This is a genomic window from Massilia sp. LC238 (assembly GCF_000735635.1).
GTDB lineage: Bacteria > Pseudomonadota > Gammaproteobacteria > Burkholderiales > Burkholderiaceae_D > Telluria > Telluria varians.
The window spans coordinates 1-56,780 of sequence record NZ_JNNN01000051.1; the positions used below are offsets into that span (position 1 = coordinate 1).

52 protein-coding genes are annotated in these 56,780 nt (G+C 64.5%); 22 read left to right on the forward strand and 30 right to left on the reverse strand.

Annotation, left to right across the window (positions count from 1 at the left end):
- Positions 1-123 precede the first annotated feature (123 nt).
- On the reverse strand, positions 124-993 hold the full coding sequence (locus FG94_RS27295) for a hypothetical protein (RefSeq protein ID WP_152570973.1): 870 nt from the start codon (positions 991-993) through the stop codon (positions 124-126).
- Positions 994-1,383: 390 nt separating this feature from the next.
- Here FG94_RS27295 and FG94_RS13600 point away from each other — a divergent pair, with 390 nt between their 5' ends.
- On the forward strand, positions 1,384-2,580 hold the full coding sequence (locus tag FG94_RS13600; protein WP_036212486.1) for a tyrosine-type recombinase/integrase: 1,197 nt from the start codon (positions 1,384-1,386) through the stop codon (positions 2,578-2,580).
- 15 nt (positions 2,581-2,595) lie between these two features.
- Here FG94_RS13600 and FG94_RS26645 read toward each other — a convergent pair whose 3' ends face one another.
- Positions 2,596-2,841: a helix-turn-helix domain-containing protein gene (locus FG94_RS26645; RefSeq protein WP_081925979.1), complete on the reverse strand. Its 246-nt coding sequence runs from the start codon at positions 2,839-2,841 to the stop codon at positions 2,596-2,598.
- 548 nt (positions 2,842-3,389) lie between these two features.
- Here FG94_RS26645 and FG94_RS13610 point away from each other — a divergent pair.
- Positions 3,390-4,274, forward strand: a complete 885-nt coding sequence (locus FG94_RS13610) for a hypothetical protein (RefSeq protein WP_152570974.1) — start codon at positions 3,390-3,392, stop codon at positions 4,272-4,274.
- Positions 4,275-4,326: 52 nt separating this feature from the next.
- On the opposite strand, the gene FG94_RS27300 is transcribed toward FG94_RS13610, so the two are convergent.
- The 6 genes from FG94_RS27300 to FG94_RS13635 form a co-directional block, all read right to left on the reverse strand.
- Entirely contained in the window at positions 4,327-5,868 is a 1,542-nt protein-coding gene (locus tag FG94_RS27300; protein ID WP_152570975.1) for a hypothetical protein, read from the reverse strand.
- A complete protein-coding gene (locus FG94_RS13615; RefSeq protein WP_229445944.1) occupies positions 5,865-6,854 on the reverse strand; it encodes an ATP-binding protein in 990 nt (329 codons plus the stop codon). The genes FG94_RS27300 and FG94_RS13615 overlap by 4 nt, the downstream gene beginning before the upstream one ends.
- Positions 6,855-6,863: 9 nt before the next feature.
- Complete coding sequence (locus FG94_RS27305) at positions 6,864-8,939, reverse strand: Mu transposase C-terminal domain-containing protein (protein ID WP_152570976.1); 2,076 nt, start codon at positions 8,937-8,939, stop codon at positions 6,864-6,866.
- Entirely contained in the window at positions 8,936-9,571 is a 636-nt protein-coding gene (locus FG94_RS27310; RefSeq protein WP_152570977.1) for a hypothetical protein, read from the reverse strand. The genes FG94_RS27305 and FG94_RS27310 overlap by 4 nt, the downstream gene beginning before the upstream one ends.
- A gap of 499 nt (positions 9,572-10,070) precedes the next feature.
- Positions 10,071-13,130, reverse strand: coding sequence for a carboxypeptidase regulatory-like domain-containing protein (locus FG94_RS13630; RefSeq protein WP_036212495.1), 3,060 nt, complete (start codon positions 13,128-13,130; stop codon positions 10,071-10,073).
- A 434-nt stretch (positions 13,131-13,564) separates the two neighbouring features.
- Positions 13,565-14,437, reverse strand: coding sequence for a protein phosphatase 2C domain-containing protein (locus tag FG94_RS13635; RefSeq protein WP_161783968.1), 873 nt, complete (start codon positions 14,435-14,437; stop codon positions 13,565-13,567).
- A 252-nt stretch (positions 14,438-14,689) separates the two neighbouring features.
- Between FG94_RS13635 and FG94_RS13640 the strand changes: the two genes are divergently transcribed.
- On the forward strand, positions 14,690-14,968 hold the full coding sequence (locus tag FG94_RS13640; protein WP_027864081.1) for a hypothetical protein: 279 nt from the start codon (positions 14,690-14,692) through the stop codon (positions 14,966-14,968).
- 22 nt (positions 14,969-14,990) lie between these two features.
- Here FG94_RS13640 and FG94_RS13645 read toward each other — a convergent pair whose 3' ends face one another.
- Positions 14,991-16,151, reverse strand: coding sequence for a tyrosine-type recombinase/integrase (locus FG94_RS13645; RefSeq protein ID WP_036212498.1), 1,161 nt, complete (start codon positions 16,149-16,151; stop codon positions 14,991-14,993).
- A gap of 107 nt (positions 16,152-16,258) precedes the next feature.
- Here FG94_RS13645 and FG94_RS13650 point away from each other — a divergent pair, with 107 nt between their 5' ends.
- Positions 16,259-16,702: a DUF411 domain-containing protein gene (locus tag FG94_RS13650; RefSeq protein ID WP_036212499.1), complete on the forward strand. Its 444-nt coding sequence runs from the start codon at positions 16,259-16,261 to the stop codon at positions 16,700-16,702.
- Between the two features lie 64 nt (positions 16,703-16,766).
- On the forward strand, positions 16,767-17,105 hold the full coding sequence (locus FG94_RS13655) for a hypothetical protein (protein ID WP_051996657.1): 339 nt from the start codon (positions 16,767-16,769) through the stop codon (positions 17,103-17,105).
- On the opposite strand, the gene pnuC is transcribed toward FG94_RS13655, so the two are convergent.
- Positions 17,102-17,695, reverse strand: coding sequence for a nicotinamide riboside transporter PnuC (gene pnuC / locus FG94_RS13660; protein WP_036212520.1), 594 nt, complete (start codon positions 17,693-17,695; stop codon positions 17,102-17,104). The genes FG94_RS13655 and pnuC overlap by 4 nt on opposite strands.
- 93 nt (positions 17,696-17,788) lie before the next feature.
- Positions 17,789-18,289, reverse strand: a complete 501-nt coding sequence (locus FG94_RS13665; RefSeq protein ID WP_036212530.1) for a pyridoxamine 5'-phosphate oxidase family protein — start codon at positions 18,287-18,289, stop codon at positions 17,789-17,791.
- Between the two features lie 159 nt (positions 18,290-18,448).
- Between FG94_RS13665 and nadB the strand changes: the two genes are divergently transcribed.
- From nadB to FG94_RS13690, 5 genes are all read left to right on the forward strand, one after another.
- Positions 18,449-20,077: an L-aspartate oxidase gene (nadB, locus tag FG94_RS13670; protein ID WP_036212699.1), complete on the forward strand. Its 1,629-nt coding sequence runs from the start codon at positions 18,449-18,451 to the stop codon at positions 20,075-20,077.
- A gap of 43 nt (positions 20,078-20,120) precedes the next feature.
- Entirely contained in the window at positions 20,121-21,020 is a 900-nt protein-coding gene (locus FG94_RS13675; RefSeq protein ID WP_036212533.1) for a DMT family transporter, read from the forward strand.
- Positions 21,021-21,140: 120 nt separating this feature from the next.
- Positions 21,141-22,022, forward strand: coding sequence for an NAD-dependent protein deacetylase (locus tag FG94_RS13680; RefSeq protein ID WP_036212535.1), 882 nt, complete (start codon positions 21,141-21,143; stop codon positions 22,020-22,022).
- Positions 22,023-22,113: 91 nt separating this feature from the next.
- Positions 22,114-23,328 carry a transposase gene (locus FG94_RS13685; RefSeq protein WP_229445945.1) on the forward strand — a complete coding sequence of 405 codons (1,215 nt, stop codon included), beginning with the start codon at positions 22,114-22,116 and terminating at the stop codon, positions 23,326-23,328.
- 173 nt (positions 23,329-23,501) lie between these two features.
- Complete coding sequence (locus FG94_RS13690) at positions 23,502-24,548, forward strand: alpha/beta fold hydrolase (protein WP_229445946.1); 1,047 nt, start codon at positions 23,502-23,504, stop codon at positions 24,546-24,548.
- Position 24,549: 1 nt separating this feature from the next.
- On the opposite strand, the gene FG94_RS13695 is transcribed toward FG94_RS13690, so the two are convergent.
- The 9 genes from FG94_RS13695 to queE all read right to left on the reverse strand — a co-directional run bounded on the left by FG94_RS13695 (position 24,550) and on the right by queE (position 32,286).
- Positions 24,550-24,873 carry a hypothetical protein gene (locus tag FG94_RS13695; protein ID WP_229445947.1) on the reverse strand — a complete coding sequence of 108 codons (324 nt, stop codon included), beginning with the start codon at positions 24,871-24,873 and terminating at the stop codon, positions 24,550-24,552.
- Positions 24,870-25,766, reverse strand: coding sequence for a carboxylating nicotinate-nucleotide diphosphorylase (nadC, locus tag FG94_RS13700; RefSeq protein WP_036212537.1), 897 nt, complete (start codon positions 25,764-25,766; stop codon positions 24,870-24,872). The genes FG94_RS13695 and nadC overlap by 4 nt, the downstream gene beginning before the upstream one ends.
- Positions 25,763-26,911, reverse strand: a complete 1,149-nt coding sequence (gene nadA / locus FG94_RS13705; protein ID WP_036212539.1) for a quinolinate synthase NadA — start codon at positions 26,909-26,911, stop codon at positions 25,763-25,765. The genes nadC and nadA overlap by 4 nt, the downstream gene beginning before the upstream one ends.
- Before the next feature lie 16 nt (positions 26,912-26,927).
- Positions 26,928-28,529 carry an ABC-F family ATPase gene (locus FG94_RS13710; RefSeq protein WP_081925980.1) on the reverse strand — a complete coding sequence of 534 codons (1,602 nt, stop codon included), beginning with the start codon at positions 28,527-28,529 and terminating at the stop codon, positions 26,928-26,930.
- Positions 28,530-28,678: 149 nt separating this feature from the next.
- Positions 28,679-29,608, reverse strand: a complete 930-nt coding sequence (gene ldcA / locus FG94_RS13715; protein WP_036212541.1) for a muramoyltetrapeptide carboxypeptidase — start codon at positions 29,606-29,608, stop codon at positions 28,679-28,681.
- Between the two features lie 10 nt (positions 29,609-29,618).
- On the reverse strand, positions 29,619-30,545 hold the full coding sequence (locus FG94_RS13720; protein WP_036212543.1) for an alpha/beta fold hydrolase: 927 nt from the start codon (positions 30,543-30,545) through the stop codon (positions 29,619-29,621).
- 177 nt (positions 30,546-30,722) lie between these two features.
- A complete protein-coding gene (tadA, locus tag FG94_RS13725) occupies positions 30,723-31,196 on the reverse strand; it encodes a tRNA adenosine(34) deaminase TadA (protein WP_036212545.1) in 474 nt (157 codons plus the stop codon).
- Complete coding sequence (gene queD, locus FG94_RS13730) at positions 31,189-31,635, reverse strand: 6-carboxytetrahydropterin synthase QueD (protein ID WP_036212547.1); 447 nt, start codon at positions 31,633-31,635, stop codon at positions 31,189-31,191. Before queD ends, tadA begins: the two co-directional genes overlap by 8 nt.
- A 15-nt stretch (positions 31,636-31,650) precedes the next feature.
- Positions 31,651-32,286 (reverse strand): 7-carboxy-7-deazaguanine synthase, encoded by a 636-nt coding sequence (gene queE, locus FG94_RS13735; protein WP_036212550.1) that lies wholly within the window; start codon positions 32,284-32,286, stop codon positions 31,651-31,653.
- 146 nt (positions 32,287-32,432) lie between these two features.
- On the opposite strand from queE, the gene FG94_RS13740 reads away from it, so the two are divergent.
- The 3 genes from FG94_RS13740 (at position 32,433) to FG94_RS13750 (ending at position 37,493) form a co-directional block, all read left to right on the forward strand.
- On the forward strand, positions 32,433-33,392 hold the full coding sequence (locus FG94_RS13740) for a sensor histidine kinase (RefSeq protein WP_081925981.1): 960 nt from the start codon (positions 32,433-32,435) through the stop codon (positions 33,390-33,392).
- Positions 33,393-33,520: 128 nt separating this feature from the next.
- A complete protein-coding gene (locus FG94_RS13745) occupies positions 33,521-34,519 on the forward strand; it encodes a diguanylate cyclase (RefSeq protein ID WP_081925982.1) in 999 nt (332 codons plus the stop codon).
- A gap of 97 nt (positions 34,520-34,616) precedes the next feature.
- The gene (locus tag FG94_RS13750; RefSeq protein WP_081925983.1) at positions 34,617-37,493 is read left to right on the forward strand and encodes a pitrilysin family protein; all 2,877 of its coding nucleotides are present in this window, start codon (positions 34,617-34,619) and stop codon (positions 37,491-37,493) included.
- A 98-nt stretch (positions 37,494-37,591) separates the two neighbouring features.
- Here the strand turns inward: FG94_RS13750 and FG94_RS13755 are convergent, their stop codons facing one another.
- The 6 genes from FG94_RS13755 to FG94_RS13780 form a co-directional block, all read right to left on the reverse strand.
- Entirely contained in the window at positions 37,592-38,767 is a 1,176-nt protein-coding gene (locus FG94_RS13755) for a hypothetical protein (RefSeq protein ID WP_152570978.1), read from the reverse strand.
- A gap of 217 nt (positions 38,768-38,984) precedes the next feature.
- A complete protein-coding gene (locus FG94_RS13760) occupies positions 38,985-41,042 on the reverse strand; it encodes a hypothetical protein (RefSeq protein ID WP_152570979.1) in 2,058 nt (685 codons plus the stop codon).
- Between the two features lie 230 nt (positions 41,043-41,272).
- Entirely contained in the window at positions 41,273-42,481 is a 1,209-nt protein-coding gene (locus FG94_RS13765; protein ID WP_036212562.1) for a YsnF/AvaK domain-containing protein, read from the reverse strand.
- A gap of 13 nt (positions 42,482-42,494) precedes the next feature.
- Positions 42,495-42,932 (reverse strand): YsnF/AvaK domain-containing protein, encoded by a 438-nt coding sequence (locus FG94_RS13770; RefSeq protein ID WP_036212565.1) that lies wholly within the window; start codon positions 42,930-42,932, stop codon positions 42,495-42,497.
- A gap of 150 nt (positions 42,933-43,082) precedes the next feature.
- Positions 43,083-43,340: a hypothetical protein gene (locus tag FG94_RS13775; RefSeq protein ID WP_036212568.1), complete on the reverse strand. Its 258-nt coding sequence runs from the start codon at positions 43,338-43,340 to the stop codon at positions 43,083-43,085.
- Between the two features lie 22 nt (positions 43,341-43,362).
- Positions 43,363-44,148: a DNA/RNA non-specific endonuclease gene (locus tag FG94_RS13780; protein ID WP_036212571.1), complete on the reverse strand. Its 786-nt coding sequence runs from the start codon at positions 44,146-44,148 to the stop codon at positions 43,363-43,365.
- Between the two features lie 181 nt (positions 44,149-44,329).
- Here FG94_RS13780 and FG94_RS13785 point away from each other — a divergent pair, with 181 nt between their 5' ends.
- From FG94_RS13785 to FG94_RS13800, 4 genes are all read left to right on the forward strand, one after another.
- Positions 44,330-44,722: a hypothetical protein gene (locus tag FG94_RS13785; RefSeq protein ID WP_036212573.1), complete on the forward strand. Its 393-nt coding sequence runs from the start codon at positions 44,330-44,332 to the stop codon at positions 44,720-44,722.
- The gene (locus tag FG94_RS13790; RefSeq protein ID WP_027864053.1) at positions 44,722-44,979 is read left to right on the forward strand and encodes a DUF5985 family protein; all 258 of its coding nucleotides are present in this window, start codon (positions 44,722-44,724) and stop codon (positions 44,977-44,979) included. The genes FG94_RS13785 and FG94_RS13790 overlap by 1 nt, the downstream gene beginning before the upstream one ends.
- A 4-nt stretch (positions 44,980-44,983) precedes the next feature.
- A complete protein-coding gene (locus FG94_RS13795; protein ID WP_027864052.1) occupies positions 44,984-45,253 on the forward strand; it encodes a DUF5985 family protein in 270 nt (89 codons plus the stop codon).
- Between the two features lie 65 nt (positions 45,254-45,318).
- Positions 45,319-45,591 carry a hypothetical protein gene (locus FG94_RS13800; RefSeq protein WP_036212576.1) on the forward strand — a complete coding sequence of 91 codons (273 nt, stop codon included), beginning with the start codon at positions 45,319-45,321 and terminating at the stop codon, positions 45,589-45,591.
- A gap of 36 nt (positions 45,592-45,627) precedes the next feature.
- Here the strand turns inward: FG94_RS13800 and FG94_RS13805 are convergent, their stop codons facing one another.
- The gene (locus tag FG94_RS13805; RefSeq protein ID WP_036212579.1) at positions 45,628-46,464 is read right to left on the reverse strand and encodes a phytanoyl-CoA dioxygenase family protein; all 837 of its coding nucleotides are present in this window, start codon (positions 46,462-46,464) and stop codon (positions 45,628-45,630) included.
- A gap of 208 nt (positions 46,465-46,672) precedes the next feature.
- Here FG94_RS13805 and FG94_RS13810 point away from each other — a divergent pair, with 208 nt between their 5' ends.
- On the forward strand, positions 46,673-48,979 hold the full coding sequence (locus FG94_RS13810; protein ID WP_036212582.1) for an ATP-binding protein: 2,307 nt from the start codon (positions 46,673-46,675) through the stop codon (positions 48,977-48,979).
- 1 nt (position 48,980) lies between these two features.
- Here FG94_RS13810 and FG94_RS13815 read toward each other — a convergent pair whose 3' ends face one another.
- Positions 48,981-49,397 (reverse strand): NUDIX hydrolase, encoded by a 417-nt coding sequence (locus tag FG94_RS13815; protein WP_152570980.1) that lies wholly within the window; start codon positions 49,395-49,397, stop codon positions 48,981-48,983.
- A gap of 118 nt (positions 49,398-49,515) precedes the next feature.
- Here FG94_RS13815 and FG94_RS13820 point away from each other — a divergent pair, with 118 nt between their 5' ends.
- Entirely contained in the window at positions 49,516-50,598 is a 1,083-nt protein-coding gene (locus FG94_RS13820) for a mechanosensitive ion channel family protein (protein WP_161783969.1), read from the forward strand.
- A gap of 186 nt (positions 50,599-50,784) precedes the next feature.
- A complete protein-coding gene (locus FG94_RS13825) occupies positions 50,785-51,177 on the forward strand; it encodes a KGG domain-containing protein (protein ID WP_081925986.1) in 393 nt (130 codons plus the stop codon).
- A gap of 380 nt (positions 51,178-51,557) precedes the next feature.
- Here the strand turns inward: FG94_RS13825 and FG94_RS13830 are convergent, their stop codons facing one another.
- The gene (locus tag FG94_RS13830) at positions 51,558-52,745 is read right to left on the reverse strand and encodes a glycosyltransferase (RefSeq protein ID WP_081925987.1); all 1,188 of its coding nucleotides are present in this window, start codon (positions 52,743-52,745) and stop codon (positions 51,558-51,560) included.
- Between the two features lie 439 nt (positions 52,746-53,184).
- Entirely contained in the window at positions 53,185-54,405 is a 1,221-nt protein-coding gene (locus tag FG94_RS13835) for a hypothetical protein (protein WP_036212585.1), read from the reverse strand.
- A 147-nt stretch (positions 54,406-54,552) separates the two neighbouring features.
- On the opposite strand from FG94_RS13835, the gene FG94_RS13840 reads away from it, so the two are divergent.
- Together FG94_RS13840 and FG94_RS13845 are read left to right on the forward strand one after the other, a co-directional pair.
- Positions 54,553-55,845: an NCS2 family permease gene (locus FG94_RS13840; RefSeq protein ID WP_027864047.1), complete on the forward strand. Its 1,293-nt coding sequence runs from the start codon at positions 54,553-54,555 to the stop codon at positions 55,843-55,845.
- A 120-nt stretch (positions 55,846-55,965) separates the two neighbouring features.
- A complete protein-coding gene (locus tag FG94_RS13845) occupies positions 55,966-56,775 on the forward strand; it encodes a YdiY family protein (protein WP_036212589.1) in 810 nt (269 codons plus the stop codon).
- The last annotated feature ends 5 nt before the right edge of the window (positions 56,776-56,780 follow it).

Here is a 56,780-nt window from a genome sequence, read left to right on the forward strand (position 1 = left end):
TGCATCCGCATTCGGCGCTCGGCTACAAATCGCCGCGCATGTTTAGGAAAGAGCGACGCCGTCAGGCTCTGGAAACTGACGCTAACTAAGCATCAGGCTGTGTCCGGGAAAAGCGGGGCAAGATCAGTTTACAAGTGCAGGTAACCTGGCTTCAACTTGTGATGAGGATGTGTCTTCTATCTTCTGGTGCTCGTAACCGGAGATAGTAGTGACAACAGATAACCTGAGCCTGCCGGTAGGAAGGAAACGATACTGTGGAGTGGCTGCTTCGAAGTCCGGCTCCGACTGTGCGGACTGTGCCTTTCTCCGCGGCGACCTGGGAATGAGTTCCTGCGTAAGGTACTCCCTGATCCGTAGTACGTATTCCTGCGCATGCAGCATAATGCAGTTGCGTTCACCTGATCTGCCACGTGTTGTGCGGGAGGGGCCGGGAGGAAGGGCCGCACGCGTTTCAACGAATGTTGCGCCAGCGGCGACAACAGCATGAGCGAAAAGCTCTATCAACAGACAGGCGCGGTGAACCTCGCTTGGCGAAACGGTGACGTCTGCCCACGTCGTGCCGTACAGGGTAATTGCCCCGTTTACTGCTTTGCTTCTGCGTAGCTGTTTCACGGGCGTCAACGTCTCGAGATGAGGTTTTCTTGACACTTTCTCAGGTATGCGGGCAGCAGATTCGGACTCCGGATTGCTCTCCTTCCGCGCCCGTTCCTGTGCCACCCGCTGCTCGAGCGCCGGGTCGTCCTCCATGGTTGAACAGGTCCTCGTGTACCGCGGACTCACGCCGGAAGGCGGTAATACTGGACGTGCCGGCGCTTTGCCGTGAGCCAGCTTTGCCCAGTAGCCCCGCGGTGGGACAGGGACTTCGAGGGCAACACAAATTTTCCGCAACCCCACGTCGGAGATGGAATACCGTTTTGCCAGCTTGGTCATCGGTTCTTTCCAGACCGCTTCGAACAGCGCTTCCCGGTCAAAACTCATCTGCTTCGATGTCATAGGTATCTCCAGAGGTATGGGCGCCGGCAATGCACAGTCATGCTGTTCAGACCCGATGCGTCTGGCTGATCAGAGGATTCGTCGTCGCCCATGAAATGGAGAAGAGGAAAAGAGTCAAAACGCCCAGTCTACTCAGGCGGAACACAGACAGATTGACGTTCCGCACGGCACCACTGGACGATCTGAAGCCAACGCTTCGCTGAATATCCTGAGGAGAAAGGGTCTATTCCAACGGGTCGCCTGACGATTTGCTGCCGCGAGCGAACGTTTGGCAAATCACGCCCAAACAGCCAGCCGAGAATCAGATACTGACACTCGGCCAGATTATCTTACTCAACCCACCTTAGCTTTCCTATAATCGGTACACTGTTATTCCCATAAATTGTGCTCATGCCCAGCCAAGACGTCCTCGTTTCCTTTGACCTCCCTGTCGCTCCCCTTGAGTCGTTTGCTCTACCTGCGCATATCGATGGCTCGAACGGGAGCAACCGGGCGAGCGCCGGCACGCGCCAGATCCGGGCCGATAACGATATCGATGCGATCAAGGCTTGGCTGGCACGCTTCCTCGACAAACAAACCACTTTCGACAATTACCGCAAGGAGGCCGAGCGCCTCCTTCTATGGTCTACGCTAGAGTTGGGTAAGCCGCTTTCGTCACTTACCCACGAGGATTGGCTCGTGTATCAGCGATTCCTTCGTGATCCGAAACCCGCACGCCGCTGGCTTGCTGCCGAGGGACGCAAATATCCGCGGACGCATCCGGAATGGCGACCGTTCGCTGGTCCACTCTCGGCTTCGAGCCAGCGACAGGCAGCAGTGATCTTGAACGCCCTGTTTTCGTGGCTGGTCACCGCAGGCTACCTTGCCGGCAATCCGCTCGCTCTTTCACGTGAGCGTCGCCACCGGCCGGCACCGCGGGTAACGCGGTACCTGGATGACGAGATGTGGCGAGAAGTAAAAATGACGGTCGACGCACTGCCGCGGGAAACGCCGCGGGAACGTGAACACTATTTGCGGTTACGCTGGCTTGTCTCGCTGTGCTACGTCTGCGGTTTACGTATCTCTGAGATTACCGGCAACGGCATGGGCGGCTTTTTCCGGCGCCGAGACCGGGAAGGTGATGAGCGATGGTGGCTTGAGGTGCTCGGCAAAGGTGACAAGCTACGCATCGTACCGGCGACGGACGAGTTGATGGTGGAGTTGGCTCGTTACAGGCGTGAGCTAAAGCATCCGCCCTACCCTGTACCTGGTGAGGCGACCCCACTGCTTTTGCCGATTGGCGGTAAGCTACGACCGATGACTCGGGGCGCCATCCACGAGATTTTCAAGGATATTTTTGCCAAGACTGCAGATCGACTGCGCCAGCGCGGCCCCGAGTACGAAGCCGGTGCGTCGCACATGGAGCAGGCCTCAGCGCATTGGATGCGACACACGGCTGGTTCTCATATGGCCAACAACGACGTCGATCTCCGCCACGTGCGTGACAACCTCGGGCATGAGTCGATCAGTACGACTAACACATATTTGCATTCGTCAGACGACGCGCGCCACGCCGAGACTGAAGCGAAACACAAAATCGGATGGTAAGAGCATGGCGTCGAGCTAAGCATCCTTGCTCGGATCGCTGTCGACACGCTGCTCAGTTAGCTGAATCAGTTGGGACGGCGGCACCTGCAAGGCGACTGCGAGCTTGAAGAGTATGCGTACCGTCGGTTGCCGCTCACCGCGCTCGATCAAGCTGACGAATGTACGATCGATCTCTGCAGCGAGCGCGAGCTGTTCCTGTGTCAGACCTACATCCTTGCGAACCGCTCGCAGTACTTTTCCGAACGCTAAACCTGGATCCAAAAATCTCTCCCCTTATCTGGGAGAAATCATGTCCCTGCGGTATGATCTCGTCTTCGGACTATAGTCATCATTTAGGTAGCTAGGCCAATAGAGACTCTTAAGTTGAGTTCCGGCCTGTCAGCGTGGTGACACAAGGTCCCGTATCCCGCTCTAGCCGTACTAAAATGATTGAAGACCGTAAGCCCCTCGTATGCCTCCTCACCGACAATGAGACCCACAATACGCTTTGTCTGAGATACTGGGCGTTAAATTCCACAGGGAAGTGGAACGAGCCGTTCGATGCATTGCTTTCAGATTCTGGACTCAGCAAAGGGGAGATGATGAACATGCTGAGGTCGGCGTGTCGTGCATGCCTTCCCCACCTTCGCTGTGACATTTGCGAAAGTCCCTTCCAGGTTGGCACTCGCAGTGAATACTCGCCCCTGACGGGATCGCTCATCAAATCCGGGAGACGATCGCGCCCTCGGCTGTGTGCTTCCTGTGATGCCGCAGCGCTTGCTGCTAATCGTGAAGCGAACCCGTTTGCCGTACAACAGCATCGTGATCGCTTGATCGGAGCGCTGAAGCGGCTGCATGAACGGGCCGAGCCGGTCGACTATGCGAAGTTAGGTTATGTACAGTCATGTCTACTGTATGCAGCGCTCGTCGCCGCAAACGTTGGATCGGATGACCTCGAAATCCCACCGCTAGTGTCCCAGACAGAGCCGCTCGCGCCAACTGTAGAGCTGTCGGACGGTATCTATACCCGGCTTTACACAGACAGAATTCTTTTGCCAGCCCTCTCTTCGGATCGCCATGCTTTAAGCCTGAACGAACAAACCGGAGTCGTCACGTTCAGCGTCCGGACAGGGACCTGGAGGCTGGCTGATGACCTCACAGGACGATCCAGAGACGAGATTCTGTCGGTACTCTACCGGCGCCTTGAGCAACCTGATCCAAGGGCGGCGGAGGAGCTGTGGTACTTGGTGGCCGTAGAAGAATGCAAGAGATATTTCGTCAGTCAATGCGAAAGATACAGGTTTATTGACCCGGGAATCTATTCCTCAAAGGTAGCCGCCACCTTGCGAGATTATCTGGACCAATGTTCGATCGGACAGATGTGGAACATCATCTACTATGCTATCAAGAACCTTGCGGCGCTCGCGCAAGAGGGGACGTACACGAGGCAGCATATCTATAACATGATCCCAGGGAGTATCCGACGCTATGCAGACTACCGTCTTGCGAAGGACGAGCCGATCCGTCCTTGGCGCCGTCCGTCCCCAGCAACAGAATCATGGATGACCAGCATTCTTCTTGATAAGGTACTTAAAAGCGGCGATATCTCATTTGAAACCCTGACGGGACAAGATGTTGTTAGCTATGTCGAGCGCGTGCTTGTCGGCCTGCCGGATGCTGCGCAACGTGATTCTTTGCGGACTGACGGTACCTAACTGAATAAAATTTCGCATTAGCGCTCCCCTGCCGTCAGGTCGTTGCCGCTGCTTATCGCACAATCGATGCCAACCGCGCTTGATGCCTTGCTCGATGTTCCCGACCTCGTGGCAAAGTGTAGGCAGCAGCTGGGTGTGGCATTGGGCTGCGAAGGTAAATGACAGCCGGCTGTCCACGGACATCCGATCCAGTCACGGCCCAGTACGTGTCGTAGCGCACCGGTTGCAACGACCGGGTCCAGTGGGTAGTACCTTTGGCATGGTTGTCCAGCGCATCGGTAAGCCGCTCACGGAAGCTTTCCAAACAGGCGTTGGCAAAGATGTGATCAACTACCCAAAGCTGCGTTTGGCGAGGCCAATGACTCGGACATGGTGGGGGACGGCACGAAACCCAACCAATCAAACCGTGCAATTCGCGGCGCGGTGCGCCGAACAGGTAACGTGGCGTTCCACATCCTTCCCAAGCCATCCGCCACCTAAGGTAGCCCTCCGCAACCGGGCAGAAGCTTGCGGTAGTTTCCTCGTCCATCCGCCACCATAAATGGCGTGCCGCGGCGATGACGCACCTCTTGTGACGCCGAATGACATGCTTCCAAAGATGGCGTCTGACCGATTGGTATACGTTGGTAACCGACCGGAGCTCGGCGTCACCAAGCGGTTCGCCAACAGAGTCAATGTTACCCGCGCGTTCGGTCCGATTCACCCAAGACGGGTGTCGTAGCGCAGGATCTTCATCGTCGGGGCTGACTAGCGCTGGCATGCCTCGTTCCGCGAGTTCCAAGGATTCCATCGACAGTGTCGCTTGGGCCTCTGCCTTGGCAAATCGGAGATGATCGATTACTTGGGACACAAATCCAATATAACGAGACATCCGGCCGTCGGCGCTAGGCTTCGAGAAGATCAGTTCACCTTGCCCGTATTGCTGAACGCGGCGTTCCATCTCCGTCTTTGCAAGCAATGATTCCTCCTCAAGCTGAAGGAATGCCATTGTTTCGGCGAGTACTTTGCGGTCATACGGGCGTGGCAACAAGACATTCGCGTGCGCGTCGCGCAATCCGGGCGCCATGTCCTCCTTGCAATGAGGGCAACAGAACGGACTATCCAGCAGATCTTGGCGTAACCGATATGGGATCGTCTGGCCGCACCAGCGGCAATACGTCCGCAAAGCCTTCTGATGAATAGGACACGCGGAAACAACAACCATCTGAAAAATAGGCGTGTGAAATCCGCGGGCCATGCATAGTTCGCACCAGCGTAAGTGTTCGCTCGATTTGGCGCCACTTTTAGGCAATAGCTCAAAAAGGAATGAGGCACGGATCTCTTTCGGCGTAATTCTGAAGGCCTCGGCCATTATTTCGATATCAAAAAGCCTTGCGTCGCGCAGGTCCACATTGGGGGAGGCACAAGTTTCGCTCTTTTTCCCACATTTCTTGCTGATAAACGCTTTGGCAATCTCTTTGCCGGAAACTGCGTTTAGTAAGCCGAACTTGAGAATTAGCCCGTATGCAGAGCACATACCGGTGTACCACTTGTCACGCCAACACCAGCTGATCTCGGGCGGGCGAGCGGAATCAAGGACGATCCGGACGGTCATTCGATTTCCACGAGGTCCGCTGACGGATGGCCTTGGTAGAGCTCCTCTTGCGCCGCGACATAGCTGGCATCGAGCACAGCCTGGTCCCAGATCTCGGGCGTAAAAGCAAACGTCGTCGAATCCAGGTGCGTCTGCTCAGAAAACGCAATCTCAACGGCATAGGCGAAGTACTGCATAGGGACCTCCATGTCAAACTGGAAGCCCGCGTTGCGATGCGCTCTGTGAAAGGCCGCCCAAAGCTGCCCTGCATGGTCGACTAGCCGAAGCCCGGCGGACCAAGCCGTGGGAAAGAAAAAGCGCGTATAAGTCCAGCAACTTCCTAGCGGGTACTCAGCTTCATCATAGGCCTGTAGGCACGTCGCAAAATCGTCTGCCGAGCGCAGCCCATCAAATCGCATTTCCGTGATCATGAATCGCAACACGACCTGTGTTTGGCCGCTTTGTCGAAGTGCGCTCTTAACGTTAAGCAGCTGAGGTTGCCCAACCGACAGGGTCAGCATTCTGATCCCCTTACGCTCGAGGTCGTCGTGTACATCACGCAGCCACTCGTATTCGATGACGTCGAGTCGCTGCGCTTCGTCGGCAAAGAACACCACCCAGTTATAGCCAGAGCCATCTACCATCTCACAAATTTTTTCGATTAGGCGCCGGCGTTTCTTGGGGTTTGTCCCGCTCAGGTGCCTATGCCCAGCGGCAGCGAGCAAGTTAGTAAAAAATGCATCTTCGGATGGGGTTTTCTTCTTCTCGCAGCCAAAGCTGATGAATACGGATTTTGGAAAATCCGCACGCAGAGTACTGATAACGTACCGAATACTGTAGGTTTTACCAAACCGGGGGAAGCCATAGATAAGCGCGCCAGGAGTCCTCAGCCGGATCAGTTTTTTGACCCGCTCGACCAAAGCGTCGATCGTTGGGGTGGGCACAATGTACGTCTTTAACGTCATCGGGTGCTCGTCGAAGCTTACTGGACGGATTTCGTTGTTCACCCAACGCTCCTAAAAGGTGACGGTACGGCGAATTTTCAATACACGCGGCTGGGCTGTGGGAACCTCGTCCGGGATAACAGGATCAGGTGCTGGAGGAGGAGTCACATCTGTGGCCGACGTAGAGGCGGAACTAGAATCGATCGCCGGCGGAGCGACCGGCACAGCCGAGCCATCACTTGCCGAGGTCACAGCGGCTATAGAGTGGTCAACCAACTTCGGTTCTATGGAATTGACTAAGCTACCGTTGACATGTGCCTGAGCTAGTGCATTTGCAGCACGCTTGTTCGTGCGCGCTTCACTCCACCTCTTTTTTTCCCAGGCCTCGATGGGGTCCATGCCGTCCTTAACAATTAGCTTACCTTCCGCGATCTCTCGGAAGATCTGCTGCCTGAGACGCAAGGAATGCGGCGTCGCATTCCACGGCCGGGCAGCTGTCAGGATTCCTAATTCTGTTCCGTCCTCGAAAAACGCTTTGACGGTCCGAATGTCGCGCACGTCATAATAAATGCGGATCTTTTTGTTAATAAGCCCTGCGTTTCCGCCTAACTCCTTGCTGGTATACCGGACGTTAGAGAAATTGATATGGGGCCGAGTCCCGGTCTTTAGGGAGCCTTTCACCGGGACCACCCGCGCTTCCTGAAGCATGCAAAGATTAGACCGGAGGAAGCGCGGCAGGCTACGGAGGTAACATGGCTTTCGGCGCAACCAGTGGCGTAGCGCTGCCAATGGAGTAATACCCAAGAGTCCGCCGTGCTCCCGCCCGTTATAGTTGGCTATCACCACCTCAATAAGCTGCTCCAGCTCTTCATAGTCGATCAGTAGTGAAATATCGCCGCCAGGGTCGCCAAGCACCTTCTCAATGGCATCGGGATCATTTCCAAGCGTTCCTGGAAAACGATGAGCAAAATGTAGTGAGAGCAGCTGAAAGAATCGCTCAATGAACGGCCTCGCATCTGGCTCGCCCGCAGGACCATTCTCGGTCCAACAGCCGACGATCTGGGTCAGGCGCTCAAGGGTCGCAGCTGCCAAGTGCGACTTTGCGCCGTCGAAGCGGAACCAATCCCAGCATGCATACGCTGTCTCGGGAAAAACGGATGAAGGAAATCCCCCTCCTTCGTCAATTGCCAAGTCCGGGATAGTGTAATTACGTGGAGCAAAAGGCGTCAGCGCCGATTGCAGTGCGGCGGCGACGTCATCTTTGTTATATTCCTTACCAAAAGCAAGGGAATAGCCAAGCACGGCACGTGTTTGTACATCGAGAAGAACAAGTATCCAGATGCGATGAAGCTCGATAGTCCTCTCAAAGCCGAGTGGATCCTTGAGCTTGATGGTAAGTCGCAGATCCAGCTTATGCCCGTCGAATTCGACTACCTGAAACGGCCGGGTGGCGGCGGGCGCCTGTTCCTCGTCGCTCGGCGCCGCGCCGGCGCGCTTCCCGCCGGCGTCAATAACCGCATTTGAAAACCGTTTTTCTGTCACTTTCTTCAGGTAAGTCTGCAAAGTACGAAACCCCCGTCGCCGCTCAGTAAATGGATATTCGTCGGACTTGATCTTCTCAGCTCGGCAGGCTTTGATAAATTCCTCGTGGATCGCCAATAGTGGTTTTCGAACCTGCCGTACCCTCTTCCGTCCCTTGATTGGCCGCACGCGGTCTTTGGCCAGCTTTACCAATAATTTTTCGACTGCAGGATGCTCCCGGAGAAGCTGTGCGAACGCGCCAGCACACCCACTGTATCCCTCTCGATCACCGTGGACTCGTTGTCGCCGTTCATAATCAGCAAGACGTTCGTACGGAATCGCGGCGCGAAAACCATAAAGTCGCCCATCCATATGCTTTTGCCAGCATTTTTCGACCAGCCGATACAGCGTCGAGCGTGAGACACCTGTCCGCGCCAAAATCGCGCTAACGGGTATGTGTTGCTCTTCAATGAAACCTTTTATCGCCTCGCAGCGCGCCATGAAGGGAGCCCGATCCTTCTCGTCCAAAGCAGACGGGTCGACGCTCGGCCAAGTCTGCAGGTCCGAAAGGGACTCTGGAATCGAGCCGCGATTGAAACGCAATTTGCCGTGAACGTAATCTCTCATGCCGCCGCGAACATCATTGAGGAACTGAGCGGCGCATGCTCAAGTTCTGGACAAAGCACGAGCCCTCGGTGTAGCAGAGAAAACAGGGCAACGCGAGCGAGGACCGGGTCCTGATCTTCGAAATCTTGCTCGATTTGCCAAAGGGAGGTCGTATCCTGGGTTGCTTTGCGGACCTCTTCAGTGAGCTTCACAGGCACGTAACGGAAGAAGGCGGAAAGATCCCGAATGATCGAGCCCCAATTCTCTAGCAGCACTTTGCGGGACATGAGTTCCGCCGGGTCGACGAGTATGACTGCCGTACGGCTCGCGTCGATCCATGACTGCACCTTTGGCGGCAGGCTTCGGCTTCCGCCTTCCTCCAGTTCAGATTGTTTCAGCAGAATGACGAAACCGTCAGTACCTTGTCTTCGAACCCAGAAATCGACTGCACGACTTGTTTCAGGTATTACAAGTGGCCTCTCGCAATACGCATCGACGCCAGGGTCGGCTTGGAGCGTTGTCCACAGCAACAAAGCCGGTTGGCCGAAAATGCTGATTGCACGATTGATCTTCGGACCGAACACATCGTAACGTCGGGCTTTCGAGTTCCGAGCGTTACTTGCTGGGCGTTCAAAACGCAAAGACTGTGCCATGATTAACCTTTCGGTGACGAGGCAGAGCCCACTCGCCGTGACAGCAAGGCGCCTTCCCTCACCGAACTCCTCAAAGCAATATAGGTCATGCAGCGCCCGCTGTGATTGATCTTTTAATATCTTAATGGAAATTCAACAACTCGTCGACATGATGCCGATCTCGAAGTAAGTTTGGTACACTTCAGAGAAATTTCGCTGTGTATTCAGCAGCTTACCCTTAAGATCTGGCCTGTCGACTAGTCAATTCGCACAGAAGCTCATGCAGCCTGCGCTCCCATTGGCGAGTTTCAAAATTACTTCATTTTATAATGAAGTAATTTTGAGACAGGCGAAAAAAAACCACTGATAAATCAGTGCCTTGCATCTCTACGGGCTTACCACTTTTACTTCACTGGACGGCCGAAGGCGCTCTCACCCACTGAAGGCCGCCACCAGCGCATCGACGAAAAAAAGCCGCGGACTCGCGCCCGCGGCTTTCATCACACAAGGGATCCAGAACTTAGAACTTGTGGTTGTACTCGACCGTGAAGCGCGCATAACGCGGCGTCTGGGTCGACAGGACGCGGCCGTAGCTGTCCAGCAGCGTCTGGGTCGAGCCGTTGTTCAGCATTTCCGAGACCGACTGCACGGTCTGGCGGTTGGCGACGTTGAACACGTCGACCTTTGCCGTCAGGCCCGGCAGGAAGGCCGGCATGTAGGCCAGGTTCACGTCCAGGCGCGTGGTCCATGGCAGACGGCCTTCCGAGCCGCGCGGCGCCGGGCGGCCGAAGCACGTCGCGTAGTACGAGCCATAGCTGTGGGCGGCCGGCACGCTCGGGTCGGCGCCGAGGCAGTTCTTCGGACGGCCAGACTGGGCCAGCAGGTTGCCGCCGACCATCCACTCAGGCGTGACCTGGTAGAAGCCGAAGGCCTTCAGCTGGTGCCGGCGGTCGTTCGGCAGCGGGCCGTACTTGCCGCGCATCAGTTCAGGCTTGTCCCAGCTGATGGTGTGCGATACGTCGAGCTGACCGATGTCGGACTGGGTCTGGCCTTCGGTATTGCCCTCGTTCTTTGACCAGGTGTAGTTCACGCGGCCGTACCAGCCATTGCGGAACGGATGCTCGAGGAACAGGTCGATCGCCTTGTAGGTGCGCTTGGCGTCGTCGAAGCCCAGGTCCGCCTTGCTCAGCTTGACTTCCGTCAGGTTGGTGCCGGTGTTAGCGAAGTCGACCAGGAAGGTGTTGTCCTCGCCCGGGTTGAAGGCTGCGCAGCCGAAACCGGTCCACTTGCTGGTGTTGACGGACGGGTTGCGCGCCAGCCAGGCCTTGAACGGACGGTCATCGCACATGTCGTCGATGGTCGAGCGCAGGGTGCGGTAGGTCGCGCGGGCGCCGAAGGTCATGTCACGCGACAGCGCGCGCTCGAAACCGAGCGTGATCTCGTCCTGGTAGGTCGGCTCCAGGCTGGTGGCGGCAACGGTACTCGGGTGCTTGAACTGGAAGTACTCGTTGTTGGTCGAGAACGGTGCCGGCGCCAGCGGCACCAGGCCCTGCGGAGCGCCGGTGGTCGGATCGACCCCAGTGTAGGTAAAGGACTGCGTGGTGAACAGCGAACGCGAGGCACCGCGCACCGAGATGTTGGTCGGCACCTGCACGAAGTAGCGGCCGGCGGTACCGAAAACCTTGAGCGAGGAGTCGCCGTTCACGTCCCAGGACGCAGCAAAGCGCGGCGCGATCTGGTCCTTGATGTCCATGAACTTCTGCTTGTCGCCGTTGCGGTTCTCGAACTGTTCGTTACGCACGCCGACGGTCAGCAGCAGGTCCTTGGTGACCTGCCAGCGGTCCTCGAGGTATTGCGCGGACTGGTCCGAGTAGGCGTCGGTGATCGAGGTGAACTTGGTCTCGGTCACGTAGTAGCCCTGCAGGCCATAACCTCCCCCGCTGGCCGGCGCGACCACCACGTTCTGCAGTGGGATCGGAGTGGTCGGCGATTGCGCGCTGCGCGAATAGGTCCACAGGCCGCCACCGGCGCGGAACACGCCCGCGTCTTCGGAGCTCAGCCTGTTCTCGTCGATACCTGCGCGCAGCGTGTGGTTGCCGAGACGGTACTCGATGTCCAGGCGCGCGGACTCGACCGTGTCACGGCCGCCGGTGACCGGCACGTTGCCGCTGACCGGATTCGGGTTCGGATACGACAGGCCAGGCACGCGGGCGGCCGGCGTGGACGACACCTGGTACACATTCGGGTTGACGCCCGGATAGGTGCCGTAGGTATTCTCGTGCTTGGTCGTCGATTTGCCGTACAGGGCCAGCACCGTCAGATTGTCGGTGATGTTGCCGGTGTACTTGGCGATGTTGACGATGCCGCCGACCGGGGTCTCGCCCGAGAAGTTCTTGTAGTGCTCGCTCGCGCCGATGACGCCGTTGCGGGCGCCGGTGGCATAGTTGTAGCCAGACAGGTACTTGTCCTTCTTCGAGGTGTCGCCGAAACCGGTGTACTCGAGGCGGTGGTTGTCGTTGATGTTCCAGTCGAGCTTGACCAGGTAGCGGGTGGTGTCGGTTTCCGACTCTTCCCAGCCGCGGCCGGCGGCCGAGGTGCTGGTGCGCAGGCCGGTAATGGCATTCGTGCCCGAGAAATCGGTGCGCGATTGCTCCAGCGAACCGAAGAAGAACAGCTTGTCCTGGATCAGCGGGCCGCCGACGTTCACGCCGACCAGCTTGCGGTCGGTCTCGTTGGTCGAGCGGCGGCGGTACAGGGTGCCGTCGGTGGCGGCAGTGTTGCTGGCACCAAGGACCGGGTAGTAGATGTCGTCCTGGCTGGCCGACAGGTTCTTCGGATCCCACTGGACGATGCCGCCCACTTCCCAGCGGTTGGTGCCGCTCTTGGTGGTGATGTTGGCGACGCCGCCGACCGAACGGCCGAATTCCGCGCCGAAGCCGCCGGTCAGGATCTGGGCCTGGCCGATTGCGCCGTACGGCAGTTCCATGTAGCCCAGCTGGGTCAGTGGGTTGGTGACCGGGAAGCCGTTCACGTAGTACGAGTTTTCCGACACCGCGCCGCCGCCGAAGCTGTTGGCGCCGTTCGGGTAGCGGCTGTCGCCCTGGGTGGTGTTCGGCGCGATCAGGATGATCGACTCGACGTTACGCGCGATAGGCAGCTTTTCCAGCTGGCTGGCAGTAAAGATGGCGCCGTTGTTGGTGTTGGTCACGTCGATTGCGCGACGGCGGCCGACGACCTGCACCTGCTGGGTTGCGAAGACGGCTTCCGCGCCCTGGCCGATCAGCACTTCGACTTCGCGGCGTTCGACGACGCTGCCGTTGCGCACCAGCTGGACCGAGTAGCGGCCCGGCGGCAGCGAGGTGGCCAGGAAGCGGCCGCTGCCATCCACGGATACGGTACGGCGCAGCTTGGTGTCGAGGTTCTCGACCACGACGGTCGCGCCGGCCGGGCTTTCCACAGCGCCGTAGACGTTACCGGTCGTGTTCGATTGGGCCAGTACCGTCGAACTCATGCCCAGCGTCAGTGCGGTCGCTCCGAATGCGAGAGCGAGCGAACGAGCCAGTTTCGTTTTTACTGCCATGAACTTTCTCCTATCGTTTGTGAACCTGCCGCCGAGTCAGGGACAGGCTGGACTCCTCCTTCAGCCAGTTGCAGCCGGTAGGTCTGCTTGGACTAAGAAAGATTTAACGATTGTATTTAGTAAATACTTGACGGCGATGCATGTCCTTAGAAAATAGATTTTCCAATTCATGCATACCTGGCAGGATGTCTCAGGCAGCGTTCGGCAGATGGGCGGAAGATATGCGCGCGTTCGATGCTGTTCCGTACACGTTGAGCAATGGCGTTCTTATTAACTTTTTAGTCAGCTATGTAAAGATGTTGTATGGCCACAACTAAACGACTTGCCGGCAGCGGAACCGGCGCACAGGCTCTGTCTTATGGCAGAGCTGCAGAAGCTGTCCGGGCCGCTCAAGCAGCCGGCAAGGCTGCAGCGCAGGCCCGGATTCGGCGTGCTCAAGCGCGCGGATGATCGCTGCGCCAGAGGATCGCCGATGCATCGTCCGCCTGCTTCACCAAGGCCGGCCCGGTAGCCCGCGTCGCGGCTTCGTTGTCTCGCAATTGCGCAAGTGCGGCCGGCAAGCCGTGCTCCATGCACAGACGGAACAGGCTGTGCGGCGTGTGCAGCGCGTAGGTGTCCACCAGGCGGTAGAAGCCGTCGCTCATGACCAGGATGGCCGACCCGGCCGGCGCCTCGAACGTGGACGTGCGTGCGCCGAAGGCGCCGTTTGGCCGCAGGCACAGTGAATTGGTGTTGGCCACGGAGTTCTGGAACTCGCGGCGGGCGCGCAGCATCGGTGTCAAGCGGGCCTGCCTGGCCATGGCGTCATGGATGCCTTCGCGCCTGAGTTTCTCGATCTCGGTGCGCAGGATGGCTTCCTGCGGATTGACGAAGGGATCCAGGTCCAGCACCTCGCCGTCAGGCCGGCGCAGCAGGATCTTGCAGTCGCCCAGGCAGAACAGCTCCAGCCGGTGGCCATCGCCATGTCGATGCGCGCGCACCCAGCTCAGTGCCGCGATCGGCCAGGCGTACAGCGGCACCTCCTTGCCGGCGCAGCGTGCAAGAAATTCCCGATGGACCTGCTCGACGGCGGCGTGCGCGGCCTCGCGCTGACCGAGTCCGGCATCGATGGCCGGGCCGAGCGCAGCCGCGAACCGGGTGACGAACCAGACCACGTCGCCTTCGTCCGGCGCGACGTAGTCGCGGTCGGCGACCGAGGTGCCGCCGTCGATGACGACGAGTTCGGTCCTTGCGGGCGTCCGAAAGCTGCCGGCCCAGTCCTCGTTGTGGCCCGGCTGTGCGCCGTCGGAGATTGAATCGATGTGCATGAACATGGTGTGAAACTGCTTGATGAGTGGCCGGTCGAACCGAACTCGACATTATATATGCTAATGTCGAGTGAGATTTGGCATGAACATTCCTCATGCAGGATCTGGTTGGAATGGTTTTGCTATTTATCAAACCGCCTGCAGTCTGCAGGGGCTGGTCCGGCCCGCGCACGAATGCGTCCGGCCGTTTGCACCCCTGCCCCACGTGGGTAAAAATGCAGTTATGCGAACTGATCACTCGAAAGGACGAGCATGGGCATCACCGTGAAGAATACGACGCCGGATACGGCCAAGGTCACCCTGGTCGGCGAAATGATGGACGGGAGCTTCGACGCCAAGGTCATGGCGGAGACCGATGTGCCCTACACCAAGTACTGGGACAACGAGCTCGAGCAGCGCATCGTCTACTTGCACCCCGACCCGGAGCAACTGAAGGCGATCGTCGCCGCCCTGAACGAGGGCCGCCTGTCGCTCGACGCCCTGCAGGATTTCGGCAGCTCGGCCGGCGGGGAATCCGAACTGCCGATCTGAAGCCACCCTCCCCGGCTGCGGCTCAGGGAACCAGCTTGGCGCCCGAACCGATGATCTCGTCGTGGCGTTCGTGGTCGCGCTTGTGCAGGTAGGCGGCGGTGGTCGCGATGTTGGCATGGCCGGCCGTGTCCTGCAGCGTCTTGAGCTGCACGCCGCTGTTGGCGTGGTTGGTCAGCATGCTGTGGCGCAGCCAGTGGGTCGAGGCCTGGCGCAGCGTGGCCGCGCTGTCGGCGTCGCCCTGCGCCAGCGCGCGGTCGGCGGCTGCCGCGAACACGGCTTTCAGTGCTTCGGAGGCCGCTTCGTCGGTGATGCGCACCGCTTCTTCCCTGCGGCTGGACAGCACCAGCGGCGTGCGGTCGGCGCGGCTCGCCTGCGGCAGCAGGCCGAAGGCCTGGCGGTAGTCGCGGTAGGCGGCCAGCATCGCCGGCGGCACCGGCAGGCGGCGCGGCTTGGCGCCCTTCCCCATCACGTCCAGCCACCAGCGCCCGTCGCCCTCGCTGTAGATGGCGCCCATATGGGCGCCGACGATCTCGTTCAGGCGCGCCCCGGTCTGGGCAAACGCGACCAGCAGGAAGCGGTCGCGCTCGCGCTGGCGCAGGCTGGCCGGCGTATCGGCCACGCGCGCCGCGACGGCGTCCAGCGCATGCGCGATCGCCTGTGGCGTCAGGTAGCGGGTGATGCGGCTGCCGTGGGCGGCGCGCACGTTGCGCACCAGCCGGGCCGGATTGCGCCGCAGGTAGCCGGTCTGCTCGGCATAGCCCAGCAGGCCCTTCACGGCGATCATGGCCTGGCGGCGGCTGGCATCCGACAGCGGGCCGGAAAACGGCCGGTAGCGCGGATCGTTGCGCGGCCACTTGGTGGTGGAGATCCATTCCGGCGGCGGGTTGCGGATGAATTCCTTGTAAGTGTTCAGGTCCGCCACCGTCAGCTGCCGGAAGGTCTTGCGCGCCTCTTCGCGGCACCAGGTGAGGAAGCGGTACAGCTCCTTCTGGGTGTTGGCGATGGATTTCGGGCTCAGCTCTCCCTGGCCGATGTATTCGCGCGCCAGCTCGGCATCGCTGCGCGCATCGGTCACCGGCTCGTCCCCGACGCCGCGGAACACGGCGCCACGCGCGCTGGCCGCCAGCCGCAGGGGCGAGTCTTCGGGAAGCGGGTCGAGGTCGATCGGGAGGAAGCTGGGCATGTTGAATTGATACTGTGTTTTTATACAGTATAGCATCCGGTGGCCGGGCCACCAAGTGTGCGGCTGAGGCATAATGCGGGTTTGTTCCCCTCGATCCTGGAGTCACCATGTTCCTGCGTTTCATTCGCCAAGCCGGCGCCGCCACCCTCCTCGCCCTGCCGCTCGCCGCCAGTGCCGCGCAACCCGTGATCGAGGTGTACAAGACCGAGTACTGCGGCTGCTGCAAGGAGTGGATCAAGCACCTCGAAGCGAACGGCTTCCAGGTCAAGGCCCAGAACGTCGCCAATCCGTCCGACTACCGCGAGAAGTTCGGCATCCCGGCCGAATACGGCTCCTGCCACACCGGTCGCGTGGGCGGCTATGCGGTGGAGGGCCACGTGCCGGCGGCCGACATCAAGCGCATGCTGGCGGAAAAGCCCAAGGCGCGCGGCCTGGCGGTGCCGGGCATGCCGATGGGTTCACCCGGCATGGAAGGCGCGCGCAAGGATCCCTACGAGGTGCTGCTGGTGAAAGATGGCGGCAAGACCAGCGTCTACAAGCGCTACGAGTAACGATGCCCGCGCCGGCCCTGCGGCGTCATTGGCATAATGGGCTACCAGCATCGAGGAGCCCGATATGAGCAACCAACCGCAGAACGACCCATCGACGACACTCGGCGTCGGCGGCACGACCAGCGACCAGCAAGGCGCGACGCCCAGCCACGAGACCCAGCAGGAAACCGGCGGTAGCGGCGGCGACGGCTTGAGCCGCAACCAGTCCGGCGAGACCACCAATGCGCCGAGCGGCGCCCCGGCCACAAGCGGGCACGTCGAGGCCGAAGGCAGCGCCATGACCAACATCGGGCGCGGTCCGCAGGACACCCGTCCGAACCAGGCCAGCCCCACCGGCCTCGGCCTCGGCACGCCGGAAACCGGCGGCAACCAGAGCGAGGCCGACCTGCCGCCCACGCGCTAGGCCGTTTCCCGCGCCGGCACCATCGACGCCGCCGCATTGCGCGCGGCGAGCTTGCGCCACCAGATCCAGGACACGATCGCATTGACCCAGAAGCCGGCGTACAGCAGCGCCGTCAGGTGCAGTCCCCGGCTGGCGTAGAGCGGCACGGCGATGCTGTTTACCAGCAGCCAGACCGGCCAGTTCTCGATGCGCCGCCCCATCATGAGGAGCTGGGCGATCACGCTGAACACCAGAACGGCGGAATCGACGAATGGCGCGTAGGCGTTCGTGTAGTGGTGCAGCAGCGCGCCATAAGCGGCTGTGGCGGCGACACCCGCCGGCAGCATCCACAGCAGCGTGCGGATGCCCGCATGGGTCACCGGCAGTGGCGCCCCTGCCCGACCGCGCAGCCAGCGCCACCAGCCGAGCAGGCTGGTCCCCACAAAAAACACCTGCAGCACGACGTCGGCGTACAGCCTGTGCTGCGCGAACAGGACGCCGAACAGCGTGCAGCCGATGATCCCGGTCCACCAGGTATGCACGCTGTTGCGTCCGGCGAGCACGATCGCCACCGCGGTAAAGGCATTCGCCCCGATCTCGAGCGGGCTCAATGCGCCGCCCCGTGCCGCAAGTCTCGCCCCATGGATGGCTCCCCAAGAAATGATGAGCACTATAAGCGAGCCGGCCGGGGTCGGCAAGGGTACTTACATGCGGATGGTCCCGTGGTCGGCGTCGACGTCCGGCGTGGTGCCGGTCACGGCCGCCTTGGCCATGGCGAACATGCGCACCATCTTGCTGTCGTTCGCATCCCAGTATTCGGCGGCGTGCGGCAGCACCCGCACCAGCACGACGTGCTCGTCCTCGGGCCCGGCCGGGAACCAGGCCTGCACCATGGGGTTCCACAGGGCGTGGATCCGCGTGCGGTCGACCACGCGCTCGGCGTGGCCGCTGACTGAGACCCAGGTGCTGTTGTCGGGATCGGCGAAGCTGACGTTCACCTCCGGCTCGTGGGCGATGTTGTCCCACAGCTCGGTCGTGGTGCGGGTGTAGAACCACAGGGCGCCTTCGCCGTCGACCTGCTGGTTGGTCATCGGCTGGCTGACCAGGTGGCCGTTCTGGTCACGGGTCGTGAACATGGCGAAGCGCATCGAGCCGATCTTCTCGGACAGCGCGGCCGCGTGCGCCTGGGCGTGTTGAGCTGACATGGCAATCCTTTCATTAGGTGGAAAGGCGATCCTAGCGCCGCTTCAAAGGCCCATCCGTGCGTCCGCGTACAGTGTCCCGCCCTTGACCCACCGGCCCCTCCCTGACGCGAGCTGGCCAAATCGACTATAGTGATGCTTCTGTACAAACCTGACATCACCATGAAATTTGACGTCGCTATTGTCGGCAGCGGTCTGGCCGGCCTGTCGGTGGCCCTGCACCTGGCGCAAACGCGCAAGGTTGCGATCATCTCCAAACGCGCCCTCCTCGACGGCGCCAGCAACTGGGCCCAGGGCGGCATCGCCGCGGTGCTCGATTCCAGCGACAGCCACGACCAGCACATCGCCGATACCCTGATCGCAGGCGCCGGCCTGTGCGAGGAAGCGGCGACCCGCTACATCGTCGAGAACGGCCGCGCGGCGATCGAATGGCTGATCGAGCAAGGCGTGCCCTTCACCCGCGACGAATCAGCGGAACTCGGTTTCCACCTGACCCGCGAGGGCGGCCACAGCCAGCGCCGCATCATCCACGCGGCCGACGCCACCGGCCATGCGGTGCAGGTGACGCTGGAGCAGAAAGTGCGCGCGCACCCGAACATCGCCTTGTTCGAGCACCACTGTGCGATCGACGTTATCACCTCGGACAAGCTGACCGGCAAGGGCGTGCACGGGGGCGCCCCGCACCTGGTGGGCCAACCGCGCTGCTATGGCCTGTACGTACAGGACGAGCAAAGCGGCGAGGTGCTCGCCTTCGAAGCCGAGCACACGGTGCTGGCCACCGGCGGCGCCGGCAAGGTCTACCTGTACACGACGAATCCCGACACCGCCACCGGCGACGGCATCGCCATGGCCTGGCGTGCGGGCTGCCGGGTGTCGAACATGGAATTCATCCAGTTCCACCCGACCTGCCTGTACCACCCGTATGCCAAATCCTTCCTGATCACGGAAGCGATCCGCGGCGAAGGCGGCCTGCTCAAGCTGCCGCCCGAAGCCGGCGCCGCGGCCGGGACGCGCTTCATGCCGGCCCACGACGAGCGCGGCGAGCTGGCCCCGCGCGACGTGGTGGCGCGCGCGATCGACTTCGAGATGAAAAAGCGCGGCCTGGATTACGTCCACCTCGACATCAGCCACCAGGACCCGGAATTCCTCAAGGAGCACTTCCCGACCATCCATGCCCGCTGCCTGGAACTGGGCATCGACATCACCAAGGAGCCGATTCCGGTGGTGCCGGCGGTGCACTTCACCTGCGGCGGCATCGTCACCGACCTGGCCGGCCGCACCGACATCCCCGGCCTGTACGCGGTCGGCGAGACCGCCTGCACCGGGCTGCACGGCGCGAATCGCCTGGCCAGCAACTCGCTGCTCGAGTGCGTGGTGATCGGACGCGCATGCGCGCACCAGATCGCGGCCGCGCCGAAGATCGAGAACCCGGTGCTGCCGCCCTGGGACGAGTCGCGCGTGACCAATGCCGATGAAGAGGTGGTCATCGCCCACAACTGGGACGAGCTGCGCCGCTTCATGTGGAACTACGTCGGCATCGTGCGCACCACCAAGCGCCTCGAACGGGCCCAGCACCGCATCAAGCTGCTCAAGGAAGAGATCGACGAGTACTACCGCAACTTCCGCATTACACACGACCTGCTGGAGCTGCGCAACCTGGTCGAGGTGGCGTCGCTGATCGTCAACAGCGCACTCTCGCGCCACGAAAGCCGCGGCCTGCATTATTCTCGGGACTTCCCCGACACCCTGCCGAAGGCCCTGCCGAGCGTGCTGACGCCGGAACGCCGTTGAGCTTCACAAGGCTGGCCCGCGGCTGCGGGCAGTCCACCATGCCATGAATCGCCCCACCCTCACGCCCTCCACCATTCTGCTCCTGACCGTTCCCCCGGTGCTGTGGGCGGGTAATGCCATCGTCGGGCGCCTGGTGCGCGACGCGGTGCCGCCGATGACGCTCAACCTGATCCGCTGGACGATCGCGCTGGCGGTGCTGGTGCCGCTCGGGCGGGCGGCGCTCAGGCACGGCAGCGGCGTGCTGGCCAACTGGCGCCGCTACGCCATGCTCGGCCTGCTGGGCGTGGGCCTGTACAACTCGCTGCAATACCTGGCCCTGCAAAGTTCCACGCCGATCAACGTGACCCTGGTGGCTTCAGGCGTGCCGATCTGGATGCTGCTGGTCGGCCGGCTGTTCTACGGGGTGCCGGTCAAGCGCAAGCAGATCGTCGGTGCGATCCTGTCGATCGCGGGCGTGCTGGTGGTGCTGTGCCGCGGCGACATCCACGGCCTGCTGCAGCTGCGGCTCGTGATCGGCGACCTGTACATGATCCTGGCCACCATCGCCTGGTCTTTCTACAGCTGGATGCTGATGCAGCAGAAGGACGTGCCGGGCCTGCGCGCCGACTGGGCGGCGTTTCTTCTCGCCCAGGTCGGCTATGGCGTGCTGTGGTCGGCTGCGCTGGCGGGCGGGGAATGGGCTTTGCGCGACGTCGCTATCAGCTGGAGCTGGCCGCTGGCGGCTGCCCTGCTCTACGTGGCGATCGGCCCGGCGATCCTGGCGATGCGCTGCTGGGGTGCGGGCGTGCAGCGTGCCGGGCCGAGCATCGGCGCCTTCTTCATCAACCTGACGCCGCTGTTCACGGCCCTGCTGTCCTCGGCATTTCTCGGCGAGCCGCCGCACCTCTACCACGTGCTGGCCTTCGGCATGATCGTGGGCGGCATCGCGGTCTCGGCACGCTAGGCTGCGCCTTGCGAAAACGGGATGGCGCATCCATCTCGGCTTCATTGTTTAGCCAGGGTATCGTGTTTCTGTCCGCGCACGACGGATGCTACCATCCCAGCCAATGGAGGATCACGCAACATGGCAGCAGTTTTACCCGTTCGAGACCAGGTTGAGGCGCTGGCCGAATTCCTGGAACGGTATCCGCGCGCGCTGGTGCTGACCGGCGCCGGCCTGTCCACCGCCTCGGGCATTCCCGATTACCGCGACCGCGACGGCACCCGCCGCGGCCGCCAGCCGATCCAGGGCCCGGAATTCCGGCGTTCGGTCGACATCCAGCGCCGCTACTGGGCGCGCAGCATGGTCGGCTGGCCGATCATGTCGAAAGCCCGGCCGAACGAGGGCCACCGCGCGCTGTCGCGCCTGGAACAGCACGGCAGCTTCGGCTACCTGCTGACGCAGAACGTCGACGGCCTGCACCAGCAGGCCGGCAGCCACGCCGTGCTCGAACTGCACGGCAACGTGCACAACGTCGTGTGCATGCATTGCAAGGCGCAGTTCCCGCGCGCCTTCGTGCAAACCCTGCTGAACGAGGCAAATCCCGAACTGGCGAATGTGCTCGCCACGCCGCTGCCGGACGGCGACGCCGCGATCGAGCCGGACGCCCTCGAGGACTTCCACTTGCCCTTCTGCCTCCATTGCGGCGGCGCGCTGGCGCCGGATGTCGTATTCTTCGGCGACGGCATCCCGCCACCGCGTACCGCCTGCGCCCTGGCGCAGATGGAGGCGGCCGACGCCTTGCTGGTGGTGGGTTCGTCGCTGATGGTGTATTCGGGCTTCCGCTTCTGCCGCATGGCGCAGGAGAGCGGCAAGCCGATCGCGGCGGTGAACCTGGGGCGTACCCGGGCGGACCACCTGATCGCACTCAAAATAGAAGAGTCGGCCGAGCGGCTGTTGCCGCGCGTCGCCGACCTGCTCCACGCGGAGGAGCCGGAGGAGCTAGACTCTATTCGAACCCTATAGGGATAGAAGCGTCCAATTATGATCATGGAAAGCACGTTGGGCATCGGTCAGGCAGCCAAGCGCCTGGGTATTACGGCATTGGAGAGCCACCATGCTGCTGGCGCACCGGATCAAGCTTGATCCCACGCTGGAACAGCACGACTATTTCGCGCGCGCGGCCGGCACCGCGCGGCGGGTCTGGAACTGGGCGCTGGCCGAATGGCAACGCCAGGTCGCGGCTGGTATCAGGCCCAAGGCGATAGATATCAAGAGGCAGTTTAACCGCATCAAATATCTTGACCCCGACTGGCTCGATGCCGAAGGCCAGCCGTGGCTGCGCAATATCCACCGCGATGCCCACGCCCAGCCCTTCGCCAACCTGGCAAAGGCATGGCGCCGCTATTTTGAGCAGCGGCGCGCTGGCAAGCCAGCCCACCCGCCGCGCTTCAAGAAGAGAGGCCGGTGTCGCGATGCCTTCTATGTCGCGAACGACAAATTCCGGCTGGTCGGCGCCAAGGTAGTGCTTCCGAAGGTGGGCGCAGTCGCCCTGTGCGAATCGCTGCGCTGGACGGGGAAAATCCAGGGCGCGAGCGTCGTGCGCGAGGCCGATCACTGGTTCTTGTCGATCCAGGTCGACGTGAGCGAGATTGATGCGCGCCTGCGTCGTACTGGCGACGGGGTCATTGGCATCGATCTGGGCGTGAGCTGTGCCGCCACTTTGTCGACTGGTGAAAAGGTCCAGGCACCTCGCCCCTTGAAGGCAGCATTGCGGAGCCTGCGCATTCGCTCACGCCGGCAGTCGCGCAAGCTGGAGGCTGCCGAGACCATCGCCGGGATCAATGGCCGCATCCCGAAAGCTACGCGCTTGCCGGTATCGAAGAACCGGACCAAAGGCGCCAAAGGGCTGGCGCGTCTTCACGCACGCATCGTCCGCGTGCGCCAGGATTTCACCCACAAGCTGACGACCCGTCTCTGCCGCGAAAACCAAACGGTGGTGATCGAGGACCTGAACGTCAGCGGCATGCTGGCCAACCACAAGCTGGCGCGTGCCATCAGTGACGTTGGCTTTCATGAAATCCGGCGCCAACTGCGCTACAAGGCGGCGCGCTACGACACCAAGATCGTGCTTGCCGACCGCTGGTATCCGTCGAGCAGGCTGTGTTCGGGGTGCGGGGTGCGCAAGGGCGAGCTGGCGCTGGGCGAACGCGTCTGGACCTGCGGCAGTTGCGATGCGTTTCACGATCGCGACGTGAATGCGGCTATCAATCTGCAACGGCTCGCCACCGGCGCCCTCGCGGCGCGCACGGCGCTACCCGTGGCGGGCTAAGTGGTAACACTTGGCGCTGCCGCCGGCTCGGTGCCGGCGGCAGTCGGGAAAGTAACGTCTGTCAGGGACGAGCACGGTCAGCGGGACGGCTCGGGGCAGGAAGGGAACGATGCGCACATTTGCGCACGTTGCTGATAGCAGTCACATTCACTACTCGACCACAGGAGGATTTTGTGACCAAGAGCTACCGCACGACAACAACGAGCAGCACGGGTTCCAGCGGCCTGCGCACCGGCGCCATCCTGGCCGCCATCGGCCTGGCCGCATCCTTCTTCTATGTCCGCGCCAAGACCGGCCAGGCCGAGCGCGACAATCCACCGCAGGGCAAGTTCGTCGAGGTCGACGGGGTGCGCCTGCATTACGTGGAACGCGGTTCCGGGCCTACCCTCGTGCTGCTGCACGGGAACGGCGTCTATTCGAAAGATTTCGAAACGAGCGGCCTGCTCCGGCGGGCAGCCGAGCATTACCGTGTGATCGCAATCGACCGGCCCGGTTTCGGCTACAGCGACCGTCCGCGCAGCACGCTATGGACTCCGGACAAGCAGGCGACCCTGCTGCACCGGGCGCTCGAGCAGATCGGCGTGGAATCGGCCATCGTGCTCGGCCACTCCTGGGGCACGATGGTGGCGCTCGCGATGGGTTTGCAGCAGCCCGACTTCGTGCGCGGGCTGGTGCTGCTGTCGGGTTACTACTACCCGAGCATACGCCTGGATGTGCCCACGCTGACCCAGCCGGCCATACCGGTCATCGGCGACGTCTTGCGGTATACGGTGTTGCCACTGGTCGCGCGGGCAATGTGGCCCGGCATGGCCAAGCGCACCTTCTCGCCCAGGCCGGTCGACCGGCGCTTCGATGCCTTCCCGGTCTGGATGGCCCTGCGGCCGAAGCAGCTGCGCGCCGCCGCGGCCGAGACCGCGGTCATGATCCCCGCGGCGGCCTCGTTGTCGAAGCGCTATGCCGAGCTGAAGGTGCCGTCGGTCATCGTGGCCGGCACCCAGGACAAGATCGTCGATGCGGGTCACAATTCCGAGCGCCTGAGCGAGCGCCTGGCCCTGAGCCGGCTCGAACTGGAGCCTGGCGTGGGGCACATGACGCACTATGCGAACCTTGACAAGGTGATGGCGGCGATCGACACGATCGCGACCCAGGTGGGCGAACCGCTGCATCTGCGCTCGCCCGAGGCGGAAGCCCTGGCGCGGGCGAGCGAGAGTGGCGTGTAAATCAGCCCTTGAGCACGTACTTGATGATGATGCCGGCCATGAGCGCGGCGAAGATCACCAGCGACAGGCCGCCGTGCAGCGCCGGCGAGCCGATCGATACCTGCGAGGTGCGCGGGTCCATCTCCATGCGCACGGCCTTGCCGAACATGACCGGCCGCAGGAAGCCGCGCACGCCCACCAGCACCATGCCGATGCCGAAGCACAGGTCGGCGGTGCTATTGGCGTTCAGGCCATTGGCCAGTGTCGGCAAGCCCAGCACCAGGCCGAAGACCAGCCACAGGATGCGCGCACCGGTCGAGATGCGCAGACGGCTCCAGTCCATCATGCCGCCACCTCCTTGATCGCACCGACGATCCGCAGCGAATAGTCGGTCGCACGCACGTCCTTGGTCAGGCTGCCGACCGAGATGCGGTCGACGCCGGTTTCGGCGATCGCCCGTACCGTGTCCATGTTGATGCCGCCGGAGGCTTCCAGCAGCGCACGGCCGGCGTTCACCCGCACCGCCTCAACCATCATGTCGAGGTCGAAGTTGTCCAGCAGGACCGACTTGACGCCGGCCACCAGCGCTTCTTCCAGCTGGGCGATGGTCTCGACCTCGATCTGCACCGGCGCGCCCGAGTTCAGCGCCTCGGCCGCCTGCAGGGCGCGGGTCACGCCGCCCGCCGCAGCGATGTGGTTTTCCTTGATCAGGATGCCGTCGTACAGCGCCATGCGCTGGTTCTTTCCGCCGCCGACACGCACCGCATATTTTTGCGCCAGGCGCAGGCCCGGCAGGGTCTTGCGGGTGTCGAGGATCGCCGCCTTGGTGCCGGCAACCGCGTCGACATACTTGCGGGTGGCGCTCGCCACGCCCGAGAGCAGCTGCATGAAGTTCAGCGCCGCACGCTCGGCGGTGAGCAGCGAGCGCGGGCAGCCTTCGATGGTGCAGACGGTCGAGTCCTTGGCCATCAGGTCGCCTTCGGCATACTGCCAGGCGATCTCGATGTCCTGGTCGACGGCCAGCATCACGCCCTCGAACCAGGGCGCGCCGCACAGCACGGCCGCTTCGCGCACGATCACACGCGCCTGCACGCGCGGCTCGCTTGGGACCAGCATGCCGGTCAGGTCGCCGGTGCCGACGTCTTCCAGCAGCGCCGCCAGGATGTTGGCTTCAAAGCTGGACTGCAGCTTCTCGTCGAATTGGGCGTCAAGAATATAAGGATTACGCAGGGTCGTCATGCGGGGCCGACTCCGTTGAACAGTTTGGTGTTCTGCTCGAGCGCACCGCTCGGCAGGGCCTGGGCCTTCTTGGCGGCGGCGAAATCGAGCATGCGGTCGATCGCGCGCTTGGCCTGGCGGCCGATCTCCGGGTCGACGTGGACTTCGTTGGCGCCGCTTTCCAGGGCGTCCGCCAGGTTCTTCAGGCCGTTCATGGCCATCCACGGGCAGTGGGCGCAGCTCTTGCAGGTGGCGCTGTTGCCGGCGGTGGGTGCTTCGATGAAGTGCTTGCCCGGGGCCGCGGCGCGCATCTTGTGCAGGATGCCGTTGTCGGTGGCGACGATGAAGGTCGTCGCCGGCAGGTTCACGGCGGCGTTGATCAGCTGGGTGGTCGAGCCGACCACGTCGGCCTGGGCCACCACCGAGGCGGGCGACTCCGGGTGCACCAGCACTTTCGCGTCCGGGTATTCAAGCTTGAGCAGATCGAGTTCGACGCCCTTGAACTCGTCGTGCACCAGGCAGGAGCCCTGCCACAGCAGCATGTCGGCGCCGGTCTGCTTCTGGATATACGAGCCCAGGTGGCGATCGGGCGCCCACAGGATCTTCTTGCCCTGCTCGTGCAGGTGCTTGACGATGTCCAGGCCGATCGACGAGGTCACCATCCAGTCGGAGCGCGCCTTCACGGCGGCGCTGGTGTTGGCGTACACCACCACGGTGCGGTCCGGATGCTGGTCGCAGAAGGCCGCGAACTCGTCGGCCGGGCAGCCTAGGTCGAGCGAACAGGTCGCGTCCAGGTCCGGCATCAGGATGGTCTTCTCCGGGCTCAGGATCTTGGCCGACTCGCCCATGAAGCGCACGCCGGCCACGACCAGGGTCTGGGCCGGGTGGTCACGGCCGAAGCGCGCCATTTCGAGCGAATCGGAGACGCAGCCGCCGGTTTCCTCGGCCAGATCCTGCAGCTCGGCGTCCACGTAGTAGTGGGCCACCAGCACGGCATTGCGTTCCTTCAGCAGGCGCTTGATGCGTTCCTTCAGCTCCGCCTTTTCGGCGGCGCTCGGCACGGCGGGCACGCGCGCCCAGGCTTCGGCCGTCGCCGGGTTGATGCTGCAGGCCTCGCCGACCTGCGGGCGGTCGTATTCGTAGGTCTTGATCGGTGCGGTGATCATGCGGTCGGGTCTCCTATCAGGCGATGCCCTGGCTCGTCAGGTACTCTTCGTAGTTGCCGCGGAAGTCGATGATCTCGTTCTCGCGGATCTCGAGGATGCGGGTGGCCAGCGAGGACACGAACTCGCGGTCGTGCGAGACGAAGATCATGGTGCCGGCGTACTTGTCGAGGGCGATGTTGAGCGACTCGATCGACTCCATGTCCATGTGGTTGGTCGGTTCGTCGAGCAGCAGCACGTTGTGGCGGCCCAGCATCAGCTTGCCGTACATCATGCGGCCCTTCTCGCCGCCGGACAGCACCTTGACCGACTTCTTGACTTCGTCGCCGCCGAACAGCAGGCGGCCCAGGATCGAGCGCACGGCCTGGTCGTCGTCGCCTTCCTGGGTCCATTGACCCATCCAGTCGGTGAGGTTCTCGCCGCCGGCGAATTCCTCGGTCGGATCCTGCGGCATGTAGCCGACGTCGGCGTTCTCGGCCCACTTCACGCGGCCCTGGTCGGCCGACAGGCCGGTGATGTCCTGGCCGCCGATGCAGCGCAACAAGGTGGTCTTGCCGGCGCCGTTGGCGCCGATGATCGCGATGCGCTCGCCTGCCTCGACCATGATCGAGAAGTTCTTGAACAGCTGGCGGTCATAGGCTTTCGACAGGCCTTCGGTCTCCACCGCCAGGCGGTGCAGCTTCTTCTCGCCTTCGAAGCGGACGAAGGGATAGGCGCGCGAGGACGGCTTGAATTCCTCGATCTTGATCTTGTCGATCATCTTGGCGCGCGAGGTCGCCTGGCGCGCCTTGGACTTGTTGGCCGAGAAGCGGCGCACGAAATCCTGCAGTTCGGCGACCTTTTCCTTCGCCTTCGCATTATTCGCCAGCTGCTGGTTGCGCGCCTGGGTCGAGGCCAGCATGTAGTCGTCGTAGTTGCCCGGATAAATCTTCAGCGTGCCGTAGTCCATGTCGGCCACGTGGGTGCAGACCTGGTTCAGGAAGTGGCGATCGTGCGAGATGATGATCATCGTCGAGTTGCGCTGGTTGAGGATGTCTTCCAGCCAGCGGATCGTGTTGATGTCCAGGTTGTTGGTCGGTTCGTCCAGCAGCAGGATGTCCGGATTCGAAAACAGGGCCTGGGCCAGCAGCACGCGCAGCTTCCAGCCCGGCGCCACGGCGCTCATCGGGCCCTGGTGCAGGTCGCTGGCGATGTCCAGGCCGAGCAGCAGCTCGCCGGCGCGCGCTTCGGCCGAGTAGCCGTCGTATTCGGCGACCTTGCCTTCGAGCTCGGCGGCTTTCATGTAGTCTTCGTCGGTCGCTTCCGGGTTCGCGTAGATCGCGTCGCGCTCGGAGATGGCGTTCCACAGCTCGGTGTGGCCCATCATGACGACGTCCAGCACGCGTACGTCTTCGTAGGCGAACTGGTCCTGGCGGAGCTTACCGAGGCGCTCGCCCGGGTCGAGGCTGACGTTGCCGGCCGAGGGCTCCAGGTCGCCGCCGAGGATCTTCATGAACGTCGACTTGCCGCAACCGTTCGCACCGATCAGGCCGTAACGGTTGCCTTCGCCGAACTTGACGGAGATGTTCTCGAACAGCGGCTTGGCGCCGAATTGCATCGTGATATTGGCAGTGGATAGCACTAGGAAACCTTTAGAAGCGGAGTTAGCAACGGTGTTGCCGGATAACCCGCGATTCTACCATCGCGGGGCCTGTAGGGCGAATCGCTGCGGCCGACAAGGCAAAACGGCGCACTCGCGTGCGCCGTCGAGGACAGGTGCGCGCGGACCGCTCAGCCGCAGTGGCTGGCCCGGCGGAGCGTCGGATAATCCGACAGGGACAGTGTGAAGCCATCGTCGTGCGACACCAGGCGTCCCTGGGCGCCGAAAGGAATCGTCACCCGGCGCGGGATGTGTCCGAAGCTCAGGCCCTGGATGAGCGGAACCGGCAGCGTGGCGCGCAGGTGGGCCAGCATGGTGTCGAAATCGTAGCCGTTGTCGTTCGGCGCCAGCTTGTAGCCGGAGAAGTCGCCCAGCACCACCGCGCGCTGGCGTTCCAGTACGCCGGCCTGGTGCAGCTGGAGCAGCATGCGTTCGACCCGATAAGGGTGTTCGCCGATATCTTCCAGATACAGGATGCCGCCGTCGATGCGCGGGAAATAAGGCGTGCCCAGCAGCGAGACGATCATCGCCAGGTTGCCGCCCCAGACGGTTCCCGCTTCGTCGATGCATGGGTTGCCTGCCACACATTCGCTGATGGTGTGGGTCGGGCCCGCCAGGCACTGCCAGAAATCGTCAAGCGTGAACTGCACCGGTTCGCGGGCGCCGAAGTCGCCCGCGATCATCGGGCCGGCGTAGCTGAGCGCCCCGGTGCGCGCCATCAGGGCCATGTGGATGGCCGTGACGTCGGAAAAGCCGACCACCAGCTTGCCGCTGGCGGCGATCGCCTCGAAGTCGATGTGCGGCAGCAGGCGGGTGGTGCCGTAGCCGCCGCGCAGGGCCATGATGATCTGCACCTCCGGATCGGCGATCGCGGTGGCGAGCTGGTCCAGGCGGCCCTGGTCGGTGCCGCCGAAGCGTTCGTGGATGCCGGCGTGCTCGTAATAGTTATGGACGAGGCAGCCCTGCTGCTCGAGGCGGGCGATGCCGCGGTCGACCGCGCACGGGTCGAGCGCCTGGCCGGCCGGGGCCACGATGGCGATGCCGATTTGGGGGGTGATCACTGTTTGACAATTATTGTTTGACAAATAAGCTCGGTGTCGAGTCCGGCAACATCTTACCCCTGGCGTGGGCGTCGATCAAGGCAAGGAGCCGCTCGACCAGCTGCGGCGGGAGGTCGTGGCCCATGCCCTGGATGACTTCGAGGCGGGCGCCGGGGATGCGGCTGGCCGTGTCTTCGCCGCAGGCGAGCGGCACCAGCGGGTCGTTGGCGCCATGGATCACGAGCGTGGGTACGGTGATCGTGCGCAGGAGCGCGCAGCGGTCGCCCGAGGCCGCGATTGCCATCATCTGGCGCGCTACGCCGCCGGGGCAATAGCTGCGGCGCACCGAGCGGGCGACGCGCTTGCGCAAGGCCTTGTCCGGGGTCGGGTAGGCCGGACTGCCGATGGCGCGCATGACACTGACGCCGTGGTCGACGATGCTCTCGATGTCGCCGGGGGCGGCCGGACGCCGGGCCAGCAGGCTGCTGACCTTTTTCTCGGGGCCGGGCAAGCCGCGGCGGCAGCTGCTCGACATGATCGAGGTCAGGCTCAGGATGCGCTGCGGGTAACGCGCCGCCAGGATCTGGGCGATCATGCCGCCCATCGAGATCCCGACCACGTGGGCGCGCGCCACACCGAGGGCCGACAGCACCCCGATCGCATCTTCGGCCATGTCTTCCAGGCGGTAGGGAGCGCGCAGCGGCCAGCCGAGCCTGGACTTGATCGAGGCCAGCATCAGGTTGGGGACGCCGGCCTGCTCGAACTTGGTAGACAGGCCGCAATCGCGGTTATCGAAGCGGATCACGTAGAAGCCGAGCTCGACCAGACCTTCGACGAACTCGTCGGGCCAGGCGGTCAGCTGCATGCCGAGCCCATGCACCAGCAGCAGCGGTGGGGCCTTGGGGTCGCCTGCGGTGTCGAAGGCGATGCGGATTCCGTTGGCGTTCAGCGTGGGCATGGCGGCATGCCGGCGCCGCGCAAGGCGGCATCGGCTCTTCAAGCGACAGGGTTGGCTCGCCGCATGGCAGGAAAAAACCCCCGGACGGCTTGCAAACAGCATATCACTTTCAACGGGGGGCAGGCGCTCGTGCGGGCGTACGACTTGTCTTACGCCCAACAGCAAGGCGGCCCTTGCCTAGCCAGATGCGGGAAGCTTGCGCGCCGCGGCGCGGCGCTCGGCGAAGAAGGCCCGCAACAGGCTGCTCGCCTCGTCGGCCATCACGCCTCCCTGCACCTCGGTATGGTGGTTGAGGCGCTCTTCTTCGAACAGGTTGAGGACGGAGCCGCAGGCGCCGGTCTTCGGATCCACCGCGGCATAGATCACGCGCGCCAGGCGCGCATGCATCATCGCACCCGAGCACATGATGCAGGGCTCGAGCGTGACGTAGAGCTCGCAGCCCGGCAGGCGGTAGTTGCCGAGCTTGTCGGCGGCGGCGCGCAGCGCGACGATCTCGGCGTGGGCGGTGGGATCATGGCGGCCGATCGGCTGGTTGTAGCCGGTGGCGATCACTTCACCGTCCTTGACCACCACCGCCCCTACCGGCACTTCGCCCTCGGCCCAGGCCAGCCTGGCCTGCTCCAGGGCCAGCCCCATGTAGCGCTCAGACATCGGTCACTTCGGCCCAGCAGTTCGGGGTTTCGTGCAGCACCAGCTTGTGCAGGCGCAGGCCGGTGCCGTAACGGTCGGTGAACACCGTCTTGAGGATGTTGAAGGCGACCCGCGCCAGGTTCTCCACGGTCGGGATGCAGTCGATCACCACGGTCTTGTGATCGGGCAGCGAGGCGAGGAAGTCGCGCACCCTATCGTCCTTTTCGTACACCAGGAAGGCATGGTCCCACACGTCGACGAGGTGCTGCTTCGCCAAGGTCTTGACGTCGGAGAAATCCATGATCATGCCGTTGTCCGAATTTCCTTCAACATCGATGACGTCGCCGGTCAGGGTGATCTCGAGGGTGTAGCGGTGGCCGTGCAGGTTGCGGCACTGGCTCTTGTGGTCGGGAATGCGATGGCCGGCATCGAATTCCAGCTTGCGGGTGATAGTTAACATCGGGTCAGCAATGATTCAGGGGATCTGGAGGAGTTTGTGGGTCTGCAGGCTCAGCTTCCACTTGGGGTTGCGGCGGCAGGTCTCGATCGCCAGGCGCGTATTCTGCGCGGCGAGCGGGCCGTCCATCGGCTGCACGTAGAAGTTCTCGAAGTCGAGCCCCTCGTAGGCGGACAGGTCCTGGCCCGCCTGGGGGATCACCACCTTGATCTCGTTGCCCTTCGCGACCACCAGCTCGGCGCCCATCTTGGGGCTGACGCAGATCCAGTCCACGCCTTCGGGGACCGGCAGCGTGCCGTTGGTCTCGATGGCGATCGTGAAGCCGCGTGCGTGCATGGCGTCGATCAGCGCCCGGTCCAGCTGCAGCAGCGGTTCGCCGCCGGTGAAGACCACGTACTTGCTGGCGGCATGGGCGGCCGGCCACAGGCCGTCGATCTCGGCCGCGAGCAGCTCGGGCGCGCGGAACTTGCCGCCGCGCTCGCCATCGGTGCCGACGAAGTCGGTGTCGCAGAAGGTGCAGACCGCCGTGGCGCGGTCGGCTTCGCGGCCGGTCCACAGGTTGCAGCCCGAAAAGCGGCAGAATACGGCCGGGCGCCCCGCATGGGCGCCTTCGCCCTGCAGGGTGTAGAAGATCTCTTTGATGCTGTAAGTCACGGTAAGCCTCTCGTCAACCCTCCATTATAACGCGCCGCCGGCACCCCGTGGGCCAGGCATCCATGCATTGAGGATGAGCAATATTGCCTGTCGGACTCAGGTGTACCTTCATACGGAATCTTCCGAATGCGAGTCAGAAGGATGCCATGAACAAGTCCACCTCATTCCTAGTCCGATTTTCAGCATTTGCCTCGGCGCTCGGCGCCCTGGCATGCAGCGCCCCGGCCAGCGCCGCCATGCCGCTGCCGCTGCGCGGCGCGCCGCCGGAGACGATGGCCGCGGCCATGGTGACGCTGGCCGCCATCGCCCTGGCCGTGCTGCTGGAGCGGCGCAGCCACGCTACCCAGGAGCGGATCCGCGCGCTGGAGCAGCAGCTGGAGGCCGAGCGCGGCGCCCACGCCGACGTCGAAGACGCCCTCGCCGGCAGCCACGAAGTGCTGTGCCGCCTGGTGCGGCAGCACGAAAGCGTGCGTGAAGCCGAGCGTGCCCGGATCGCGCGCGACCTGCACGACGAGCTCGGGCACCGCCTGCTGTCGCTGCGGGTGGAGCTGGCGCTGCAGCAGGCCGCGGTACGCGGCACCTCTGCCGCCGTGCACGACAAGCTGACGGTTACCATCGGCAACCTCGACACCGCCATCCGTTCGGTGCGCGCCCTCGTGACCGGCCTGCGCCCGATCGCCAAGGGCCTGAGCCTGCGCCAAGCCGCCGAGCGCCACCTGGCCGACTTCGCGCGCCTGCACGGACTGGACTACCGCTTCGATGCGGGGCGCGACGGGCTCGAGGAAGACCAGCGCCGCGACCAGGAGCAGGACGCGGTGCTGTTCCGCGTGCTGCAGGAATCGCTGTCCAATGTCGCGCGCCATGCCCAGGCCACCATGGTCTGCGTCACCCTGGTGGAATCGGCCGGCGAGGCCGTCTTAACGATCGAGGACGACGGCATCGGGCCAAGTGCCCTCGACCACCTGGATGCACGCGGCTGCGGCATCGCCGGGATGCGCGAGCGCACCGAGGCCTTCGGCGGCACCCTGACGGTGCTGCCCGGCCGGCGCGGCGGGACGGTTGTGTGCGCAACACTGCCCCTGACGCGGATAGCTGCCCCCGTGTGAAACCCGGCGGTGAGGGCAAGCAGGAAGGGATCTTGCTGAAAATCAATAACTTCGTCCCTGCGCAGTAGCAGAATCGTTTCCTGTTGGCAGTCAATTCGGCTGCCGGACCGGAACCGTAGAGGACGACCATGATCAGCCCACACAGCTCCAGCATCAGCATCAGCGCGCCCGCCCCGACAGCCCTCGTGAAAGATGGTGCGTTCGTCGGCCAGCTGGTGGCGTCCCTGTCGATTCCGGTCTTCGTCCTCGACACCCAGGCGCGGGTCATGATCTGGAACCGCGCCTGCGAGCAGCTCACCGGCGTGCCGGCCCACGAAGTGCTGGGCACGGGCGACCATTGGCGCAGCTTCTACGAACACCGCCGCCCTACCCTGGCCGACCTGGTGCTGCAGAACCGCAGCGAGGACGTGCGCAAGATCCTGCCGCGCTCCGCCTCCGACACTTCGCCCACCGGCCTGTGCATCGAAAGCTGGTTCGACATGCCGCGCGCCGGCCGCCGGCGCTACCTGGCGGCCGACGCCAGCCCGATCTTCGGCTCGGACGGCGAACTGGCGGCCGTGGTCGAGACCCTGCGCGACCTGACCGACGAAAAGATGGCCCAGGTGGCGCTGGAACAGCTGGCCACGCGCGACGGACTGACCGGCCTGGCCAACCGCCGCTGTTTCGACGATACCCTGCACGCCGAATGGGCGCGCGCCCTGCGCCAGCAGCAGCCGCTGTCACTCCTGATGGTCGATGTCGACAACTTCAAGGCCTACAACGATGCCAATGGCCACCTCGGCGGGGACGAATGCCTGAAGCGCATTGCCCGCGCGGTGGCCAGCGAGATGCGCGCCAACGACCTGGTGGCGCGCTATGGCGGCGAGGAATTCGCGGTGATCCTGCCCAACCAGTCGCTCAAGGGCGCCGCCATCGTGGCCGAACGAATCCGCTGCCGCGTCGAGCAGCTGCAGCTGCCCTGCACCGCGCCGACCCGCCACGTGACGGTGTCGATCGGCGCCGCCACCGCCCTGGCCAGCCCGGACAATACCGCCAGCCAACTGGTCGCCACCGCCGACGCCGCCCTGTACCGGGCCAAGCACCTGGGCCGCAACCGCATCAGCCTGCCGCTGAGCGAGGCCGCCTAGCCGTTCGTTCGGGACGTATGCATACCTGAATCCCCTGTTCTTTCCTTGTCGAATAATCTATCCTTTGCGGATAGCAATATTCCCAAAAGGAGAGAACGTGTCGAAAACCACCCTGTCGCGCAGCGTCCTGGCGACCCTCGTGCCGGCCGCCTTGCTGGCGTTCGCGCCCGCCGCCGGCGCCGCACCAAAGGCGCAAGCCCCCGCGGCCAAAGCCGCCGGTGGCGACGTCCTGCCGTTCAAGGCAGTCGAAAAAACCCTGCCGAACGGCCTCAAGATCATCGTGGTGCCGACCGGCTTCCCGAACCTGGTGTCGGTCCACATCCCGGTGCAGACCGGGTCGCGCAACGAGGTCGAGCCGGGCAAGTCGGGCTTCGCCCACTTCTTCGAGCACATGATGTTCCGCGGTACCCCAAGCTACCCGCCGGAAAAGTACCAGCAGATCATTACCCGGGCCGGCGCGCGCCAGAACGCCTACACCAGCGACGACCTCACCAATTACTACACCACCTTCGCCAAGGAAGACCTGGACACCGTGCTCAAGGTCGAAGCCGACCGCTTCCAGCACCTGTCCTACCCGGTCGAGGCCTTCAAGACCGAATCGCGCGCCGTGCTGGGCGAGTACAACAAGAACAGCGCGAACCCGATGCAGAAGCTGTTCGAGACCCAGCGCGAAGCCGCGTTCTCGACCCACACCTACCGCCACACCACGATGGGCTTCCTGAAGGACATCGAGGACATGCCCAACCAGTACGAGTATTCGAAGGTCTTCTTCGACCGCTGGTACCGTCCGGAGCGCACCACCGTGATCATCGCCGGCGACGTCGAGCCGGCCAAGGCGGTGGCGATGGTCGAAAAATACTGGGGCGGGTGGAAGCGCGGCAGCTTCAAGTCGAACGTGCCGGTCGAGCCGGCCCCGCAAGGCGCGCAATACCGCCACGTGGCCTGGCAGACCCCGACCCTGCCGCTGGTGACGGTGGCTTTCCGGGCGCCCGCCTTTTCCGATACCCGGAAGGACCAGGCGGCGCTGTCGATGCTGCTGTCGCTGTCCTTCGGCCGTACCTCGCCGCTGTACAAGCGCCTGGTGCAGGACGAGCAGAAGGTCGACCAGCTGTTCGACTTCGTGCCGAACCGGGTCGACCCGACCCTGGCCACCATCGGCGCGCGCGTGAAAAAGCCGACCGATGCGCTGTACGTGCGCGACGCCATCCTGCAGACCGTGGCGAAGCTGCGCAACGAGCCGGTCACCGCCGCCGCGCTGGCCGATGCGAAATCCGCCAATAAGTATGGGCTGATCCGCACGCTCGACAACACCGAGGCGATCGCCTCCACCCTGGCCTCCTACGTGCACTTCAATCGGTCCTACGACACCCTGAACCGCTACTACCGCGTGGTCGACAGCCTCACGCCGGCCGACCTGCAGGCGGCCGCGCGCAAGTACCTGGTGGACGAGTCGATGGTGGTGACCACCCTGTCGCACGACGCGCTGCCGGCGGAGATCAAGAACCTGCCCAAGCTGGCCGACTTCGCACCGAAGGCGAGCGAGGCCAAGTTCGACGTGCTGGTCCAGAAGTCGTCCCTGCCGCAGATCCGCTTCAAGCTGCTGTTCGCGGCCGGCTCGGCGCACGACCCCAAGGGCAAGGAAGGCCTGGCGGCGCTGACCGCGGCCATGGTCGCGTCGAGCGGCTCGCGCGAGCGCAAGATCGACGAAGTGACCAAGGCCCTGTTCCCGCTGGCCGGCAGCTTCAGCGAGCAGACCGACAAGGAAATGACCACCTTCAGCGGCTCGACCCACAAGGACAACTGGGACCAGTACCTCGGCATCGCCCTGCCGCTGCTGGTGGACCCGGGCTTCCGCGAGGAAGACTTCCGCCGCCTGAAGGACGCGCAGAAGAATGCCCTGGTGCTGGATCTGAAGGACAACAACGAAGAGGAATTCGGCAAGGAGCGCCTGCAGGCCAATGTCTTCGCCGGCACGCCCTACGGCCATCCGGTGCTGGGCACGGTCAAGGGCATCGAAGCGATCACGCTGGACGACGTCAAGGACTTCTACCGCCAGGCGTATACGCAGGGCGCGGTGCGGGTCGGCATCTCGGGTGACGTCTCGGATGCGATGGTCGCCTCCCTGAAGGCCGCGCTGGCGCGCCTGCCGGCGGCAGGCGGCCTGGCCCCGACCCCGGCCATCCGCGGCCGCATGCCGAACGGCCTGGACGTCGAGATCATCGAGAAGAACACCCGCGCCACCGCGATCTCCTTCGGCCTGCCGATCGAGGTGACCCGCTCGCATCCGGACTTCCCGGCCCTGTGGCTGGCCAAGACCTGGCTGGGCGAACACCGCGCCTCGAGCGCCCGCCTGTACCAGCGCATCCGTGAAGAGCGCGGCATGAACTACGGCGACTACGCCTACATCGAAGCCTTCCCGCGTGGGATGTTCCAGTTCTTCCCGAACCCGAACCTGGGCCGCAAGGCGCAGCTGTTCGAAGTCTGGATCCGCCCGGTGGCGCCGCAGAACGGCCACTTCGCCCTGCGCGCCGCGCTGTTCGAGCTGGACAAGATGATCCAGAACGGCCTGTCGCAGCAGGACTTCGAGACCACCCGGGGCTATCTTGAAAAGAACGTGTTCGTGATGACGGCCACCCAGGACCAGCAGCTGGGCTATGCGCTCGACGCCCAGTGGTACCGCACGCCCGAGTTCACCCGCATGATGCGCGACGGCCTGGCCAAGCTCACCGTGGCCGACGTGAATGCGGCGATCAGGAAGCACCTATCGGCCAGGAACCTGTCGGTGGTGATCATCACCAAGGACGCGGCCGCACTGAAGGACAAGCTGGTGACGGATGTCTTCTCGCCGATCAGCTACGACGCGAAGAAGCCGCAGGCGCTGCTGGACGAAGACCAGCAGATCGGCTCGATGAAGCTCGGAATCAAGCCGGAGGCGGTGCGGATCACGCCGGCGGCGCAGGCGTTTGCGCAATGATGCGGCTGCTCTTCAGGCTGTGACAATGAAATCGGCGCCCCTTGGGCGCCGATTTGTTTTGCCCAATGCCGCGCTGTGCAGCCCGGGCCCGGCGCGGATCATGACTTGATCCGCTCCCAACCATGCCGCACCGCCGCCTTGATGCGATCCCATGCACTCCCCTTGTTGGTGCCGCGACGCGCATCCCAGGCGCGCGCCAGGTCGCCCTCGACGTCGTCCCACGGCCGATTGCGGTACAGCTCGCTCCTGCGCATCTCGGCGCCGAACGAATATGCCGGCTTGACGCTGTCGTACTCCATCCTCGAACCGCCCAGGTGGGTGTCGTAGTGGCTGCGATAGTAGCTGTCGGCGTCGTAATTGGACAGGAAATGGTTGCGGTAGTAATCGTCGTCATCGCCGAAAAAATTGCTGCCGATGTCCAGGCCGCTGCCCCCACCCGTGGGCGGCTCGGGTTCCGCCGAATAGATGCGCGACCGGCCGCGCTGGGTCTCGGCAAGGCGCGGGCTCGCCACGGGCACGCCGCCCGGGCCCGATTCGCGCTGCGTCGATTCGCCGCCGCCCGTCTCGATGTCCTCGAAGGTGGGGACGTGGCCTGCATTCTCGCGCAAGGTCGAGCCGTGCAGCGAGGTGCTGCCGGTCGCGCCGAGCCCGCTCGATCCGAGCGGCTCCTGGTAGGTCCCGCCGGTCGCGCCGAGCCCGCTCGATCCGAGCGGCTCCTGGTAGGTCCCGCCGGTCGGCTCGGACTGGTACAGCGAATGCTGCTGGAAGATCATGCCGTCGCCCGGGTTGTCGAGATGCGGCCTGCTTGCTGCGCGCGGCTGCGCCGGCGCCGGTGAAGCCTGCTGCATGCTGGCGGCGCCGCCCATGCGCATCGATTCGGGAGGCCTCCCTGGAAGCGCCTCCTCGTCGACGTCCGAGGGGCCGAAGCGCTCGACGATGTCGGCGGCGCGCTCGGCTTCCGGCAGCGTATCGGCGCGCACCACCAGCACGTGGTGGCCTCGGGTGACTGCGCCTGCGTACCGGCTGGCGCGCGGGCTGTTGTCGGCGCCGAACAGGTCGGTGAAGACGCGCCTCAGGTTGGCGCCGTTCCCGGCGTCGGCGCCGCCGCCCGGGGTGGCGCCGACGCCGGCGCCGCTTGCGCTGTCGGTCATGCCGGTCGGGTCGGCGTTGGAGAGCGTGAGCTCCTCGCGCGGGAAACCCGAAGTTATCAGCTCGTTCATCGCGTTCTGTGCGTCGGTCCGGTTACCGAACACAGCTACAAGAGTATGTCGCATGGTCCTTCCTCCCAATCGGTGAGTCCCGGGGCGCGCCAATCCTGGCTGCCGTACCGACCGGCCCGTCCCGCTCCGGCGCATGGCCGTTGCACTAAACAGCCTACTCCAATACCCCGCCAGCGCAAAGAACAAAGCCCCCCAGGTTCGACCCTGGAGGGCTTTGCACGGTGGGCGGCGTCCCTGACTATTTATCAGGCCGCCATGGCATGGCGTTCGGTCAGGAGGTCATCCGATCCCAGCCATGGCGCACCGCCGACTTCATTTTCTCCCAGGTCGACTGGCCACCGCTGCCGTAGCGGGTATCCCAGTCGGTGCGCAGGTCGTTCTCGACTTCGCCCCACTGGCGGCCGCGGTACTTCGGATCCTGGGCCATCGACGAGCCATAGGCGTAGGCCGGCTTGTAGTCGTCATAGCTGCCGGCGTCGCTGGAGGTGCTGTAGGTGGCGTTCCAGTGACTGCGGTACTCGCGGTCATTATCGTCGTCGTCCGTCATGCGGTCCCAACCGTGGCGGACCGCCGACTTCATGCTTTCCCATGCGCCGCCCACGCCGGTGCCGGCCGCGGTGCTCGCACCGGTGCCGCCGGAGATCCGCGAATCCCAGCCGCGCGCCAGGTCGCCCTCGATGTCGTCCCACGGACGATTACGGTAGAGCTCGCTCTTGCGCATCTCGGAACCGTAGGCATAGGCCGGCTTGACGCTGTCGTAATCCATGCCCGAGCTTCCCAGATTGGTGTCGTAGTGGCTGCGGTAATAGTTGTCATCGTCCTTGTCGAGGGTCATGCGGTCCCAGCCGCGGCGCACGGCTGACTTCATCTTCTCCCAGGTCGAACCGGCAGTGCTGCCGCTACGGGTGTCCCAGCCGCTGTGCAGGTCGTTCTCGACCTCGTCCCAGCGGCGGCCGCGGTACTTGTCGCTGCGTGCGCTTTCGGCGCCGTAGCTGTAGGCCGGCGCGTAGTCGTCGTACGAACCACCCGCCGTTCCATAGGTGCTGCTGAAGTGGCTGCGGTAGATGGTGTCGTCATCGTCGTTGGTCATGCGATCCCAGCCGCGGCGCACGGCGGCTTTCATGCGGTCCCAGGTGTCGCCGGCGGTATCGCCGCTGCGGGTGCTCCAGTCGCTGCGCAGGTCGTTCTCGACCTCGTCCCACTTGCGACCGCGGTACTTGTCGTCGCGCGCCATCTCGGAGCCGTAGGCGTAAGCCGGCTTGATGCGGTCGTAGTCCTCGCCGCTGTAGTTGGCCAGGAAGTGGTTGCGGTAGTAATCGTCATCGTCGCCGAAGAAATTGCTGCCGATATCCAGCCCGCTGCCGGTGCCCGCCGTGCCAGCTCCCGGCGAGTAGATGCGCGACCTGCCGCGCTGGGTCTCGGTAAAGCGGCTGCTGCCCGGCGAGGAGCCCATTGCGGTATCGCGCTGCATCGAGCCGGCGCCGCCCTGCATCGCCGATCCTTCCAGCGAGGAGCCCTGCAGGGTGCCGCCCTGGCCGCCCGAACTGCGGATCGACATGTCGTTCTGGGTGCCTTCCAGCGACGAAGCCTGCACCGAGTTCTCCTGCAGCGTCGAACCCTGGAGCGAGGTGCCGCCAGTCGCGCTCAGGCCGCTCTGGCCCATCGGTTCCTGGTAGGTGGTTCCCATCGGTTCGGCCTGGTGCAGCGATTGCTGCTGGAAGAGCTTGCGGTCGCCGGGGTTGTCGAGCTGCTGGCTGGCGCCGGTGGCTGCGCCGACACCTGCGCCCGTCCCGAGGCTGCCGCTGCCGGCCGTCGTGCTGCTGCTCATGCCGGTGCCGGACTGGGCCGACATCCGCGAGGATTGCTGCATGCCGCCGGCGCCGCTCACGCGCATCGATTCCGACAGGCCGCTGGCGGCGCCCATCGCGCCGACGCCCGATGCCTGCTCGTCGATGTCGGTCGGACCGTAGCGTTCGACGATGTCGGCGGCGCGTTCGACTTCCGGCAGGGATTGCGCGCGCACGGTGAGCACGTGGTGGCCACGGGTGACCGCGCCCTCGTACCTGCTGGCATGCTCGCTGTTGTCGGCGCCGAACAGGTCGGTGAAGAAGTGCTTGATGGAAGCGCCGATGCCGATCCCGGTGCCGTCGGCCAGGGTGTCGCTGCTGCCGGTGTCGGCGGTGCTGCCGGTGACGCTGTCGGTCATGCCGGTCGGGTCGGCATTGCTCAGCTTGACCTCGTCACGCGCGAAGCCCGAGGACATGAGCTCGTTCATCGCGTTCTGTGCGTCGGTCCGGTTGTCGAACACGGCTACAAGAGTATGTTGCATGGTCATTCCTCCCTTAAAGTGAGTGACGGGGGTGGCTGCCGAACAATCCGGCCCCGGACCGCTCGCGTGAGTAGGACGAGGTCGAGACAGCTCGCGCGCCAGCCCGCCGCGCGCAAATGCACGGGACCAGATTACTCCAAACCCGGCTGTACGCGCGCGCGCCTGACCGGACAGTAGGAAGAATGGAAAACGGCGCCCGCAGGCGCCGTCCGTACTGCGGGTGAGCGGGCTCAGTAGGTCCGGTTGGTGCCGGTGTCGCCGGTCATGCGGTCCCAGCCGTGCCGCACCGCGGCCTTCATCTTTTCCCAGGTCGAGGGGCCGCCGCTGTAGCGCGATTCCCAGTCGGTGCGGAGGTCGGATTCGACCTCATCCCACTGGCGTCCGGTGTAGCGGCCGCTGCTGGCCATCTGCGAACCGTAGCTGTAGGCCGGCGCATAATCGTCATACGATGCGCCGGTGGCGCCGTAGGTGCTGGTGAAGTGGTTGCGGAAATAGCTGTCGTCGTCGCGCAGGTCGGAGCGCGCCGTGGTTCCGTCCAGGCGCTGCACGTCCACCTCGGTATGGCGCACGGTGTCGTGGATCTGCTCCTGGCGTTCATTGACCTGCTTGCCGACCGTGACTTCCTCGACGATGCGGGCCGACTTCTCGACCACCGCTTCTTCCGCGGTCTCGCGCATTTCGATGGTCTGTTCCTTGAACGCGGCCGCGTCGCTTGGGCTGATCGGCTGGTCGACGGCGCGGCGCTGGACGTCGACGTGTTCTTCGCGCAGGCCGACGGTCTCGTCGACCGGGGTCTCGACCACGCGCGAGTAGATGCGCACGCCGCCGCGCTGGACTTCGCGCTTGCCGACCTTCAGCTGTTCTTCGACGACGGGAATGGACTGGGTGCTGCCGGTACGGCCGGCTTCCATCGCGGTGTCGCGCTGCAGCGAGGCGCCGGACAGGTTGCCCTGCTGCTGGGCCGAGGCCGACTGCGTGGACGTCGAGTACGACTGCATGCCGCTCTGGCTGCCCTGCAGCATGGCGCCGCTGGACGCCATCTTGCCGATGTTGTCCGAGTGCTCGTCGATGTCGATCGGACCGAAGCGCTCGACGATGTCGGCGGCGCGCTCGACCTCCGGCAGCGATTCGGCGGTGAGGGTGATCACGCATTTGCCGCCGGAGACGGCGCCCTCGTAGCGGCTGAGGCGGCGGGTGTCGTCCTCGTCGCTGCCGAACAGGTCGCTGAAGAAATGCTTGATGCTGCTGCCGATGCCCGTGTCGGTGTCGGTGGACGTGGCCGTGGTGGTCGTGGTGGTGCTGGAGCTGCCGGTGATGCCGGCGCCGGTGTCGCCGGACATGCGCACGTCCTGGCGCGGGAAGCCCGAGGCGAGCAGTTCGTCCATCGCGCTGCGCGCGTCGGCGTTGTTGTCGAATACGGCTACCAAAGTATGTTGCATGGTCGTTCCTCCATCATTGGTGGGTATCGGATGCGGGCGGCGACCCGGCGTCGTCGAAGCGCTCCACGTCGACCCGCTCCGCCTTGAGCGGAACGGTCTCCTGGTAGTGCTCCTCGTGCCGGACGCGGGTGATGTGCAGTTCTTCCTTGATGCGCAGGCGGCGTTCGACCACCAGCACTTCTTCGAGAACCGGCACCACCAGCGTGTCGCCTTCGTAGCGGCTTGCAGGTGCTTCTTCCAGCGCGACGATCCTGTCCACGGGAACGTGCCGGACATCCACCTCTTCGCGCATGAGGCGCTCGTCGATGGTGACCGGCTGTTCGCTGACCGTCTTGTGGACACGTACGCCGCGGCCGGTCTCGACGACACGGGTACCGACGGCCAGTTGCTCCTCGATCACGGGAATGCGCAGGCCTTCCTGCTGCTTGTTCTCGGGGATATTGCTCGACATCGGGACAGCTCCTCGCATCGCTGGTTGGGGAGCAAACGAGATTACGCCTTTTCCGTGGCGCCCTGCGCACCTTTGACGTACGGAACGGTAAGGGCCGGTTGTGCCCTCATGTGCTATGCGGCCGGGCGGTCCGGCCGGACCTGGAGGCGGTCAGACGAAGGGATTGTCGACGGTCTCGGCGTCGGGCGGCGGCAGGCGCTCGGGCAGCTCACGCGCCTCGAGTGCCTCGACCACCGCGCCCAGTTGCGCGTGCAGGCGGCGCGCCAGCGCGAGACCGGCCTTGTCGGCGGTCAGGTCGACGTCGCCGGAAATGGTGATGCGGTCGAGCCGGTTCTCCAGCATCAGGTTGCCGATCTCGAGGACGTCGGCTTCATTGGCAAAGGGCTTGAACGGTTTCTTCGGTGGCATGGCGCTCTCCTGGGCGGTGCAATCAGTTGCGTTGCTTCTTCTGGCGGATCTTCGGCAGCGCCAGCATCCGCTCCTTCTGCTGGCGGCTCAGGGAGGGCAGCAGTTCGATGCCGACGATGCGCTCCAGCTCGGCGACCGGGATCACCTGGATCGGCGCATCGGCGCGGTTCTCGACGAACCAGGCGGCGGCCGCCTTCTGGCGCGGACTGTACACCACCTTGTACAGGTGGCTCGGCACGATCACGTTGCCGACCTTGCGCAGGTTGGCGCCGAGGAAGGCCGGGCCGGTGATCACGTACAGGGAACCTTCGCGCTTGGCCATCTTGCGCACCGCGCCTTCGATCGGCGCCCAGATGTGGCGGTTGTGCTCGCGGTCCTGGGGGACCATGTTCGCCAGCGAGAAGCTTTCGCGCTGGGCGCGGCGGTCGGGCATGTCGCCGTTCGGCGCCAGGTGCCCGCGGTCGAAGCCGCTGCGCGCATAGTCGGACAGCTCGGCGCGCTGGCCGCGCGGCAGGCGCGGCTCGGGATGGAACTTGTTGTCGCGGTCCAGGCCCTCGGCGGCTTCGAGCTGGCTGGGCGCCAGGTGCTCGGCCGACCACAGCGCGGTGCGGGTGACGCTCGAATGCATGACGCCGAATTCGCTGTAGCACAGCTCGCGGGTGGCGGCGGCCAGCTTGGGGTTGCGGATCTCGGGCGCGCGGCCATCGAGGTAATGGTCGGGGCAGCTTGCGGCCTGGGCCGCGCCGGCGGCCAGCAGCATGCCGATGAAGCAGGCACGGGCGAGCCGGGCCAGGGTGGAACGAAACATGAGGATGTATGGGGCGAACCGAAAAATCGTTGGCCCGTATTGTAGCCGAGCGTCGTTGAGGGAGGTCAAACAATACACGTCCCGACACGCGCACGATTGAAAATGCCTTTCCGTCGGGAATGAGATAAACTTGCGCCTTTCTCAACAAAAGATTCCTTTTGGGAAAGTATACCCGAAGCGAATGAACCGTCCGCCAATCCCAGAGGACTTGCGCCGTTTTGTCCTGACGAGCATTCCCTCCGTCCCCTTCCTTGAGGCACTGCTCTTGCTGCGCGCGAATCCCGGCCAGCAATGGAGCGGAGAGACGCTGGCGCGCCGCCTGTACACCAGCGAGCGCACCGCCCAGGGACTCCTCGACGAGCTGTGCCGATCCGGCATGGCCGCGCCCTGCCCTGCGCCGAACGAGCATTCCTATTGCTATTCCCCTGCGTCCGAAGCACTGCGCGAGCGGATCGACGGCCTGGCCGAACTCTACGCACGCCACCTGGTGGACGTCACCAACCTCATCCATTCCACTCTCGACCGCAAGGCGCAGCAGTTCGCCGACGCCTTCCGCCTGCGAAAGGATTCCTAATGGGCGAACTCATCTACACCTTGTGCATGTTGACCTCGCTGGCCTGTACCTGGCTGCTGTTTGCCAGCTACCGGCGCACGCGTTACCGGCTCCTGTTCTGGAGCGGCCTGTGCTTTGCGGTGATGACTTTCAATAACCTGTTCCTGATCTTCGACAAGATCGTGTTCCCGAATGTCGATTTCATGCCGCTGCGGGTCATCAGCGCGCTGGTGGCGTGCCTGCTGTTGTTGTACGGCCTGATCTACGAGAAGGAGTGAGCCGATGGTCCAGATGATGTACGGCGCGATCTCGATGGCTTCGCTCACCATCGCCCTGTTCTTCCTGCGCTTCTGGCGCAATACCGGCGACCGCTTCTTCCTCTGGTTCGCCCTGTCCTTCTTCATCGAGGGCGTGCACCGCATCTATTCCGCGGTGCTGAACGAGGCCGGCGAGGATTCGCCGCTGCACTACCTGATCCGCGTGCTGGCCTACGGGATGATCGTGTGGGCGATCGTGGAAAAGAACCTGCCGCGCAAGGAGCGGCGCGACTAGCGTGCGCCCGGCCGGCGGACGCGGCGCGATAATGGGTCATGAGAAACCGTCAACAGGAGGACAGCATGGCCCCAGCACCCCAAGCAGAAAACGACCAGGCCCGGCCGCAGGCGAACCCCGTCGCCGGCGGCGGCCAGGACCAGCGTTCCGACAATCTGCTTCCCGGTGAGGAAGGCGCCGAGGACGGCCGCTTCGACGTGGCCGAGGAAGTCAGCCTCGACCAGCATTCCGACGAGGCGCGCCGGGTTGGACAGGTGCCCGAGAACGGCATCGCCGACGCGCTGCCCGACGCGCTCAAGACCCCGGTGCCCTCGCAGGGCGTGCCGGAAAAGGAGTAATTCCCCCCAGGGCCGCCGCGGGCGGCCCATCCCCTCTTAGCCACCCATCGTCACGCCCATCTTCAGGCCCTCGATCGTGTGCGCCTGCCGGATCGGCACGAGCTGCTCGACGACGCGGCAGTTCAGGTGTCTGCGTAGCTCTTCCGGCAGGCTGTCATGGTAGGCGCGCGACAGCTGCAGGTCGTGCTTGATGGCATTGGTCGCATCCGGCGCATCGGCGCCCACCACCAGCACCGGGCGCGAGACCTTCGAGCGGTTGGCGGTGCCGCGGTGGATGGTCAGGGCCGAACGCGCCGAGATGTCGCCCACCTGCGGCAGCTTGCGCTGGGCCAGGGCCTCGTAGCGCGGATACAGCGACTTGTCGGGGAACATCGGGTCGCCCTCGTACAGGTCCCACTGGGTGCCCGGGGCGATCTCGAAGGGGCCCATGTCCTCGGTGACGTCGACCGTGGTGAGGTTGAAGGCCAGCGAACTGAGGCGCCGGCCCTGGACCGTTTCCGGCGGCGAGGCGAAGTCGCGGTGCCAGGGCTGGTGCATCGCGCCCGGTCCCGGCACGTCGAAGCCCACTTCGACGATGCGCCATTCCGGCCCCAGCACCGCGCTGCAGACCGCGGCCACCCAGGGGTGGCTGGCGATGGTCACGAAGGAACGCAGGCGCTCCGGGTGCACCTCGACGTAATAGCGGTTCGGGCCGCGGTTCAGGGCCCCGCCCTCGCGCGCCAGTGCTTCTTCGAACAGCATGTCGATGTCGGCGCGCAGTTCTCCGATCAGCTCGCGGCTGAAGGCCCCGCGGCAGGCGATGATGCCGTCCCCGTAAATGCCGCGCATGATGTCGGCCACTTCGTATCGTGCGGTGCTAGCTCCGCTTTCCATGCTCCATTCCTCCTTTGTGCGTGCGGGCGGCCATGCGGCCGACACGTGGTCCATCGTCGGGAAATACTACTGGCAATTGCCAAGGCGCGGCGCAAGCACGGTGTGGCGGCCCCCGGACGTTGACAGGGAGGCATCCGGACCGTAGATTGTCGCCACTACTACAACAGGATCCGACCATGAGACACTCGCCGGCCCACAGGGGCACGCCTTGACGCCTGGCCCCGCAAGCGTGCTGTTCATCTGCGAACGCCCGGTTCCCGACCCGGTGCTGGGACGCGTCGCGGACGAGCTTGGGGAGACGGTCCTGCATGCCCGTTCGGTTGCGGCGGGCCTGGAGCAGGTGCGCCACCATGACTTCGCGCTGATGCTGGTCGGCTATGCTGGCGACGCCGGCGCGCTGGCCGCCACCATCCGCCAGGTCAGGGCCACGCGCCGCTCGGTCCACACGCCGGTGGTCGCACTGGGCGTACCCGCCGGCGCCGGTTTCCCGGTCGACCCCCTGTATGAGGCCGGCGCGGTGGCGGTGCTGACCGAGCCCCTGTCGCCGGTGATCCTGCGCGCCAAGCTGCGCTTCTATATCGACGCCTTCCAGGCCTCCGCCGAGCGGCGGCGCGCCGAGGCGGACCTCATCGATGCCAGTGCGCGGCTCGAATCCATCATCGCCGCCGCCGAGCTGGGGGTGTGGTCCTGGGACATCGGTCCCGACCGCGTCGCCGGCGACGATCGCATCGCCGCCCTGTTCGGCATTCCCGATGCAATGGGCGATGGTGCGCCGGTGGCGCGCTATTTCGAAGCGATCCACCCCGACGACGTGGCGGCCGTGCAGGCCCTGCTGTCGGACGCGGTGGCGCGCGGTGCGCCTTACGACGCGACCTTCCGCATCCGGCGCGCCGGCGGCGGCTGGCGCTGGGTCATTGCGCGCGGCAGCGTGGCGCCGGCGGCGGACGGCAGCGCGCGCATGCGCGGCGTCGTCATCGATGCCTCGCGCCAGTTCGAGGCCGAACAGCAGCTGCGCCTGAGCGAGGAGCGCTACCGCACCCTGTTCGATTCGATCGACGAGGGCGTGTGCGTCATCGAAATACTGTACGACAATACCGGACAGCCCTGCGACTACCGCTTCCTGGAGACCAATCCGGCCTTCGTCAAGCATACCGGCCTGGCCAATGCGATTGGCCGCAGCATCCGCCAGATCGCGCCGCACCATGAGCGCTATTGGTTCGAGATTTATGGAAGGGTTGCCGCGACCGGCGAGGCGGTGCGCTTCGTGAACGAAGCGCGCGAGCTGGGCCGCTGGTTCGACGTCTATGCGGCCCGGATCGGGCCGCCGGAGCAGCACCGGGTCGCGGTCGTGTTCAACGACATCACCGAACGGCGCAAGGGCGAGGACGCGCTGCGCCAGATGGCGGCCGACCTGGAAGAAGCGAACCGCATCAAGACCGAATTCCTGGCCACCCTCGCCCACGAGCTGCGCAACCCGCTGGCGCCGCTGCGCAGCGGCCTGCAGTTCATCCGGCGCGCGCCCGAGGACCCGGCGGCGGTGGCGCGCATCCACGAGATCATGGAACGCCAGCTCGGGCAGCTGGTCCACCTGGTCGACGACCTGCTCGACGTGGCCCGCATCACGCGCGGCCAGGTGGCGCTCAAGCGGGAACGCATCGACCTGGCCGACGTGCTGTCGGCGGCGGTCGAGACCAGCATGCCGCTGATCGAGGCGGCGCGCCACCAGCTCGACCTGCGCCTGCCGCAGGAAACCCTGGTGGTGGATGCCGACCCCACCCGCCTGACCCAGGTGGTGTCCAACCTGCTCAACAACGCGGCGCGCTACACGCCGCGCGGGGGCAGCATCGTGCTGGCGGCCGAACGCGACGGCAATGACGCGGTCATCGCCGTTTCCGACAACGGCATCGGCATCGACCCGGCGCGCCTGGAAGAGGTGTTCAAGATGTTCACCCAGATCGGCGAAGGCCGCCGCCATGCGGCGGGCGGGCTGGGCATCGGCCTGTCGCTGGTGCGCAGCCTGGTGGAACTGCATGGCGGCAGCGTGCGGGCGAGCAGCGCCGGCACCAATGCCGGCAGCGTGTTTACCGTGCGCCTGCCGCTGGCGCCCGTGGAGCCTACCGCGCCGGCGCCCGGGCCGGCGGATGCAGCCGCGGCGGCGCGCATGGCGCGGCGCGTGCTGGTGGTGGACGACAACCGCGATGCGGCCGAGACGCTGTCGGCCGTGCTGGGCCAGCTCGGCCACCAGGCGCTGGTGGCCAACGACGGCCACCAGGCGCTGCGCATGATGGCGGGATTCCAGCCCGACGTCGTGTTCCTCGACCTCGGCATGCCGGGCATGTCGGGCTTCGAGGTGGCCGAAGCGATCCGGCGCGAGCCGCGCTATGCCGGCGTGCGGCTGGTCGCCCTGACCGGCTGGGGCGGCGAGGCCGACCGCGAGCGCAGCGCCCGCGCCGGCTTCGACCGGCATCTCACCAAGCCGGCCACCACCGCCGCCATCGAGGAAGCGCTGGCCTGAGCTACCAGGGGATCGACAGCAGCACCTCGGCCATGCGCGGCCAGCACAGCCCTGCCACCTCGGACCGCGCGGCCCAGCGGTAGCCGTCCATCTCGGGCGTCGGCGCGCCGCTCAGGCGGTGCGGGAAGGTGGTGCTGCAACGCAGGTGCGCCAGGCTGTCGAGCGCGGGGCCCGGTTCCGCCATGAACAGGTGCAGGCGCTTGTCGCGCCGGTAGGCGAAGGGCCCGAGCTCGCGCAGCAGCGCCGCATCGAACACAAGCCCGGTCTCCTCGCGCAGCGCCGCTTCCAGCTCGGTTTCGCCGGGATCGCGCATGCCTTTCGGGATATCCCACCTCGGCGTATTGGTGACGTGGCACAGCAGCAGCTCGCGCCGCGGATTGACCACCAGGATGCCACACGAGACGCTGTGTCTTGCCATGCCGTCCAATGTATCGGCCGGGCCGAGCCATTGTCAATTGTGCGCGCCGCAGGCCTGCTGCCCCCCACACTACTCCCTTTGCCATGACGATGGGATGGGGTAAGGGATGGAATATTTGTTGAGTAATAATGACCTGGAAAACTGGACGATGGCGGTCGGCGTCTTCATCGGCGCGACCGCCCTGATGGTGGTTGTGCGCATGTTCTTCCTGCGCCGGCTGAGCAATATGGCGAACCGCACCGTGACGCGGGTGGACGACCTGGTGGTCAAGATGCTGAACCGGAGCTACCTTGTGTTCAAGCTGGCCATCGCCGCCTACCTCGCCAGCATTTTCCTCGTGATGCCGGAAAGCTGGCGCCTGGTGGTGTCGCGGATCGCCGTGGCCTCGCTGATCCTGCAGCTGGGCATCTGGGGCGACACCGCGTTGCGCGGCTGGCGCAGCCAGCTGCTCGCCACGCCCGGCGACGGCGCGCGCAAGGCCTCGAGCACCATCCTGTTCTTCATGATGCGCCTGGTGGTCTGGACCGTGGCCTTCCTGATGACGCTGGATAACTTCGGCTTCAACATTACCACCCTGGTCGCCAGCCTGGGCATCGGCGGCATCGCGGTGGCCCTGGCTACCCAGAATATCCTCGGCGACCTGTTCGCCTCGCTCTCGATCATGCTCGACAAGCCCTTCGAGGTGGGCGACTTCATCATCGTCGGCGACGCCCTCGGCGCGGTCGAATACATCGGCCTGAAGACCACGCGCCTGCGCGGGCTCGGCGGCGAGCAGATCGTGTTCTCGAACGGCGAGCTGCTCAGGAGCCGGATCCACAACCACAAGCGCATGGAGTCGCGACGCGTCGCCTTCCTCCTGCGGGTCGCCTACGGCACCAGCGAAGCCCAGGTGACCGCGATCCCGGCCATGATCCGCGAGATCATCTCGTCGCGGGCCGACGTCAATTTCGAGCGGGCCCACTTCTTCCGCTACGGCGACTGGTCGCTCGACTACGAGGTGGTGTACCACTTCAAGAGCCCCGACTACATCCTGCACATGGACACCCAGGAGCAGATCCTGCTGCAGATCTACCGCGCCTTCCAGCGCGAAGGCATCCAGTTCGCGCACCCGCTCTCGGTGGTGCGGGTGGCGGGCGCCCACGATCCGGTCGGCGGCTGGCCGCCCGCCGCGCCGGATCCCGGCGGCGCGCTGCGCCACTGAGCATCGGACACGCGACGGTATGCGCCGGAGCGGTCCTACAGCACTGGGCCGGGCAGTCCTATTCCGCGGCCGAGGCCGGCGGCCTAAGATGGACTCACCTCTTCCGGAAACGAGTACCCCCGCAGGACGCGGCGGCAGCGGCTGGAAGAGAAGCGACCAACCCTGTCATCGATAAAGGAGACCATCATGGCATCGAACAACCAGGGCAACAGCAAGCGCGGCTTCGCCTCCATGGACCAGCAGCAGCAGCGTGAGATCGCCTCGCAGGGCGGCCGCGCATCCGGCGGCGGCAACCGCGGCAACTCGCAGAGCGGACGCGGCGGGAACTCGCAAAGCGGCGGCGGCGGCAATGGCGGCGGTGGCCGCGGCTTCGCCTCGATGGATCCGCAGCGCCAACGCGAAATCGCTTCGCAGGGCGGCCGCGCGGCCCACGCATCCGGCAACGCCCACGAGTTCACCTCGGAAGAGGCGCGCGAGGCCGGCCGCATGAGCCACAAGAACGACGGCAACCAGCAGAGCGGCAACCGCGGTAATTCGCAAAGCGGCGGCAATGGCGGCGGACGTGGCGGCAACCGCTGAGCGGGTCGCCTGACCCTCGCAACATGGTCAAAACGGCGCGGTGTCCCAGGACACCGCGCCGTTTTTGTTCGTACGACGCCCGCAGCGGATACCCGTAGGGTGGGCGGCTCTACCAAAGGTCGGGGCCGGCCCGCGGTCTTGGCGCCGCCCACGCGGTGATCGTCAGCGGCGAGATCGTCGTGTCCGCAATCGGAGCCCCTAGCTATCACCGCGTGGGCCGCCCATACGCCATTGAGGGGGACATTGCCGGGTAGAGCCGCCCACCCTACGCGGGGAGCGACGCACGCAAAAAAACACGGCGGCGGTACCCGCGAGGGTCCGCCGCCGTGCCGTCGCCAGTCAGCGCCACCGGTTGCCCGGTGCGCTGGCCGCTTACCCTGTCAGGCGCTCTTCGCCACCGGGACCTTGGCCGCCTTCACCGGCAGCACGTCGGCCTTGGCGACATCCGGATTGGCCGGCAGGCGCGCGTGGCGGCCCGGCACGGCGCTTTCGATCAGCTCGTGCATGCGGCTGGCGGTCAGGTCCCAGGAGGTATTGGCCACCACTTCGCGCATGCGCTTGGCCATGACCTGGCGCTCGCCTTCGCTCAGGGCCAGCTGGCGTTCGCAAGCGGCGATGAACTCTTCCGGGGTCGCGGCGACCGCCACCACGTCGCCATACGGCACCTTGACGTCGGTGATCGGGGTCGACACCGCCGGCAGCTCGGCCGCCATGTACTCGAGCACCTTGGTCGGCGAGATGAACTTGGTCGAATCGTTCATGGCGAACGGCAGCAGGCACACGTCCCAGCCGGCCAGGAACTTCGGCAGCTGGTCGTAGCTGCGCTGGCCCATGTAGTGGACGTTGGGCTGCTTCGGCAGCGTGGCCGGGTCGATCTTGACGACCGGGCCGACCATCACGATCTGCCATTCCGGATGGGCGTCGGCCATTTTGGAGACCAGTTCGACGTCGAGGCGCTCGTCGATGACGCCGTAGAAGCCCAGGCGCGGATGCGCGATATGGGCCTGGTCCGGATGCGAGATCGCGCGGTCCTGGGCCTGGCGGAAGTGCTTGGCGTCGACGCTGCTCGAGAAGCAGTGCGCGTTCGCGTGACGGTCGCGCTTGGACTGGTACAGGCTCGGGCCGCCGGTGAAGACGACATCGGCCATGTTCAGCAACGCGCTTTCGCGCTGCAGCAGCTGTTTCGGCGCGTTCTTGAACATTGCCAGCTCGTCCATGCAATCGTAGACGATCTTGGACGGGTTCAGGCCCTGCAGCAGCGGCAGCGCCATCGGGGTATAGAACCAGACGACCGGCTGCTCGCCGTCCGGCACGAGGTCGGCCAGCAGGGTCTGCAGGGTCGGAAGCTGGTCATCGTGGAAACCTGGTGCATGGATGCCGGTATGCGGCTGGCACACCGTGATGTTCGGCGCGACGGCCGTCTTCTTCAGGTATGCCTGCCCTTCGCTATAGACCGGTTCCTCGACAAACAGGATATCGTAGTGTTCCGCCAGACGGGTCATCAGGTGCTGGGGACGCTGGAAGACGAAATCCCAGCGCAGGTGGCAAAACACGATCAAGGTCGGCATATTCATTTCCTTTCGCCTTCGTGGCGCTATTTTGTTGGCAAAGCCTGGCGTTTTCTCTCTGTTGGCCAGTTCCCCGGGTGTGGACAATTGCGGTTCAATCCCACACCGGACCCGCTAATCTTAACATGCAAAATTGCCATTATTTTCATTTATGCATTGAAATATTGCTAAGTAGAAATGTTGCAACCAGATGTTACAAAGACCTCTCATAGGAGAGAGCTGCCTGCTGAGCGCACTCATGTAGGGTGGCTCCTACAGCCATACAAGAAAATCCACTACGAAAAGTCATCGCACTTTTTACAGTGCCCGGGCGCGCAGGGGCGCCGCCGGGACCACCGGCGGCGATCTTTGTTTGGGGAAATCGGCGATTGAAGGCGCCATGCGGCCGCCGCAAGCGCCGCCGGGGTGGCGGGAGCGCGGTCGGAAGGCCTTAGCGCCGTCAACCCGGCTGGTAGGGTTCGGCGCCTTCGGCGTGCCCGTCCTCGCTGAAACCGGTGGCGACCGACACGCCCTCCAGGCCGAGCGACAGCAGCGCATCGCACAGGTTGTCGATTTCCGCGCCGAGGTCGGCGGCGAGGTCGACCGGAGTCTCGACGCTGCCCCAAGGCGTGCCGCCGTCGAGCGCATACAGGTTGATGCGCAGGACGATGTACTCGCCCGCGTCGAGCGGCGCGACGGCGGCATGGACCTGGTCCGGCGCCAGGTCCTTGTCGGACAGCGTGCGTGCGATCTCGGACAGGATGCCGAGGGTGGTGAGCTCGCTCACGCCCTGCTCCTTGGCGCCGTAGAACAGGTCCTGGTAGAGGAAGTCGACATGGATGCCGTCGGGCTCGCGCCCCAGCAGGCGCCGCACCAGTGGGGCGGCCTGCGCGGTCCAGGCGCGGAAGCGCTCCTCGCGCGCCGCGTACCAGGCGTCGGCGCCCGCTTCGTCGCGCGGCACCGCATAGAACGGGTCGTCGGTACGCTTGAGCGAAAAGCCCAGCAGGAAGCGCAGCTCCAGGGCCGACTCGTCGGGCGCGAAGCGCTCGCCGGTCCAGCCGCGGATGCTCGCTTCGATGGTCGGCGCCGGCTGCAGTTTCTTCTCCAGCAGCGTGCCGGCAGCCTCGCGCAGCATCTCCTGCAGGCTCGAATAGGACACGTGGTCGATCTCGGCCAGGTCGTAGGCGTGCTGGACCAGCACCAGCTTGCCGCCGGCGCTCTCCAGCCCGGCCGGGTGGAAGCTGTTGGCCAGCGCCTCGAAGGCCTCTTCGTCCTGGAAGGTGTCGGCGGCCTGCAGGCCCCCGGTGCTGCGCACGAACAGCGGGATCAGGAAGGCGTCGATCTCGTACTCCACGCCCTTGCCGTTGCCGTCCTCGCGCCGCAGGCGCAGGTTGGCGGCTTCTTCCTCGATGCGGCCGCGCAGCAGGCGGCAGGCCTCGGGATCGGTATAGCGCGCCGTTTCGATCGCTTCGTACAGCGCCTCGTCGCGCTTCTTGCGCAGCAGCTTGCGCACCGCGGCCAGGAGTTCCTCCTCGCGTTCGTCGGCACTGCCGAAGCCGGGCGCCTCCTCCCTTTCGGCGATCGCCAGGGCCAGGTCGGCCAGGTCCTGCGCCACGGAGGCGTTGTCGGGCTCGCGCGGATTATTCGAGGTACGGGGCAGCGGACGCTTATTCTTCGGCATGACATGTGGTGGTAATGATGGAGATGCCATGTTAGCGCATTGGCACCGATGCGCGGGGCCACGCTGCATGCCGGAGCAGCCAATACTCGCTCGGCAGTACCGCGGAGTGTTATGCTTCAGCCAAAACACGCCTGGAGTCCAATAATAATGCTCGACCGATTCTTCAAACTCACCCAAAGCGGCACCACCGTCCGTACCGAACTGCTGGCCGGCCTGACCACCTTCCTGACGATGGTGTACATCATCTTCGTCAATCCTTCGATCCTGGGCGACGCCGGCATGCCGAAGGAATCGGTGTTCGTGGCCACCTGCCTGGTGGCGGCGCTCGGCACCGCCGTGATGGGCCTGTACGCGAACTACCCGATCGCGATGGCCCCCGGCATGGGCCTGAACGCCTATTTCGCCTATGCCGTGGTGCTGGGCATGGGCATCCCGTGGCCGGCGGCGCTGGGCGCGGTGTTCATGTCCGGCTGCCTGTTCATCCTGGTTTCCCTGCTGGGCCTGCGCGGCATGATCGTGAACGGCATCCCCAAGTCGATGCGGGTCGCGATCACGGTCGGCCTGGGCATGTTCCTGGCGCTGATCGCGCTGAAGAACGCCGGCATCGTGGTAGCCAGCCCGGCGACCCTGGTCAAGGCCGGCGACCTGCACAAGCCGGAAGCCATCATGGCCATCGTCGGCTTCTTCGCCATCGTCGCGCTCGACCGCCTGCGCGTGAAGGGCGCGATCCTGATCGGCATCGTGCTGGTGACGGTGCTGTCGTTCTTCTTCGGCGGGAACACCTATAACGGGATCTTTTCGGCCCCGCCCTCGATCGAGCCGACCCTGTTCAAGCTCGACATCGCCGGCGCCCTGTCGGTCGGCATCATGAACGTGGTGCTGGTGTTCTTCCTGGTCGAGCTGTTCGACGCCACCGGCACCCTGATGGGCGTAGCGCGCCGCGCCGGCCTGCTGGTCGAGGGCAAGATGGACCGCCTCAACAAGGCTTTGCTGGCCGACAGCGGCGCGATCGTGGCCGGCAGCGTGCTCGGCACCTCGAGCACCACCGCCTACCTGGAAAGCGCCTCGGGCGTGCAGGCGGGCGGCCGCACCGGCCTCACGGCGCTGACCGTGGCGGTGCTGTTCCTGGCCTGCCTGTTCATCGCGCCGCTGGCCGGCGTGGTCCCGGCCTACGCCACCGCGCCGGCCCTGCTGTTCGTCGCCTGCCTGATGCTGTCCGACCTGGGCGAAGTCGAATGGGGCGATTCCACCGAGAGCATCCCGGCCGCGGTCACCGCCCTCGTCATGCCCTTCACCTTCTCGATCGCGGAAGGCATCGCCTTCGGCTTCATCAGCTACGCGGTGCTCAAGCTGCTGACCGGCCGGGCACGCGAGGTGGCGCCGGTGGTCTGGGTGATTGCCGCCCTGTTCACGTTCAAGATCGTCGTGATCGGAACCTAGCTCGGTCCGATGCCAGACATCCAAGGGAGTTGATTAAAACGCGCCAAATGTGTCTCAAAGCACCGTTTTGCGCGTTCTTTGGGATACAATGTCGCGCATCTTGCTGGCAATACAGTGCTTATGAAACACTTCAAATTCCCTGCATCTCTTCTTGCGCTCGGCCTGTGCGCCTTCCATGGCGCCGCACAGGCTGACTTCGACCTCCCGGCGGTCGGCAACGTCCACGGGCCGATCTCCGTGGCCAAGCCCGAGATCCCCGAAGGCGGATGGTTCACTTCGGCCGAGCTGGGCGCGATCACCACTTCGGGCAACACCACCGGCACCTCGGTCACGGGCAAGATCGACGCCCGCCACGAGACCGCCAACTGGAGCCATGAATTCGTCGTCAGCGGCTTCTTCAAGGAAGACGAATACGAGAACGACGACGGCAACATCGAGCGCAGCAAGTCGGCGGAACGCTTTGCCGCCTCGGCCAAGGCATCGCTCAAGCTGCTGGGCGAAAACAAGCGCGCCTTCGTGATCGGCTCGCATGTCACCGACCGCTTCGGCGCCTACAACCGCTATTCCTCGATCGCGGTCGGCCACGGCTCGCGCTGGCTCAACACCCCCGACACCTCGCTCGACGTCGAGATCGGCCCGGGTTATTTTGCCGGCGAGCGCGCCACCGGCGAGGACGAGAGCGGCCTCACGGTGCGCGGCGCGGCCCAGCTGCGCTGGCGCGTCAGCCCTTCGGCCTTCTTCGCCCAGACGGTCAGCGTCGAGAAAGGCACCTCCAACACCCGTTCGGTGGCCGAGACCTCGCTCAGCACCAAGATCAATTCGACCATGCAGATGAAGGCCGGCTTCAGCGCGCGCAACGACTCCAGCGTCCCGGACGGCAAGAAGAACACCGATACCCAGACTTCGCTGACGATGGTCTATTCGTTCTGAGGCCA

What these genes read in the sequence shown, in the direction of transcription:
- FG94_RS13775 (WP_036212568.1), bottom strand. Translation starts at nt 43,340, where the DNA reads ATGCCACCGAAGAAACCGTTCAAGCCCTTTGCCAATGAAGCCGACGTC.
- FG94_RS13830 (WP_081925987.1), bottom strand. Translation starts at nt 52,745, where the DNA reads ATGCCGACCTTGATCGTGTTTTGCCACCTGCGCTGGGATTTCGTCTTC.
- FG94_RS13685 (WP_229445945.1), top strand. Translation starts at nt 22,114, where the DNA reads ATGCTGCTGGCGCACCGGATCAAGCTTGATCCCACGCTGGAACAGCAC.
- tadA (WP_036212545.1), bottom strand. Translation starts at nt 31,196, where the DNA reads ATGTCTGAGCGCTACATGGGGCTGGCCCTGGAGCAGGCCAGGCTGGCC.
- FG94_RS13790 (WP_027864053.1), top strand. Translation starts at nt 44,722, where the DNA reads ATGGGCGAACTCATCTACACCTTGTGCATGTTGACCTCGCTGGCCTGT.
- FG94_RS13695 (WP_229445947.1), bottom strand. Translation starts at nt 24,873, where the DNA reads ATGATGGACTGGAGCCGTCTGCGCATCTCGACCGGTGCGCGCATCCTG.
- FG94_RS13600 (WP_036212486.1), top strand. Translation starts at nt 1,384, where the DNA reads ATGCCCAGCCAAGACGTCCTCGTTTCCTTTGACCTCCCTGTCGCTCCC.
- FG94_RS13680 (WP_036212535.1), top strand. Translation starts at nt 21,141, where the DNA reads ATGGCAGCAGTTTTACCCGTTCGAGACCAGGTTGAGGCGCTGGCCGAA.
- FG94_RS13800 (WP_036212576.1), top strand. Translation starts at nt 45,319, where the DNA reads ATGGCCCCAGCACCCCAAGCAGAAAACGACCAGGCCCGGCCGCAGGCG.
- FG94_RS13650 (WP_036212499.1), top strand. Translation starts at nt 16,259, where the DNA reads ATGTTCCTGCGTTTCATTCGCCAAGCCGGCGCCGCCACCCTCCTCGCC.
- FG94_RS13635 (WP_161783968.1), bottom strand. Translation starts at nt 14,437, where the DNA reads ATGCACATCGATTCAATCTCCGACGGCGCACAGCCGGGCCACAACGAG.
- FG94_RS13795 (WP_027864052.1), top strand. Translation starts at nt 44,984, where the DNA reads ATGGTCCAGATGATGTACGGCGCGATCTCGATGGCTTCGCTCACCATC.
- FG94_RS13740 (WP_081925981.1), top strand. Translation starts at nt 32,433, where the DNA reads ATGAACAAGTCCACCTCATTCCTAGTCCGATTTTCAGCATTTGCCTCG.
- FG94_RS13765 (WP_036212562.1), bottom strand. Translation starts at nt 42,481, where the DNA reads ATGCAACATACTTTGGTAGCCGTATTCGACAACAACGCCGACGCGCGC.
- FG94_RS13825 (WP_081925986.1), top strand. Translation starts at nt 50,785, where the DNA reads ATGGCATCGAACAACCAGGGCAACAGCAAGCGCGGCTTCGCCTCCATG.
- nadB (WP_036212699.1), top strand. Translation starts at nt 18,449, where the DNA reads ATGAAATTTGACGTCGCTATTGTCGGCAGCGGTCTGGCCGGCCTGTCG.
- FG94_RS13840 (WP_027864047.1), top strand. Translation starts at nt 54,553, where the DNA reads ATGCTCGACCGATTCTTCAAACTCACCCAAAGCGGCACCACCGTCCGT.
- FG94_RS13655 (WP_051996657.1), top strand. Translation starts at nt 16,767, where the DNA reads ATGAGCAACCAACCGCAGAACGACCCATCGACGACACTCGGCGTCGGC.
- FG94_RS13630 (WP_036212495.1), bottom strand. Translation starts at nt 13,130, where the DNA reads ATGGCAGTAAAAACGAAACTGGCTCGTTCGCTCGCTCTCGCATTCGGA.
- FG94_RS13785 (WP_036212573.1), top strand. Translation starts at nt 44,330, where the DNA reads ATGAACCGTCCGCCAATCCCAGAGGACTTGCGCCGTTTTGTCCTGACG.
- FG94_RS13640 (WP_027864081.1), top strand. Translation starts at nt 14,690, where the DNA reads ATGGGCATCACCGTGAAGAATACGACGCCGGATACGGCCAAGGTCACC.
- FG94_RS13665 (WP_036212530.1), bottom strand. Translation starts at nt 18,289, where the DNA reads ATGTCAGCTCAACACGCCCAGGCGCACGCGGCCGCGCTGTCCGAGAAG.
- FG94_RS13770 (WP_036212565.1), bottom strand. Translation starts at nt 42,932, where the DNA reads ATGTCGAGCAATATCCCCGAGAACAAGCAGCAGGAAGGCCTGCGCATT.
- nadC (WP_036212537.1), bottom strand. Translation starts at nt 25,766, where the DNA reads ATGACGACCCTGCGTAATCCTTATATTCTTGACGCCCAATTCGACGAG.
- FG94_RS27305 (WP_152570976.1), bottom strand. Translation starts at nt 8,939, where the DNA reads ATGAGAGATTACGTTCACGGCAAATTGCGTTTCAATCGCGGCTCGATT.
- FG94_RS13835 (WP_036212585.1), bottom strand. Translation starts at nt 54,405, where the DNA reads ATGCCGAAGAATAAGCGTCCGCTGCCCCGTACCTCGAATAATCCGCGC.
- FG94_RS27310 (WP_152570977.1), bottom strand. Translation starts at nt 9,571, where the DNA reads ATGGCACAGTCTTTGCGTTTTGAACGCCCAGCAAGTAACGCTCGGAAC.
- FG94_RS27300 (WP_152570975.1), bottom strand. Translation starts at nt 5,868, where the DNA reads ATGACCGTCCGGATCGTCCTTGATTCCGCTCGCCCGCCCGAGATCAGC.
- FG94_RS13805 (WP_036212579.1), bottom strand. Translation starts at nt 46,464, where the DNA reads ATGGAAAGCGGAGCTAGCACCGCACGATACGAAGTGGCCGACATCATG.
- FG94_RS13815 (WP_152570980.1), bottom strand. Translation starts at nt 49,397, where the DNA reads ATGGCAAGACACAGCGTCTCGTGTGGCATCCTGGTGGTCAATCCGCGG.
- FG94_RS13720 (WP_036212543.1), bottom strand. Translation starts at nt 30,545, where the DNA reads ATGCCCACGCTGAACGCCAACGGAATCCGCATCGCCTTCGACACCGCA.
- FG94_RS13780 (WP_036212571.1), bottom strand. Translation starts at nt 44,148, where the DNA reads ATGTTTCGTTCCACCCTGGCCCGGCTCGCCCGTGCCTGCTTCATCGGC.
- queD (WP_036212547.1), bottom strand. Translation starts at nt 31,635, where the DNA reads ATGTTAACTATCACCCGCAAGCTGGAATTCGATGCCGGCCATCGCATT.
- FG94_RS27295 (WP_152570973.1), bottom strand. Translation starts at nt 993, where the DNA reads ATGACATCGAAGCAGATGAGTTTTGACCGGGAAGCGCTGTTCGAAGCG.
- FG94_RS13845 (WP_036212589.1), top strand. Translation starts at nt 55,966, where the DNA reads ATGAAACACTTCAAATTCCCTGCATCTCTTCTTGCGCTCGGCCTGTGC.
- FG94_RS13745 (WP_081925982.1), top strand. Translation starts at nt 33,521, where the DNA reads ATGATCAGCCCACACAGCTCCAGCATCAGCATCAGCGCGCCCGCCCCG.
- nadA (WP_036212539.1), bottom strand. Translation starts at nt 26,911, where the DNA reads ATGATCACCGCACCGATCAAGACCTACGAATACGACCGCCCGCAGGTC.
- FG94_RS13645 (WP_036212498.1), bottom strand. Translation starts at nt 16,151, where the DNA reads ATGCCCAGCTTCCTCCCGATCGACCTCGACCCGCTTCCCGAAGACTCG.
- FG94_RS13755 (WP_152570978.1), bottom strand. Translation starts at nt 38,767, where the DNA reads ATGCGACATACTCTTGTAGCTGTGTTCGGTAACCGGACCGACGCACAG.
- FG94_RS13675 (WP_036212533.1), top strand. Translation starts at nt 20,121, where the DNA reads ATGAATCGCCCCACCCTCACGCCCTCCACCATTCTGCTCCTGACCGTT.
- FG94_RS13760 (WP_152570979.1), bottom strand. Translation starts at nt 41,042, where the DNA reads ATGCAACATACTCTTGTAGCCGTGTTCGACAACCGGACCGACGCACAG.